Below are 55,505 nucleotides of genomic sequence, written 5' to 3'. Positions count from 1 at the left end.
GGCATTCGCCGGGGCCTTGCTTTCGACGCTTTCGGCGGCGTTGGTGGCATTGCCGGCGGCCTCGGCCGGCGTGGCGCTGGCGTCGGCAGGAGCGGCATCCGCTGCAGGGAGGGGGAGGTTCGAACCCTGCGCGTTCAGATAGGCGATCAGGTTCGCGCGGTCGGCGGGGTTGCCGAGGCCAGCGAAGGTCATCTTGGTGCCCGGCGCGAATTCGCGCGGCGAGGTCAACCAGTGGTCCAGCGCCTCGAAGGTCCAGCTGCCGCCCTTCTTCTTGAGCGCGTCGGAGAAGGCGAAGCCACCCTTGCCCTGCGCGACGGCTTCACCGACCGTCCCGTAGAGATTGGGGCCGATGCCGTTGGCGCCGCCCTGGTTGACCGTGTGGCAGGCAGCGCACTTGGCGAAGACCTTTTCGCCCGCCGCGACGTCGGCGCTGGCGAGCAGGGTATTGAGGCCGGGGCCGCTGGCAGCGCCGCCGGCGCCTTCAGCTTCCACGCCCTCGATCGCATAGCCCATCTTCTCGGGCCGCTCTTCGTGGAAATATTTGGAACTGACGATCGCGCCGCCCAGCGCGACGATACCAGCGAACAACGCCCAACCGGCGGCGGTGTTGAAACGATCGCTCATTTCGCTTGAATTCCCCAATATTTCTGTTCTGGCCGCTTGGCGCGCGTCCCCTCTAGCGCGCTGCCATAATGACGCAAGGGGGAACGCGCAAGCATGGTTGAAAGACGTTGCGCACGGTTCTTGCCGCACAGGCGCGCACGGATGCTTGCGCGCGCGTGGCGGAATGCCTAAGCGCGCTCCTCATCCATGGAAAATTATCCCGCACCCGCCCGCGTCCTTGTCGCGCAGATGGCTGAGCAGGCCGCAGCCGACCCGGCCCGCGCCGTCGCTTTCCAAGGCGCGCCCGGCGCCAATTCGCATCTGGCCGCGCTCGGCTACGCGCCCGATTGCGCGCCCTTGCCCTGCTTTGCATTCGAGGACGCGATCGATGCGGTCCGCAATGGCGATGCCGCGCGCGCGATCATTCCGATCGAGAACAGCCTGCACGGCCGGGTCGCCGACATGCACTTCCTGCTGCCCGAATCCGGGCTGCACATCGTCGACGAATATTTTCTGCGCATCCGCCATTGCCTGATGGCGCCCGACGCAAGCCCGGTGAAAAGCGCCGTCAGCCATCCGCAGGCGCTGGGCCAGTGCCGGCATTATCTGCGCGCGCGCGGCATTCAGCCCGTGGTCTATGCGGACACGGCGGGCGCCGCGGCGCTGGTTGCCGAGACGCGGACGGCTGGCGAGGGGGCCGTGGCGCCAGCGCTGGCGGCGGAGCTTTATGGCCTGCAACTCGTCGCCGAGAATATCGAGGACAGCGACGACAATATGACGCGCTTCCTCGTGCTCGCGCGCGAGCCCAAGCTGCCCGCCGCCGATGCGGGGCCGGTCATGACCACCTTCCTGTTCGAGGTGAAGAATATTCCCGCATCGCTCTATAAGGCGATGGGCGGCTTTGCGACCAATGGCGTCAACATGACCAAGCTGGAAAGCTATCAGCGCCGCGCAAGCTTCGCCGCCACGGAATTCTACTGCGATATCGAGGGCATGCCCGGAGATGCGGCGGTCGATCGGGCGCTGGCGGAGCTGGAGTTCCACAGCAAATGGGTGCGGATGCTGGGAAGCTATCGACAGGGCAGGCCAAGGACGGGGTGACCTGAAGCGGCGGCTTGCCTATAGTCGATGACGATGATCGTAGCCGTCCTCCTTTCCGCCCTTGCCATGAGCGTGATTGTGGGGGTGCGCTATCTGCTCACCAGCGGCGGCTTCGCTCTGGCGACGCAGGTTCGGCAGCCGGGACTCTATAGCGGCCTTGCTCAACAGATCCGGCGCGAGATCGGCTGGTCGCTGGCTTCGGCGCTCATCTACGGCGTGCCGGCTGGCGTGATCGCGTGGGGCTGGCAGGAGCGGGGGTGGACCCGCATCTACACCGATCCCGGGGCCTTCCCGCTCTGGTATCTGCCGCTTTCGGTGCTGCTCTACCTGCTGCTCCACGACAGCTGGTTTTACTGGACGCACCGCTGGATGCACCGGCCGCGCCTGTTCCGCATCGCCCACGCGGTGCATCATGCGAGCCGCCCGCCGACGGCGTGGGCGGCAATGAGCTTCCATCCATGGGAAGCATTAAGCGGCGCGGTAGTGATCCCGGCGCTGACCTTCCTCATCCCGATCCATGTCGGCGCGCTCGCTGCGGTGCTGACGATCATGACGATCATGGGCGTCACCAACCATATGGGCTGGGAGCTGTTTCCGCGCGGGCTGGTGCATGGGCCGCTCGGGCGCTGGTTGATCACGGCCAGCCATCATCAGCGCCACCATGAGCAATATGCCTGCAACTACGGGCTTTATTTCCGCTTCTGGGACCGGCTGTGCGGCACGGACCGGGGACTGGGCAGTTTTGGAAAGGGAAGCGTGTGAACCGCTGCTGCTTAGCTGTGCCGGCATTGCTGGCCGTCATGGGGGCCGCTCCGGACAGCCAGACCCAGCCGCTCAGCATCGAAGTGCAGGGGCTGCGGTCGATGAAGGGAAATATATTGGTGTGCGTGACGCGCGACGCCGCCCATTTTCCTGACTGCCGCGATGATCCCGAACGGCGGCACTTCACGGTTCCGGCGGGCAAAGCGCCCATGTCCCTCGGCCTGCTTGCGCCGGGCAACTATGCCATCGCCATCATCCACGATGAAAATGGCAATGGCAGGCTGGACACCTTTGCCGGTATTCCGCGCGAGGGCGTGGGTTTTTCACATAATCCCGCGATCCGCTTTGGCGCGCCAAGCTTCAGGTCAGCCGAGTTTCCGGTGGCGGGCAGCGCGGTGCGGCAGAATATTAAAATCAAATATTTCCTCTGAGTTCGCACGGCGGGAACTACTAAGTCACTCAATACATTTCACCCCCGTTCCAGATTGGATGAACAGGGGATTTATGAACAGCCGCCATCTTCTTGCCCTCGGGCTCGCTTTTTCGGTTGCGAGCTTCGCTTCCGCGGCGCTGGCGCAGGCCACTGACCGAAACAGCTTGACCGTCGGGGTCGGGGCGGCAGCGGTGCCAAGTTACGAGGGATCTGACGATTACCGCATCCTGCCGATCCCGCAGCTGCGTGGCCGGGTGGACGGCTTTGCCTTCTGGACACGCGGGCCGGGCATCTATCTCGATCTGGTGCGCGATGGCGAGAATAATGGGCTCGATTTTGAATTGGGGCCAGTTGTGACGGCGCGGTTCGATCGGTCCAGCCGCAAGAATATCAAGGACGACGCTGTGCGCCTCCTCGGCAAGCGCGATGTCGCGGTCGAGGTCGGGGGCTTCGTCGGCATCGGGAAGACCGGCGTCATTACCAGCGCCTATGACAATCTGTCGGCGCGCGTCGCCGTGACCAAGGACGTCGCCGGTGCCCATGGCAGCTACATCATCACACCTGCCATCGAATATGCGACGCCCCTCTCGCAGACGAGTTTCGTGGGTGTGGGCGTGTCGGCGGACTATGTCGGCAAGAAATATGGCCGTTATTATTATGACATCGACGCGGGCGGCTCAGCGGCTTCGGGGCTGCCGGTCTATGGTGATGCGGGCAATGGCTCGGGCTTCAAGAAGGTGAATGCCAACATCGCCGGGGGCATCTCGCTGTCGGGCGACATCCGCCGCGGCTGGGCGATCTTCGCGATGGGCGGCTATTCGCGCATTCTGGGCGACTATGCCCGCTCGCCGATCGTGTCCATCGCCGGGTCGAAGAACCAGTGGATCGGCGCTGTGGGCGTGGGCTACACCTTCTGACGGCTGCTTCTTGTTCCAAAAGGGTGACGCCCCACATAAGGCGCTGTATGGAGCGGCCTTGACCGCATTGGACAGCAGGAGACAGGAAGCGTGGCGACCCTTGGGATGAGCGAGGCCGACAAGACGGCGGTGGAGGAATTTCGCCGCGACGTGGTGGACCCTTCGCGTACCAGTCTGGTGATCGTCGATTTCTGGGCGGAATGGTGCGGGCCGTGCAAGCAGCTGACGCCGATCATTGAGAAGGTCTGCGCCGATTATGCGGCGAAGGGCGTCAAGCTGGTCAAGATCAACGTCGATGAGAACCGCTTCATTGCCGCGCAATTTCGGGTGCAGTCGATCCCGACGGTCTATGCGGTGTTTCAGGGACAGCCCGTGGCCGACCTCAGCCAGGCGCGAACCGAGGGGCAGCTGAAACAGTTTCTGGATCAACTGCTGGCCCAGCTTCCGATCGAATCGGATGAGAAGGCGCAGCTTCAGGAAATCGCCCCGCTGATCGCCATGGGCGAGGAACTGCTGGCTGGCGGCGAGGCGGAGCGGGCGCTGTCCGTGTTCCAGCAGGTGGCCGACATGGTGCCTGACAACGCCGAAGTCGCGGCGGGTCAGGGCGGGTCAGGCGCGGGCGCTGGTCGCGCTGGGAGCGCTGGATGAGGCGGAAGCGGTGCTTGCCGCGTTGCCCGCCGAGGCCGCGAAGGATCAGGCGGTCGAGCGCGCCCGCGCAGCCATTGCGCTTGCTCGCGATGCGAAGCCGGTTGCGGACCTGTCGGCTGTCGAAGCGAGGGTCGCCGCCGATCCTGACGATCATGAGGCGCGTTTCGAGCTTGCCAACGGCCTGATGGCGAATGGCGATCGGGATGGTGCGGCGGAGCAGCTGCTTGAAAGCGTGCGCCGCGACCGCGCGTGGAATGACGGCGCGGCCAAGACGCAGCTGCTCAAGCTGTTCGAGGCGACGGGACTTGAAGATCCCTGGGTGGCGGCGCAGCGGCGCAAATTGTCGCAGATCCTCTTTTCCTGATCCCCGCGATGAACCGGGCGCGCATCTCCATCTTCCCCTTGTCCGGCGCTCTGCTGCTGCCGGGCATGGAGCTGCCGCTGCACATTTTCGAGCCGCGCTACCGGGCGCTGATCCACGACGCGATGGCGCGGGATCGGCGCATCGGGATGATCCAGCCACGGGCGGAGGGCGCCAAGCCGCCGCTGTTCGACGTCGGCTGCCTGGGGCATATCTTCCATATCGAGGCGCTGGACGATGGCCGCTTCAACATAGTGCTCAAGGGACTGGCGCGGTTCCGGCTGGTGAAGGAACTCGACGTCGCCACCCCCTTCCGCCAGATCGAAGCGGAGGTGGAGCAGGCGCCGGATGCGGACGAAGTGCTCGCATCCGTGGAACGCGCAGCGCTGGAGCAGGAGGCCCGCCGCTTTGCCGAAGCGCTCGGCTATGTGGTGGACTGGACGGGCGTGTCGCGGCTCGACGACGCTTCGCTGGTCAACGGCATCGCGCAGATCGCGCCCTTCGACCCTGCCGCCAAGCAGATCTTGCTCGAGGCGGAGAGCCTCAGCGACCGGTCGGAGAAGATCATCCAGCTGATGCAGATCGTCGGCCGGGTGGAGCGCGACGGTGGGGCGACCATGCAATGAGCGGTGGGCAATGACCAGCAGGATCGACCCTGTGCTGCTCGCCAAGCTGGTCTGCCCGGTGACGCGGACGCCGCTGCGTTGGGACGATCAGCGGGGCGAACTGGTGTCCGAGGCGGCGGGACTGGCTTTTCCCGTGCGGGACGGGGTGCCGGTGATGGTGGTGCGTGAGGCGCGGGTGATCTCGTCGGAGTAACGAAGGACTGGCTGATTTTCCTGTCGAGCTTACCAATCCTGTAACCCCGGACCTGATCCGGGGTCCCGCATGATCTTTCGATGCCACTGCGCTGCCAACGATCATGAACAAAGGCCGGCCCAGGACTGGACCGGCCTTTTCTTCATGATGCTGGGTCAGAACCTGAAATCAAGCCGCGCGTAATAATAGCCGCCGGACGTGCTGTAGGGGCCATGCCCATAGTAGCTGTTATAGGCGCCCGCGCCATTCTGATAGGGTGAGACGCCGACCGGCACAGTGACGCCCTGCAGCAGGTCGGGCACCTCCGGCCGCTTGTTGAACAGGTTGTTCGCGCCCACCGCGAAGCTCACATGATCGGTGAAGTCGTAGCTCGCCTCCAGGTCGGTAAGCGCGGTCGCCTTGACCACGCCGTTGAAATAGAGCTGATTCGCGCCGCCGGCGCCGTCAGCGATCAGGAAGCCGCCTTCGGGGATGACGATCGAACCTGCCGAGCTGGACGTAAAGGCCGGGCGGACGAGGACGCTGGTCTTGCCGTAAAAGGTTTCGCGCAGGTTGAGCGTGAATTTGCCCGACTTGAACAGCGCGTTCGCCACGATCTTATAGTCGGGATTCGACCGCTCGATATTGCTTTCCGATGCGGCGTTGAAGATCGGATACCCGACCTTGTTGTCGGTAATCTTCGTCTTGTTGTAATTTGCGGTCACCGAAAGATTGAGCGATCCGAAGTCCAGTGCCACCGGGTAGCTTGCGGAAAAGTCTATGCCCCAGGTGCGGGTGTCTATGCCATTGGTGAAGCTGGACACGCCGATCGTGCCGTTGGTGTAGAGCGCGTTGTCGAGCACGATGCCCGCGGCGCTCAGCGCGTCCAATATGGCGCTGGCGCCCGGCTGCACCACGCCGTTCAGCACCGCGTTGCGCGCGGCCGTGCCGGTGATGCGGTCCTTGATCTTGATAAGATAGCCATCGACCGTGATCGCCAGCTTCGGCACGGGCCGCAGCACGATGCCGGCGGAGAAATTCTTCGACTTTTCAGGTTTGAGGGAGCCGAAGCCGAGCAGCGCCGCGGCAGGCGTGCCGGCGGGCAGTTGCGCCACGGCGCTGGTCGGGCCGACATTGATGGTCGAATATTTCTGCTCCGCCAGCGTTGGTGCGCGGAAACCGGTGCTGGCCGTGCCGCGGATCGCAAAGGCGGGCGAGAAGTCGTAACGGGTCGTCGCCTTCCAGATCGCAGTGTCGCCAAAGTCGGTATAATCTTCGTACCGCCCGGCAAGATCGACGCTCCACCCATCGACCGGCTCGGCGATCAGGTTGAGATAAACGGCCTTCGAACTGCGCTGGAAATCACCGGCGTCGGTCGCCTTGTAGCCGGGGAAGGACTGGACGCCGGTCTTGTAGGTCGAGATCGGATCCCCCTGGAGGATCTCATATTCGTCCCTGCGATACTCGCCGCCGAACGCCAGCGTCAGCGGGTTCGCCATGCCGGCTTCGAATTCCTTGCGGATGTCGGCGGTGATGGTGGTTTGGGCCAGCTTGAAGCCGCCATCATAGGCGCTGCTGGGCGTATTGGCCGTTGCGACGCCGCCGGCTGCGAAGCTTTCCTGCCATAGTTCACGGTGCGCCGACTGTTCGGTATAGATGCTGTCCTTCTGCGCGCCATAGGTGCCGCTGATGTCGAAGTTCCAGCCGCCGCCGAACTCGCCCTTGGCGCCGACGGTGACGCTATATTCATCCTCCACCACATGCTGGAGCGGCACCATGCCCCAGACGCCCGTGTCGCTGTAGCAGATGTTGGGATTATAGGCGGCCGCCGTCACGCTGCCGCCGAGGTTGCCCGGTTCGTAGCAGATGCGCTTGGGGTGGCGATAACCCTGCTTCGCCCAGCCCTCGCGCCGGGCATAGTCGCCGAAACTGTAGAGTTCGACCCCGCCGAAATCATAGCCCATATTGTAAAAGCCGAGCGTCAGCTTGGTGCGGGGCTGGCCGCCGTTGATGCCGGAAAGCGCGTCGCCGGCCAGATTGGCCCATTGGACGGGCGTGTTGGATTGCAGCGTGCCGTCTGCGCGGGTGACCTGCACCTGTCCGGTGCCGACCGTCGTGTAATCCTGCCGCCGGTGGAACAGGGTCAGGTTGAAGAAGCCGTCTTCGCCCAGCTTGAAACCCATATTGCCGGAGGCCGAGAAAAGTTCGCCCTCGCTGTCATAATATTGGCCGCCGGTTACCTTGAAGCTGCCGCCTTCATCCTGATCCTTGAGAATGAAGTTGATGACGCCGGCGATCGCGTCCGTGCCATAGACGGCGGCCGCGCCTTCCTGCAGCACTTCGACGCGCGACACGGAGTCGGGCGGAATGAGGTCGATGCTGGGCGCGGCGGAACCCTGGAACGCGCCGGAGATCACCTGAAGGATACCATTGCCGTGACGGCGCTTGCCGTTGACGAGGATCAGCGTGTGATTGGGGCTGAGCCCGCGAAGCCGCGCCGACAGTGAGAAGCTGGACAGGTCCGTGCCCTGCGTCTGCGCGGTGAAGCTGGGGACGATCTGAGTCAGGACCTGGTTGAGGTTGGGCTGGCCCACATGGCTGATTGCCTCTTCGCTCAGCACCTGCACGGGCGCGGCGGCTTCGGCGGCCTGCATGCCCACGGCGCGGGTGCCGGTGACGATGATGGCGGTGCCGTCATCGGCCTGCGGCTCCTGCGCTTCCTGCGCGGCGGCGCAGGCCGACCAGGATGAAGCCAAAATCAGTGAAAGACGTAGAGCGGATAATCTCGTCATCTGTGCCCCCTGCTTTGTTTATCATGCACCGGGAGAGACGAAGGGGTGACGCCGAGCCGCTATTGCGCCGCACAATGGCGTGATTGAGAAACGTGCAAGTGCCGGGCGCAGTTTGCAAGCGCAAGGGATGGCGGGTTTCTGGGTGGGGTTCGTACCAGCCACTCCGCACTTACAAAGCGGCAAGCAGGAAGAGGGCTGACTCAGGACTTCAGCGCAGCCTCGATCAGCGCCCGGGCCTCCTCGCTGTTCCAGTTCATCGCGCCGATCACGCGCGCCATTTCCTTGCCCTGCGCGTCATAGATGACGGTCGTGGGCAGCATGCCGGTGCCATAATGAAAGCCGAACTGGTTTTCCGGGTCGATCCAGCCCTTGAGGTGGGGAAGGGGATGCTTCTCGAAAAAGGGTTTGATCACCTGCTCGCCCTGGCTGTCCTGCGAGATGGTGAGGACGGCAAGACCCTTCTTGCCATAGTCCGCCGCCACCTTGTCCAGCGTCGGCATCTCCGCGACGCAGGGCGCGCACCACGTCGCCCACAGGTTGACGAGCATCGGCTTGCCGGCGAAATCGGCAAGGGTCGTGTCACTGCCGTCGGGGGTCTGGAAGGTGAAGCTCGGCGCGGGGGTGCCCGCCTTCGACTTGTCGAGCGTGTAGCTGAAGCTGCCCGCGCCACTCTGCGCCGGCCCGGTCGCTTCGCTGCTCGCCGCGGGGGCCTCCTCGCTGGCGTTCGGACCTTGCCCCGCGCCCTGTGATTGCTTATCGCACGCGCCTAAGCCACCCAGCAGGAGCAGTGTCATTACGCAGGGCAAAGTTGATCGGAACGGGGAAGATCGCACGGTAACGGGCTCCAACAGCATGTGGGGCGGCCGCTTCGCAGCGGGGCCGGCTTCGGTCATGCGCGAGATAAATGCCTCCATCCCTTTCGACAAGCGCCTGTGGAAACAGGATATCGCGGGCTCCAAGGCGCATGTCGCGATGCTGGCGAAGCAGGGCATCGTCGCGCAGGCGGATGCCGACGCGATCTCCGGCGGTCTGGACCAGATCGCCGCCGAATATGAAGCGAACGGCGTGCCGGTCGATCTCGACCTGGAAGACATCCATATGGTCACGGAGTCGCGGCTGGCGGAGCTGATCGGACCGGCGGCGGGGCGGCTGCATACGGCGCGTTCGCGCAACGATCAGGTGGCGACCGACTTCCGCCTGTGGGTGCGCGATGCCATTGATGAGGTCGAGGCCGGATTGGTGGCGTTGCAGGAAGCGCTGATCGCGCGCGCGGAGGAGCATGCCGATACGGTGATGCCGGGCTTTACCCATCTCCAGTCCGCGCAGCCGGTGACGCTCGGCCATCACCTCATGGCCTATCATGAGATGATCCGTCGCGACCGCAGCCGCTTTGCCGACGCGCGCGCGCGGCTGAACGAATGTCCGCTGGGCGCGGCGGCACTGGCGGGGACCGGTTTTCCGATCGACCGACATGCGACGGCGGCAGCGCTGGGCTTCGCCAAGCCGACCGACAACAGCCTCGACAGCGTATCCGACCGCGACTTTGCGCTCGACTATCTGATGGCGGCGACCCAAGTGGCACTGCATCTGTCGCGGCTGGCGGAAGAGTTCATCATCTGGGCGAGCCAGCCCTTCGGCTTCGTCAAGCTGCCCGACGCTTACTCGACCGGCAGCTCGATCATGCCGCAGAAGCGTAATCCCGATGCGGCCGAACTGGTGCGCGGCCATGCCGGGCGCATCATGGGCTGCATGAACGCGCTCTGCGTCACGATGAAAGGCCTGCCGCTCGCCTATTCCAAGGACATGCAGGACGACAAGCCGCCGGTGTTCGAGGCGCATGACCTGCTCGGCCTTTCGATCGCGGCGATGACCGGGATGATCGAGACGGTGGCGTTCCGTACCGAGCGGATGCGGGGGCTGGCGGAAAGCGGCTTCGCGACGGCGACCGACTTGGCCGACTGGCTGGTGCGGGAGGGCAATGTGCCGTTCCGCGAGGCGCATCACATCACCGGGCGCGCGGTCGCTGCGGCCGAGGGGGCGGGCGTGCAGCTGGCGGACCTGCCGATCGAGACGCTGAAAGCCATTGATGGACGCATCGACGAGCGTATCTATGCGGTGCTGACGGTCGATGCCTCGGTCGCCAGCCGCAAGAGCCACGGCGGCACCGCGCCTGATCAGGTGCGCGCGCGGATAGCCCAGGCGCGGCAGGAGAAGAAGGAATGACTTCGCCTATCCTCAAGGGCGCCGGTCTGGCGACACTGGCGCTGGCGCTGGCATCCTGCGGCGGACGGCAGCCGCTGAAGCCGGTCGAGGGGCAGGCCTTGCCCGCCGTTCCGGTCGGCGCCACAAGGGCGCCCACGGCTGCCGAGCTGACCGCCCCCACGACCCAGGCCCGGCCGGAGCGTAACGTCGAACTGCTCACCCAATCGCAGGAGCGGCACGACGACCCCTTCGACCTGCCGCCCGAAAGCGACCCCCGCTAAGAATTTCAGCCAGGACAGGAAGCCCTTGGACCATTTTGAATATGTTGACGGCGCCATGCATGTGGAGCAGGTGCCGCTCGCCGCGATTGCCGAGCAGGTCGGCACGCCCGTCTATGTCTATTCGACCGCCACGCTGACCCGCCATGTCGGCGTGTTCCGCGACGGGCTGTCGCAGCTTGCCGACCCGCTGATCGCCTTTGCGGTCAAGTCCAACCCCAATGCCGCCGTGCTGGCGACTTTAGCGAAGCTGGGGCTGGGGGCGGACGTCGTGTCGGCCGGCGAACTGCTGCGCGCCGTCGCGGCGGGGATACCGGCGAACCGGATCGTCTTTTCGGGCGTGGGCAAGACCGCCGATGAAATGCGGATCGCGCTGGAAAAGGGCATCTACCAGTTCAATCTGGAGAGCGAGCCGGAAGCGGAGATGCTGTCTGAAGTCGCGCTCTCGCTGGGGAAGAAGGCGCCCGTCGCCTACCGCATCAATCCCGATGTCGATGCGGGCACCCATGCCAAGATTTCGACCGGCAAGTCGGAAAACAAGTTCGGCATCCCCTATGACCGCGCGCTCGCCAGCTATGCCGCGGCGCGGGACCTGCCGGGTCTCGACGTACAGGGCGTGGCTGTCCATATCGGCAGCCAGTTGACCGACCTCGCCCCGCTGGAGGCGGCCTTCGTCAAGGTTGGCGCGCTGATCGAAAAGCTGCGCGCCGAGGGGCACGACATCCGCACCGCCGATCTGGGCGGCGGGCTGGGCGTGCCCTATGATCCTTCGCAGCCGCTGCCGCCAAGCCCGGCTGATTACGGTGCCATGGTGACGAAGGTAACGAAGGGCTGGAACGTGCGGCTGATGTTCGAGCCTGGCCGGCTGATCGTCGGCAATGCAGGCGCGCTCGTCTCCAGCGTGGTCCGGGTCAAGCAGGGCGCGCAGGCGCCGTTCGTGATCGTCGACGCGGCGATGAACGACCTGCTGCGGCCCAGCCTCTACGATGCCTGGCATGAGATTCGCGCGGTGCATCCCAAGGGCGAGCGCGCGGCCGCAAACGTGGTGGGGCCGGTGTGCGAAACGGGCGATACCTTCGCCATGCATCGCGACATGGATGTCGTGCAGGCGGGCGATCTGGTCGCGTTCATGACCGCGGGTGCCTATGGCGCGACCATGGCGAGCACCTATAACAGCCGCGCGCTCACGCCCGAAGTGCTGGTGTCGGGCGACAAATGGGCGGTGGTCCGCGCCCGCCCGCCGATCGAGGCACTGATCGAGGGTGACAGCATTCCTGATTGGGTGCGCGGCTGATGCAGAGCCTGCCCGTCTTCCTGCGGTTGCAAGGGCGGGCGGTCATCCTGACCGGGGAAGGCGAGCTTGCGCAAGCCAAGCGCCGCCTGCTCGAACGCGCAGGGGCGAGCATCGTTGGGGAGACGGAGGACGCCGCCCTCGCCATCGTCGCGGATGGTGATGAGGCGACCGTGGCCCGCCTGAAGGCGCGCGGTATCCTGGTCAACGCGACGGACAAGCCCGCACTGTGCGACTTTACCTTGCCCGCCATCGTGGATCGGGAGCCGGTACTGATCGCGATCGGCACGGGCGGCGCATCCGCCGGCCTTGCCAAGGCGCTGCGGCAGCGGATCGAGGCTTTGCTGCCGGCCCGGCTGGGCGCTTTGGCGAGCGCGCTGCATGACGCGCGCGGGGTCATAAGGACGCGCTGGCCCGATGCGGCTGCTCGGCGCCGTGCGATAGATGGCGGGCTGGCGGCGGGCGGGCTGATCGACCCGCTGTCCGGCAAGTCGGCCGATGCGGTGCCGCGCTGGCTGGCGGAACAGCAGGAAGGCACGGCAAATCGACTTGAAATCATCCGGCTTGCTTCGGTCGACCCGGACGAACTGACGCTGCGCGCCGCTCGGTTGCTGGGGGAGGCGGACCGCGTCTATCATGCGCCTGATGTTCCCGCAGCGATCCTTGATCGTGCGCGTGCCGATGCGGTGCGGCTGGACATGACAGCGATGCCGGATGAGCCGGGCGAGGGACTCTCGCTCTGGCTCGAGATGGCACGATGAGCCAGGTCTTCGTGCATGACGGAAGCCGTGCGCGCGAGATGTCGCTCGATGAATTTTGCGCCCATGCCGACACGATCCCGTTCAGTTGGGTTCATGCCGATGGCTGGCAGGAGGATGCGCGGGAGGTCGCGTCCCGCTGCGACCATATGCCCGAGGCGGCGCTGTCCGCGCTGTTGGCGCAGGAGACGCGGCCGCGCTGCACGCTGATGCTGCACGGCGCGCTGATCAACCTGCGCGGCCTCGGCGCCGATAATGATATGTCAGGCGATCCGCTGGTGTCGATCCGCCTCTGGGCCGAGCAGGCGCGGGTCATTTCGGTAAGCTACCGTCCGCTCGCTGCGATGGCGCCGGTGCGCGCGCAGATGCTGGCAGGCCAGATCCGCGACCCCGGCGACCTGATCGCCGCCTTCGCCCAGCAGATCACCGAGGCGCTCGACCCGCAGGTGGCGGAGTTCGGCGACGGGTTGGACGAGATCGAAAGCGCGCTCAGCGATCATGGCCCGGCGGAGGCGCGGCGGCAGGTGTCGGCCATTCGCGCTACGGCGATCAGCTATCGCCGCTTCATCGCGCCCCAGCGGCAGGCGCTGGAACGGCTTTCCCTGGCTGACGCGCCATGGCTGGAGCCGGAGGATCGGCTGCACCTTCAGGAAGCGGCCGATCGCTGCGCCCGCATGGCGGAGGAACTGGAAGCCGTGCGCGAACGATCCGCGCTCGCGCATGAAGAACTGACGGACCTGCGCGCCGAACAGATGAACAGCCAGGCGCTGATCATTTCCGTCGTCGCCCTGGTCTTCCTGCCGCTGACCTTTCTGACGGGTCTGCTCGGCATGAATGTCGAAGGAATTCCCTTCGCGCACGAGCCGTGGGCCTTCTGGGGGGTAGTCGGCGTCTGCGTCGCGATGGCGGCGGGAATCGCTGGCTGGTTCGGCGCGACGCACTGGCTGAAGCGATAGCCTTCAGTTACGCCCGGCGGTCAGCCGTTCGACCTCATCATGCAAAGCCTGGAGCGAGGAAACGAGCCGCGCGCGGTCGGCCTGCATTTCCTTGAGAGCCTCCCGCGTTTCGCCCAGTTCCACCGCGCGGCGGGCGATGCGTGCGTCGAGTTCCGCATTGTGGCGGGTGAGCGCGCCCAGCTGCTCCGCCCGCGCGCACAGATGGCGCAGCCGAGCGTCGAGCAGATCGAAAACATAGGGTTTGACGATATGGTCGTCGGCGCCGGCTTCCAGCGCCTCGACTGCTGAAGCGCTGTCCTGCCGTCCGCTGATCATGACGAAGCTGGCTTGGTCAGCGAGGCCCGCCGCGCGAATCTTCCGCATCGTCGCGACGCCCGGCAGCAGGGCCATGTCCATGTCGATGAGGATCAGGTCGAAGGGACGGCCGACCAGCATGGCGGCCGCGACAAAGCCATTCTCCGCCAGGACTACATCATAGCCGAGATGAGAGAGACGCCGGGCGATCACCGCGCGGGAAGTCGCGTCCTCATCCACCATCATCAGCCGTAGCCGGCGCGCCGTGCTGGAGGCAGGCTTTTCCATCGTTTCCGAACGTGGCCGAGCCGCGTTGCGCTTCCAAAACTGCATCATCTCGCACCTTCCTGCACAGGCAAGCGTAGGTGCGCGGCGCAAAGAAATGGTTAACGGTCGGCCTTGTCCTGATCGGGCGCATAGGCGCGCAGGAAGCAACCGATGGCTTCGGCGACTTCCGAATGCATCAGTTCAGCCGTGGCATGTTCCATCTGGCCGAGCACCAGTAGCTGTTGAAAATTTGAAAGCAGCAGCGACATCAGCATCCGCGCGGCAGTCGTGGGGTTCGCCGGCCGAAGTTGGCCCCTATCCATGGCACCTTTCAGAAACTGCGCGACGAGCGTGCGGGTACGCAGAGGGCCCAGTTCGTAGAAGATCGCGCCCATCTCCGGAAAACGGTTGGCTTCCGAGACGACCAGCCGGTGGAGAGCGACCGCCTCGGGGGTCGTCACCTTTTCCAGGAAGTTGCTGCCGAACCTGCACAGCGTCGTTTCCAATTCCGCGCCGCTATCGAGCATTTCGGCAAGTGCTTCCCGGTATTTTGCAGTGCGTCCTTCCAGAACAGCCCTGAATAATTCTTCCTTGGACGGGAAGTAATTCCACAATGTGCCCTTGGGCCCGCCCAGAGTGGCGGCGATACCCGACATCGTGGTCGCGGCGTAGCCATTTTCGAGAAAGGAACGGGCAGCCACCTCCACTATCGCCTCTCGCCGGTCGCGCCGCCTCGCTTCACGCCGACTGGGCGGGCACAGATGCTTGCTCATCGTCATTTATCGTACCATAGGGTACGGAAATTTGGTTGACAAGCCCGAGCAACGCGCGCAAAGGCGATATTCATACTAGCTGGTACGGTTTGTTATGCCCGTGAGTCGGTTGTTCTCCCTTTATCCTGCTGGGCCTGTCGTGCTGACTGCCCTGCTGTTGTCGGCCTGTGCGGCGGTGCCTGATATCGGGCCGCAGCCGGTTGTGCGCGCGCCCGAGACGATAGAGGCGGAGCGCAGCCTGGCAGCTGCCCAGGCCGCTTGGCCTGCGGAGGATTGGTGGAAGGTTTATGGCGACGAACAGCTGGACCGGCTGATCCAGGAGGGGCTGCGCGGATCACCGGACATCGCCATCGCCGCAGCGCGGCTGCGTCAGGCCAACGCTACCGCCCGGCAAGCGGGGGCGGGCTTGTTACCTTCGGCGGATCTGGACGCCAGCGCGGGCGCGACCAAGCAGAGCTATAATATGGGCTTGCCCAAGGACTTCGTTCCCCAAGGGTGGCTCGGCACCGGCCGGGTCGCACTGGACCTGGGCTTTGACCTTGATCTCTGGGGCCGGAACCGCGCGGCTCTGGCCGCTGCCACGTCAGAGGAGCGGGCGGCGCAGATCGACGCGCAACAGGCGCGGCTGACGCTCACGACCGCGCTCGCCGACGCCTATGCCGACCTTGCGCGGCTCTATGAGGATCGGGACATTCAGGCGCGTGCGCTGGAAATCCGTACCGCGAGCCAGAAGCTGGTGGCGCAGCGGCGTCAGAACGGGTTGGAGACCAGGGGCAGCGAGCGGCAGGCGGACGCCACCGTCGCCTCGGCCAAGGCGCAACTGGCCGCCGCGGATCAGGCGATCGATGTCCGTCGGCATCAGATTGCCGCGCTGATCGGCGCCGGGCCGGATCGCGGCCTTTCGATCGCGCGGCCGAAGCTGAGCGGTCTGACGCCGCTCGGCCTGCCCGCCGATGTGACGACCAATCTGGTTGCCCGGCGGCCGGACATTGCGGGCGCTCTCGCCCGGACCGACGCGGCGGCGAAACGCATCAAGGTGGCCCGCGCCGACTTCTTCCCCGCCATTCGCCTGGGTGCGCTCGTGGGGGTCCAGTCGCTCGGCTATGAAACGCTTTTCGGCCCGGGATTCACGCCTGCTGGCGGACCGTCCTCCTTCGCCGACAAGCTGTTCCGCAAGGATTCGCTGTTCGGTAATGTGGGTCCGGCGATCAGCCTGCCTATCTTCCATGGCGGTGCGCTGAGTGCCCAGTATCGGGGCGCCCGCGCGACTTATGACGAGGCGGTCGCCGTCTATGACAAGACCGTTCTTGGTGCCTATCAGCAGGTCGCTGACGCCGTGACCGCCCGGCGAACGCTGGAACGAAGGCTGGCCGACGCCCGTTCTGCGCTCGCCGCTTCCGAAGACGCCTATGCTATCGCCCGTCAGCGCTATGAAGGCGGGCTGTTCACCTTTCTCGACGTGCTGAACGTGGAAGACCAGTTGCTGGCGGCGCGTCAGTCCGTCGCGGAGCTGGAGGCGAGCGCCTTCACGCTTGACATCGCTCTCGTGCGTGCGCTTGGCGGCGGTTTTGCTGCTCACGACGCTCTGTCCAAGGACCTGCCCAATGGCTGACGCCACCCCCGAATTCACGTCCGACACCAGCCGGGCGGCTGATGATGCCCAGGCGCAGCGTCTGGAAACCCGCAAGAAATGGATGATGCGGTTGGGGCTGGCGGTTCTGGTGATCGGTGCGATCTATGGACTCTGGTATGTGCTGGTGGGGCGCCATCAGGTCAGCACCGATAATGCCTATGTGAATGCCGAGAGTGCGCAGGTGACGCCGCTTATTTCCGCGCAGGCGACCGAAGTGCTGGTGAGCGACACCCAAGCGGTCAAACGCGGTGCCATATTGGTGAAGCTCGATCCGACAAACGCGCGCATCGCCATCGCGCAGGCCGAGGCGGACCTGGCCGAGGCGCGGCGCAAGTTCCGCCAGACGGTGGCGACCAGCTCCGCCTTGGCGGCTCAGGTCGAGGCGCGCGGCGCCGACATCGGCCAGGCGCGCGCGCAGCTTGCGGCGGCGCAGGCCGATTTCGACAAGGCGCGGGTGGACCTGCGCCGGCGTGAGGCACTTGCCCCTAATGGCGCCGTTTCCGGCGAGGAACTGACCAGCGCGCGCAAGGCCTATGCCGCCGCGCAAGCCGCGCTGCAGCAGGCGCGCGCCGGCGTGACGACGGCGCAGGCGACACGCGGCGCGGCGGAGGGCCAGCTCGCATCCAACGAGGCGCTGGTCCGCGGCTCGACGGTCGACAGCGACCCCGCCGTACTGGTTGCCAAGGCGAAGCTGGACAATGCGCGCCTCGACCTTGAGCGCACGATCATCCGCGCGCCGATCGACGGCGTCGTGACGCGCCGGCAGGTGCAGGTGGGCCAGCGGGTGGCGCAGGGCACGCCGATCATGAGCATCGTTCCCATCTCGCAAGTCTATGTCGATGCGAACTTCAAGGAACGGCAGCTGCGTTACGTGCGGGTCGGCATGCCGGCGACGCTCACCTCAGACCTCTACGGTGGCGACGTCGTCTATCATGGCAAGGTCGTTGGCTTTTCGGCCGGTACCGGCTCGTCCATGGCGCTGATCCCGGCGCAGAATGCGACCGGCAACTGGATCAAGGTCGTCCAGCGGCTGCCCGTTCGCATCGCCCTCGATCCCAAGGAACTGGCTGCGCATCCCTTGCGCGTCGGCCTCTCCATGGAAGCGGAAATCGACCTCTCCGGCGAATAGGAGCGGCTTGTGAATAACCCGGCGCAGATCGCTGCCATGACCCCGCGCCAGCGCATGCTGGCGGGGCTGGTGCTGGCGATGGCCAATTTCATGGTCGTGTTGGACCTGACGATCGCCAACGTCTCCGTCCCGCACATCGCCGGCAATCTCGGCATAGCGCCGGACCAGGGCACATGGATCATCACATCCTATGCCGTGGCCGACGCCATCTGCGTCCCGTTGGCGGGGTGGCTGGCCCAGCGCTTCGGTGCGGTTCGCGTTTTCACCACCAGCATGGTGGGCTTTGGCCTTTTCTCCCTGCTGTGCGGCCTTTCCCCCACTTTAGGCATGCTGGTCGCCTGCCGTGTCGGCCAGGGGCTGTGCGGCGGGCCGCTCATGCCCATGTCGCAGACGCTGTTGATGCGGATCTTCCCGCCCGAAACGCGGGGACGTGTGATGGCCATATGGACGATGACGACGCTGGCCGGCCCCGCTGCCGGACCGATCATCGGCGGCTATATCAGCGACAATTGGAGCTGGCACTGGATCTTCTTCATCAACCTGCCGGTCGCAGCGGTTTGTATATTCTTCGCGCTTGTCCTGCTCGGCCCGGCCGAGACGGAACGGCGCAAGCTGCCGGTCGATCTGGCGGGACTGGGCCTGCTGATCTTCTGGATCGGCTGCCTTCAGATCATGCTCGACATTGGCCGCGATCATGACTGGTTCGCCGACCCGCTGATCGTAGCGCTGGCGGTCATGGCGGGCATAGGATTCCTGGTCTTCATCATCTGGGAACTGACCGAGGAGCATCCGATCGTTGATCTGCGGGTGTTCCGGCATGCCGGCTTCACGTCCGGCGTCATCACCTTGTCACTCTGTTTCGGCGCCTATTTCGCAGGCATCGTCATGATCCCGCAATGGCTGCAGACGTCCGTCGGCTACACGGCGCAGCTGGCGGGATATGTGACAGCATTCACGGCGCTCACCGCGATCCTCGTCGCTCCCCTGGCCGGTCGAGTACTGGGCAAGATTGACGTGCGGCTCATCATCTCTGCCTCTGTCATATGGATGGGCTTCGTCACCATGTGGCGGTCCCACTGGACCACTTCAGCAGATTTCTGGACCTTATCGATGCCTCAAGTCGTCCAAGGCTTGGCGATGCCATTCTTCATGGTCCCGTTGACGATGCTGACGCTCGGCTCGGTCAGGCCGGAGGAGACGGCATCGGCGGCGGGGATGCAGAATTTCCTCCGTACGCTTGCGGTCGCCGTTTCGACGTCGCTGGTATTGACCGGTTGGGGCAATGGACAGCGGGTGTCCCGCAACGAACTGGTGGACGCGCTTGGACCGGACGTCGGGACGCGCCTCGTGGATGCCGGCCTTTCGCCTGAGCAGGCGCCGCAGATGCTGTCCAATCTGGTCGAGCAGCAAGCGTCCATGGTTTCGATGAACCACATCTTCGTCATCTCGGCTCTCATCTTCTTCCTTGCGAGCGTCATGGTGTGGATCGCGCCGAAGCCCGCTGGCGCCGTGGATATGTCCAAGGCGCATTGAGCGCGCTGCTCACCCAAGCTCGATAAAGCGCGTGATGCCGATCGCGTCCAGGAAGGCCCGGTCGTGGCTGACGACGATCAGTGTCCCGTCATAGCCCGCCAGGCCCTGTTCGATCGCGCCGACTGAATCGATGTCGAGATGGTTGGTGGGCTCGTCCAGCATCAGCAGCGGCGGCAGCGTCTCGCCGCCGAGCACGCAGGCGAGCCCGGCACGCAGCAGTTGACCGCCGCTCAGCGTGCCCACCTGCTGCAACGCCAGGTCCGCGCGGAAGCGAAACCGGGCGAGCGCCGCGCGCACGGCATTGACGCTCGCCTGGGGATGCATGCGCGCGAAATTGTCCGCGATGTTCAAATTCGGGTCGAGCAGAGAAACACGCTGGTCCAGCAGCGCGCAGGCAACGGGCCGGTGGACGCTGCCGGCCAGCGGCGGGAGCAACCCGGCGATCAGGTGCAGCAGCGTCGATTTGCCCGCGCCGTTCGGTCCGCTGATGGCGACCCGCTCCAGCCCCTTGATATCCAGCGTCAAGCCGCAGAACAGTGGCCGGTCCGGGTCATGGCCGCCGGTCACATCTTCCAGCCGCAGGATCATCTGCCCGGGCTGAACAGCGGCGGAAGGCAGCGTCACAGAAAGGCTGTCCACAATCTCCACCCGGCCGCGCGCCGCTTCCGCAGCCTCCAGCGCGTCGCGTCGCAGGCGCTCGGCAAGGCGCACGCCGGTCCCGCCAGACCCCTCGGCCCGATCCTTGCGCATGCCGATCAGAATACGCGGCATGTCGCCGCGTGCGCCCTTGCGCGATCCGGCCGAATCGCGGCGCTGCTTGCGCTCGGCCGCGGCCCTGCTTCGCCGCTCGACCTCCTTCACGCGACGCTCGGCATGGTCGAGCTGCTGCGCGGCGGAGGCGAGTTCGCTTTCCTTGCGGGCGCGATAACTGGACCAGTTGCCGCCATAGCGGCTGATCCCCAGCGTCGTCAGCTCCGCGATCGCATCCATCTCTTCCAGCAGCGCGCGATCATGGCTGACGACGATGGCGCCCGCCGGCCAGCGGGCGAGCAGGTCGCGCAGCACATCCCGCCCAGCCGCGTCGAGATTGTTGGTCGGTTCGTCCAGCAGCAGGAAGTCGGGCCTGCGGAACATCACGCCAGCCAGCGCGGCACGGCTGCGCTGCCCGCCGGAAAGGCGGTGCAGTGCGGTGGCGGGATCGGCGGTGATCCCGACTTCCGCCAGCGCCTCCTCGATTTGCGCCGGCAGCGTCCAGTCGCATTGCTCCAACTCGGCCATGTCGGCATCGCCGCGCTCGGCCTTGTCGAGCAGCGCCAGCGCGTCGGCGACGCCGAACACGTCCGCGACGCTTTCCTGCGGCGCGACCTGGACCGTCTGTCGCAGAGTGGCCACGTTCCCCGTCACATGCACGCTGCCAGACGCAGGCATTCTCTCCCCGGCGATCAGCGCGAGCAGGGTCGATTTGCCGACGCCGTTGCGCCCGAGAAGGCCGATTCGTTCAGTCGTGAAGCGGAAATCGACGTTGGAAAGGACCGCCGTCCCGTCAGGGGCGGACCAGCTGAGATTTGAAAGGGTGATGGCAGGCATGAACGAAAACTTCCCTGAAGGCACAGCAATTGGGCTTTGCGATCAGAGGGTTGTTCACGATAGGCATCCTTCGAAATGGAGCGGCCACGCTATAACGGTCTGCCAGGCGACGCAACCGTTACGCAAAGGGCGCGATTGACGCGGCGCAGCATCGCGGTCACTGAAGGGCAAAACGGTTTGGGGTCCCATGCGAATCGTCATCATCGACGACAGTGGCCTGCGCGCGACGGTCTTGGAGGAAGGGCTGCGCGAGGCGGGCTATGACGATATCCACATCGTACCACCGCGCGGCGGCTTCGTCGCGCGGCTGGAGCGCATGGCGCCCGACGTCGTGCTGATGGACCTCGGCAGTCCCAGCCGCGACACGCTTGAGGAAATGCTGTCGGTCAGCCGCGCCCTGGCCCGGCCGATCGCGATGTTCGTCGATCAGTCCGACGAGTCGATGATCGGCGCGGCCATCGATGCAGGCGTTTCGGCCTATGTCGTCGACGGGCTACGCAAGGAGCGGGTGAAGCCGGTGCTGGAACTCGCGGTGCGCCGTTTCAACGCCTTTGCGAAGATCCAGTCGGAACTGGACGAGGCGCGCACCCAGCTGTCCGACCGCAAGATCATCGATCGCGCCAAGTCGATCCTGATGAGCCAGCGCGGCCTCAATGAACCGGACGCCTATGCGCTGCTGCGATCGAGCGCGATGAACCAGGGGAAGAAGATCGTGGATGTCGCTCAGGCCCTTATAACCGCCAGCGACCTGCTTGGGGGAGGCCTATGACGACGGCGCTGCGCATCGCATTCCTGCCGCTGACCGACGCCGCCGTGCTGGCGGTGGCCCGGGAGAAGGGCTTCGCCGAGGAGGAGGGGCTGGCGCTCGATCTCGTCCGCACGGTCAGCTGGGCGACATTGCGCGACCGGCTGATCTTCGGCCAGGTGCAGGCCGCGCACATGCTGGCGCCGCTCGCCGTCGCGGTGACGCTGGGCCTCAGCCAGCAGGCCGCGCCACTCTCCGCCCCGTACAAGCTTAACGTCAACGGCAATATGCTGGTGATGGCGAGCGAGTTCGCGCAGGCGCTGGACCCGGACGTGATCGCGCGGCTCGATGATCCGCTGGGCACCGCGCATGATTTCGCTGCCGCGATCGGCCTGTGGAAACGCAAGCCGGTGATCGGAGTGGTCCATCGCTTTTCCAGCCATGCCATCATGCTCCGTTATTGGCTGGCGAGCGCCGGGGTCGATCCAGACCGAGACGTGATGCTGCGTGTGGTGCCGCCATCGCTCACTGTGGAGGCGATGCGGGCGGGGGAGATTGACGGTTTCATCGCCGGCGAGCCATGGGGCAGCGCTGCGGTGGATGCGGGGCTTGCCGAAGCCGTCGCGGTCGGGGAACGTATTTGGCGGCGCGGGGTGGAGAAGGTGCTGGCCTTCCGCACGCCCTGGCTGGAGGAAAATCCCGACAGCGTCGACCGGTTGATCCGCGCGCTGGTGCGGGCCGCCGCCTGGTGCGACGACGCGGCAAATCATGAGGCGCTGTCGCACCTGCTCTCCAACCCACGCTATGTCGACCAGCCCGCGGACGTGATCCTGCGCGCGCTGTCCGGCCGGATCGTGGCGCGGGGCGACATGGCGCCGCTGCACATGCCCGACTTCATGCTGTTCTCACGGGAGGCGACGCCATTTCCCTGGCGGAGTCAGGCGCTCTGGATCTATTCGCAGCTCGTCCGCTGGAAGATGGTCGAACATAATGCGGAAAATGCGGCCCGGGCGGGATCGGTGTTCCGACCCGATATTTTCCGCCGCGCGCTCGCCGAAAGCGACGTGCCGCTGCCCGGCGCAAGCATGAAGCTGGAGGGCGCTGTCGGTTCGCCCTTGGCTGTCGGGTCAAAGCGGGGAGAGTTGACGCTGGGGCCGGACCGCTTTTTCGACGGGCGGGTGTTCGATCCCGAACGCATCGAGGATTTCCTGGCGAGTTTCTGATCCGGCCCACAGAGGTGCCGCGTTAGAATTTTGTGCCTTGCAACATAGGTCAATTCGCGGGATAAGATGAGAGTCGCGCGACGAAGCGCGCTTTACAGGATGAGCCTTCCCAAGGACGGGACGACGCTCTCCTTCAGATTTTGCAGCAAAGCCGCTGGCCGGATTTCGTGAAGAACGAGGTCCGGAGGCGGCTTTTTTCGTGTCCAGTTCAGAAAGATCGAGGGACGTCATCATGGCAACTGCATATTGGGATCGCCCGGAGGGGGAGCGGCCAGAAGGCCAGGCAACAGCGGAGCAGACCAGCTTCTGGAAGGCTGGCCACACGCCGACGCTCATCGCCGCCTTCCTCTATTTCGACCTCGCCTTCATGGTGTGGGTACTGCTGGGGCCGCTGGCGCCATCCATCTCTCAGACCCTCGGGCTGACTCCCGCGCAAAAGGGGCTGATGGTCGCGGTGCCCACGCTGGCTGGCGCGCTGCTGCGGGTGGTCAACGGCCTGCTGGTCGACCGTATCGGTTGCAAGCAGGCGGGCGCGATCAGCCAGGTGATCGTCATCGCCGGCCTGTTCACCGCCTGGGTCATGGGCGTCAACAGCTTCGGCGGCACGCTGGCGCTGGGGGTGATCCTGGGCTTTGCCGGGGCAAGCTTCGCCATTGCGCTGCCGCTCGCCAGCCGCTGGTATCCGCCTGAGCATCAGGGCAAGGCCATGGGCCTCGCGGGCATGGGCAATTCGGGCACGGTGCTCGCTTCGCTGTTCGCGCCGATGCTTGCCAAGGCCTTTGGCTGGAATTCGGTGCTGGGCCTCGCCTGCATTCCGCTCAGCATCGTCTTCGTCATCTACATGATCATGGCGAAGAACGCGCCCAACGCCCCGGCGCCCAAGAAGCTGGCGGACTATTTCCGACCGCTCAAGAGCGCCGACGCTTGGTGGCTGATGGGCTTTTATGCCGTGACCTTCGGCGGCTTCGTGGGCCTTGCCGCCTCGCTGCCGATCTACTTCACCGACCAGTTCGGCCTGACCCCGGTGGTCGCCGGATATTGCACCGCGGGCTGCGTGTTCGCCGGGTCGCTGATCCGTCCGATGGGCGGCGCGCTCGCCGACAAGATCGGCGGCGTCAAGGCGCTGATGATGGTCTATATCGCCGCCGCGCTGGCGCTGACGGGCGTGTCCTTCGCACCCACGCTCGTCTCGGCTCTCGGCTTCTTCGTCGCGGCGATGCTGGCGCTGGGCGTCGGCAATGGCTCGGTATTCCAGCTAGTGCCGCAGCGCTTCCAGGAGGAAATCGGCGTCATGACCGGCCTGGTCGGCATGGCGGGCGGCATTGGCGGCTTCTACCTTGCCTCGTCGCTGGGTATCGCCAAGCAGTTCACCGGCAGCTTCGCGCCTGGCTTCCTGATCTTCGCAGGGTTGGCGCTGGTCGCCTTCCTGGGCATCTCGGCGGTGCGGGCCAAGTGGCGCGCCACCTGGAGCACGGCCGCGCGCATCTGATCCAAATCGCTTGGCAGGAGAGGAGGCGGCGGCCCGCGCAAGGCCGCCGCCCTTTTCGCGTCTGCGATATGGCGGGTGACGGCGAAGACAAAATACATCGTTATGCGAGGAATCGCTTGACCCGAATCGTCAAAAGCATATGCTGCAATGCAAAGGACAGGGTTGTCCTTTCTGACATAGCTGCGGTGGCCCACTGACGGGTTATCAAGGCGCTTATGATGGCAAGGCCGCCATCCTGACTTTCGGTTCTGAACCGGGGGTCTGGATGGCGGCCTTTTTTTTCATTCTGGAGTCAAGGGATGGATTTTCAGAACAACGGACCGGCAACGGCAAGCGAGGAGGAAATCTTCGTGCCCTGCGAAGATGTTCGTGAACATCTGGTTGTTGTGGGCAACGGCATGGCCGGTTGCCGCGCGGTCGAGGAATTGCTGGCGCGCGACAAGGATCGCTATCGCGTCACCATCTTCGGGGCGGAACCCTATGTGAATTATAACCGCATCATGCTCTCGCCGGTACTGGCCGGGGAAAAGAGCTTCGATGACATCATCATCAACAGCCGCGAATGGTACAGCGAGAACAATATCGAGCTGATCGCGGGTGATCCGGTGACGGGCATCGACCGCACCGCCAAGACCGTCACGAGCCAGTCGGGTCGCACTGTTGGCTATGACAAGCTGCTGATCGCAACGGGTTCCGATCCGTTCATCATTCCGGTTCCGGGCAAGGATCTGCCGGGCGTGATCAGCTTCCGCGACATGAAGGATGTCGACACCATGCTCGAAGCCGCCGGAAAGGGCGGTAGCGCCGTGGTGATCGGTGGCGGTCTGCTTGGGCTGGAAGCGGCGCACGGCCTCACCCTGCGCGGCATGAAGGTGACTGTGATCCACCTCATGGACACGCTGATGGAGCGGCAGCTCGATGAAGCGGCGGGCTGGCTGCTCAAGACCGCGCTCGAAGGGCGCGGCCAGACCATCCTGACCGGCGCCAACACCGAGGCGATCTACGGCCACGGCAAGGTCGAGGGCGTCCGCCTGAAGGACGGGACCGAAATTCCCGCGAGCTTGGTGGTGATGGCGGTGGGCATCCGTCCCTCGACTGCACTGGCCCGCGAAGCCGGTCTCGACGTCAACCGCGGCATCAAGGTCGACGACCATATGGTCACCAGCGACCCCGACGTGCTGGCGGTTGGCGAATGCGTCGAACATGACGGCAATGTCTATGGCCTGGTCGCGCCGCTGTGGGACATGTGCCGCAGCCTCGCCGATGGCCTGACCGACCAGCATACAGGCTACAAGGGCTCGGTCACGTCGACGAAGCTCAAGGTTGCCGGTCTGGATGTTTTCTCGGCTGGTGATTTCTCGGGTGGCGAAGGTTGCGAGGATATCGTCCTGCGCGATGCTTCGCGGGGCGTCTACAAGCGCGTCGTGGTCAAGGATGACAAGATCGTCGGCGCCGTGCTCTATGGCGATACCGTCGATGGCGGCTGGTATTTCGATCTGCTCAAGCGCGAGGAAGATGTCGCGGAAATCCGCGACCTGCTGATCTTCGGTCAGGCTTTCGCCTCGGGAGGGGGCGCGCTGGACCCTAAAGCGGCCGTTGCGGCGCTCTCGGACGATGCCGAGATCTGCGGCTGCAACGGCGTCAGCAAGGGCCAGGTCGTTGCCTGCATCGAAAAGGGTGCATGTAGCCTCGATGCGGTGCGTGGCAGCTGCAAGGCGTCCGCAAGCTGCGGCAGCTGCACGGGTCTGGTCGAAAATCTGCTGGCGGTGGTGCTGGGCGATGACGTCCAGTCCGGTCCCAGGACGATGTGCAAGTGCACCAGCTTCGGCCATGATGATGTCCGCCGCGAGATCGTGGCGCAGAATATGCGTTCGATCCCCGAGGTGATGCAGCGGCTGCACTGGTCGACGCCGGACGGTTGCTCGTCCTGCCGCCCTGCGCTGAATTATTATCTGCTCTGCGCGCTGCCCGGTGAATATCAGGACGACCAGCAGAGCCGCTTCGTCAATGAGCGCATGCACGCCAACATCCAGAAGGACGGCACCTATTCGGTCGTCCCGCGAATGTGGGGTGGCCTCACCAATCCGACCGAACTGCGCGCGATCGCGGACGTGGTCGAGAAGTACAACGCCCCGATGGTGAAGGTTACCGGCGGCCAGCGTCTCGACATCTTCGGCATCAGGAAGGAAGACCTGCCCGCCGTCTGGGCCGACCTCAACGCCGCGGGCATGGTGTCGGGCCACGCCTATGGCAAGTCGCTGCGCACGGTGAAGACCTGCGTCGGCAGCGAATGGTGCCGCTTCGGCACGCAGGATTCGACCGGCCTCGGCGTCAAGATCGAGCGGATGACCTGGGGATCGTGGATGCCCCACAAGTTCAAGATTGCGGCATCCGGCTGCCCCCGCAATTGCGCGGAGGCGACGATCAAGGACTTTGGCGTGGTCTGCGTGGACTCCGGCTATGAACTGCATGTCGGGGGCAATGGCGGCATCCATGTCCGCGCCACCGACCTGCTGTGCAAGGTTTCGACCGAGCAGGAGGCGCTGGATTATTGCGCCGCCTTCATCCAGCTCTACCGCGAGGAAGCGCGCTATCTGGAGCGCACCGCGCCGTGGATCGAGCGTGTGGGCGTGGATTACATCAAGAGCCGCATCGTCGAGGACGAGGCGGGTCGTGAGCATCTGCGCTCCCGCTTCCTCTATTCGCAGAGCTTCAGCCAGGACGATCCATGGGCGGAACGCGCAGCCGGCCAGCATGCCGAACTGCACCAGCATCTCGACCCCATCGCCATCGCTGCGGAGTAAGACACATGACCGACTGGATCGACATCGGAACGCTGGCCGACATTCCCCAGCGCGGCGCCCGCACTGTACAGATCGCCGGGGAGAAGGAAATCGCGGTGTTCCGCACCGGCGACGACAAAGTCTTCGCGCTGGTCAATGAATGCCCGCACAAGAAGGGACCGCTGAGTCAGGGCATCGTCCATGGCCACAGCGTCGCCTGTCCGCTGCATAACTGGAACATTGCCCTGAAGACGGGCGAGGCGCAGGGCAATGACGAGGGCTGCACGCCGACCATCGCGGTCAAAGAGGAGGGCGGTCGCATCCTGATCGCTCGCCCCGTCGCGCTGAAGGCCGCAGCTTGAGCTTTCGGTCCCCACTTACAGCGGGGACCCGGGTGGAGGGAGCCTGCTGGCCATCCCTTGCGGCAGGCACCTCCACCCAATTCTCTCCTAAGAAGACGAGGTAAGGCATGACAGAGGCCATCCGCACCACCTGCGCCTATTGCGGCGTCGGCTGCGGCATCTCGGCCACGCCGACCGGCCCCAGGTCGGTCATGATCAAGGGCGACGAGACGCATCCCGCCAATGGCGGCCGCCTCTGCTCCAAGGGCACGCATCTGGGCGAGACGGTGGGGCTGCAAGGCCGCCTGCTGCACCCGATGATCGGCGCCAAGCGCGCCAGCTGGGACAAGGCGCTCGATTTGGTCGCGAAGAAGTTCCGCGAAACTATCGACCGTCACGGCCCCGACAGCGTCGCCTTCTATGTCTCCGGCCAGTTGCTGACCGAGGATTATTATGTCGCCAACAAGCTGATGAAGGGATTTATCGGCACGGCGAATATCGACACCAACAGCCGCCTTTGCATGTCGAGCGCGGTCGCCGGGCACAATCGCGCTTTCGGCGAGGATGTGGTGCCCGCCAGCTATGACGATCTGGAGGAAGCGGACCTGATCGTGCTGGTCGGCTCCAACACAGCCTGGTGCCACCCGATCGTCTATCAGCGCATCCAGGCAGCGCGCTCCGCGCGCGGCACCAAGCTGGTCGTGATCGATCCGCGCCGCACGGAGACTTGCGAGGGCGCGGACCTGCATCTGCCGGTGAAACCCGGCACCGACGTCGCGTTGATGAACGGCCTCCTTGCCTGGTGCGACGCGCAGGGGATCACCGATCCCGCTTTCCTGGGCGATCATGTGAGCGCTCCGGACGATTTTTGGGAGCATATCCGCACCGGTCACGACCTGTGGACCACGGCCAAGACATGCGACATAGCGCCCGCGCTGCTGGAGCAGTTCTACAAGCTGTTCGCCGCCATGCCCCGGACGGTGACACTGTTCAGCCAAGGGATCAACCAGTCGATCCGCGGCACCGATCAGGTGAACGCGATCATCAACGTCCACCTTGCCACTGGCCGGATCGGCAAGCCGGGCGCCGCGCCTTTCTCGATCACCGGCCAGCCCAATGCCATGGGCGGCCGTGAAGTCGGCGGGCTTGCTTCGACGCTCGCTGCCCATATGGACTTCGCGCCCGAAAATGTGGAGCGGGTGAGCCGCTTCTGGGCCGCGCCGCACATGGCGGCCAAGCCGGGCCTGAAGGCCGTCGACCTGTTCCGCGCGATCAACGAAGGGCGGATCAAGGCGCTCTGGGTGATGGCGACCAACCCTGCCGTCTCGCTGCCCGACGCGGGCCGTGTGCGGGAAGCGCTGGAGGCGGTGCCCTTCCTCGTCGTGTCGGACATCATCGCAGACACCGACACCAGCGTTCATGCCGATGTCCGCCTGCCCGCCGCCGGCTGGGGTGAGAAGGACGGCACGGTCACCAATTCCGACCGCACGATCAGCCGCCAGCGTCCCTTTTTGGCGCTGCCCGGCGAGGCGAAGCCGGACTGGTGGATCATCAAGGAAGTCGCAAGCCGTATGGGCTGGGCCAATGCCTTCGCCTATCACCGGCCCGCCGACATCTGGCGCGAGCATGCGCGCCTCACCGCCTATCAGAATGAGGGGCAGCGCCTGCTCAACCTGCGCGCGCAGGCGACGATCGGTAACGACGCCTATGAGGCGATGGAGCCGTTCCGCTGGGGCGGTGACAAGCCCTTCAGCGACGGCCGCTTCTCAACGCCGGATGGCAAGGCGCGGCTGCTTCTCACCAGGCAGATGGACATGCAGGGGCCGCTGAAACAGTGGCCTTTGACGCTCAACACCGGGCGCTATCGCGACCAGTGGCACACGATGACGCGCACAGGCCTCGCGCCCAAGCTTGCCCGCCACCGGGAAGAACCGCTGGTCGAAGTGCATCCGCAGGATGCGGAGGCGCTGGGCATCGCTGATGGCGATCTCGCTCGCGTCTCGACCGCGCAGGGGGACAGCATCTTCCGCGCCGCCTTGAGCGAAGGCCAGCGGGTCGGCGAGATCTTCACGCCGATCCACTGGACAGATCAGGTTTCGACCGGCGGTCGCACCGGCCTGCTGCCCCGTCCGCTGGTTGATCCCCATTCGGGCCAGCCCGGCTTCAAATCGACCCCGGCGGCGCTGGAGAAGGTGGCGACCGAATGGAAGGGCTTCCTGATCCTGCGCGGTGATCAGCCCGTCAGGATTCCCTGCCTGTGGGCCACGCGCATCACCGTGCCCGGGGGCGCTCTCTATGAGGTCGCGGGCAATGGCGATGCCGCCCGGCTGGAAGCTTGCCTGCCCAAGGGCGACCGCGTCGAAGCCATCGACCAGACGCGCGGCACCCGCCGCGTGGCGATCATCAGCGAAGGCCGGCTTGCGGGCATCCTGATCGTTACGCGCACCGGGCAGCTCCCGTCGCGTGACTGGCTCATCAGCCAGTTGGAAGTCGAGCAGGTGGGCGCCTCCGTCCTCGCGGCGCGCGGGCCGGGCAATCAGCCCGACAAGGGGCCGACCATCTGCGTCTGCTTCGACATTGGCCTCAACCAGATCATGGCGGCTATCCGCGAGCAGAATCTGGTCGACGTGCCGGCCATCGGCAAGGCGATCGGCGCGGGCACCAATTGCGGGTCCTGCCGGCCCGCGCTCGCCAACATCCTCGCCCAAATCCCGCAGGAGACGCTCCATGCAGCAGAATGAGCTTATCGCCCCCGGACAAGTCTGGCTGGTCGGGGCAGGGCCGGGCGATCCGGACCTGCTCACCCGCAAGGCCGAGAAGCTGATCGCAGCGGCGGAGATCGTCTTCTTCGACGCGCTGGTGGGGCCGGGCGTGCTCGACCTGATTCCCCAAGGGGTAGAACGGGTGAGCGTCGGCAAGCGGTCGGGCCGGCACTCCAAGGTGCAGGAGAGCATCAACGACCTGCTGCTCGCCGCCGCGAAAGCGGGCAAGCGCGTCGTGCGCCTGAAGGGTGGCGACCCCTCCGTCTTCGGGCGCTCGGCGGAGGAGATGGAGCATCTGGCGAAAGACGGCATTCGCGTCAGCATCTGCCCCGGCATCACGACCGCCAGCGCGGCGGCGGCGAGCGGCCATTGCTCGCTCACGCTGCGCGGCAAGGCCCGCGGCCTGACCATGGTGACGGCGCATCTGAAGGCCGGTGAGCCGCTCAAGCTCGATTGGGAAGCATTGGCCCGGCCCGGCAGCACGCTTGGCATCTATATGGGCCGTGCCGCCGCCGCCGAGATCAGCCGCGAGTTGATCGCCGCCGGACGCGATCCTGAAACGCCGGTGATGGTGGCGGTGAACGTCTCCCTTCCGACAGAGCGTCTGATCCGGGGCAAGCTGTCGGCGCTCGCCTTCCTGGTTCAGACGATCAGCGACGAGGACCCGACCCTGCTGATGATCGGGGAAGCGGTGGGGGGGACGCATGTTCCGGCCGAAGTCGCCGCAAGCGCTGCGCTGAAGGTCTGAAGCATAGGATGACGGGCGCCCGAGGGGGCTGGGGCCCAATCCTGTCGTCGAGCCGGTTCCTGCTTTCGCAGGAACACGCATCGCTATCGACCGCTCTTTTCCAACGCCGCCAAATCCTCCGGCCGGTTGATATTGGGTAGCACATATTCCGGCCGGTCGATGATACGCGCACCGACGCGCTCGATCCAGCCGTAGATCGAGCGGTTATTATCCTCGGCCAGATGTGCGTCCAGTTCATCGGCGAGGCTGGACGGCCAGAAACCCGCAAGCTGCTGCCCCTTCAACACGGCGGCGCTGTCGCCGATCAGCGCTTCGGCCAGCCCTTCGGGATAGTCGGGGACGTCGCATCCGGTCGTCAGCACGGCGTCATAGCCCCGCGCCGCCGCATGATGCAGCGCCGCGTTCAGTCCGCCGAGCGGCCCCATGTCGGGCGCTGGGCGGTCGGACAGTCCGATCATCCCCTCGACAATCCGCCCGCACACGACCACCGCCTCCACATGCGGCGCGATCGACGCCGCGGCATGATCCAGCAACGTCCGCCCGTCGAGCATCGCCGCAGCCTTGTCGCTCCCGAAGCGGCTCGATCGCCCTCCAGCCAGTATCGCGCCCAGCAATCGCATCCATCGCCTCCTTGGCAGACGCCCGTCTTTCCCTTATGGCGCGCGGGTCAAGCGGGCAACCGCTTGCACAAGAAGATCGCGCCGGTGCCCGGAAGGGCTGAAAACGGGAATGCGGTGCGGGCGGGATACCGTCCTATTCCGTGGCTGTCCCTGCAACTGTAAGCGGCGAGCGCGATGCACGGGGGACAAGTCCCCGCCACTGGGCTCCAGGCCCGGGAAGGTGCGTGCATCGTTGCCCTGACCCGCGAGCCAGGAGACCTGCCGGCGCCCGGTCGCTCTTGCCTTGGCCCAGGGGCTGGTCACGGCACGGTGTTTTCCGTCTGAGCGACGTCGAGCGGCATGGGGCCGTATCGGTGCGGAGGCGAGGCACTGGCGTCGACTCGCCCCTGAACCGGCCGCGCAAGCGGAAGCCCCGAGCCCCAAGTCGCAGCGGCGCTCAGGGAAGCAGGAAACATGATCAGGGCCACCATCTCTCTCGCCGCGCTGCTCGCGGCGACCCCCGCACTGGCGCAGGACAGGGACGACATCATCGTCACCGCGCTCGGCATCGAGCAGCCGCGCGACGAAGTGGGTCAAGCGGTGACGGTGATCGACGAACAGACGATCGTGACGCGGCAGACCGTCAGCGTCGCCGACCTGCTGGCGACGACGCCGGGCGTCCGCTTCAACCGCGCCGATGCGGTCGGCGGCGTCACCGGTGTGTCGATCCGGGGCGCGGAGACGACGCAGACGCTGGTGCTCGTCGACGGCGTCAAGATCAACGATCCCAGCGGCATCGGCGACGGCTATGATTTCGGCAACCTGCTGACCGGCAATGTCCGCCGGATCGAGGTGCTGCGCGGATCCAATTCGGTCGTCTATGGCAGCCAGGCGATCGGCGGCGTCGTCAACATCATGACCGGCGAACCGGCGCAGGGTTTCGGCGGCAGCGCTTCGCTCGATTATGGCTATGCCGACACGCTGAACGCCAAGGCGGATGTGTCGGGCAGCAGCGGCATCGCCTCGGGCGGGGTTGGTGTGGCTTATTTCCGCACGGATGGCATTTCTGCCGCCGTCAATGGGACGGAAAAGGACGGCTATGAAAATGTCGCCACCAACGCCAAGCTGAAGCTGGCCTTCAGCGATAATTTCAGCCTCGACCTGCGCGGCTATTACATTCACGCCGATCTCGACACCGACATCTTCTTCGGCGCGCCGATGGAATCGAGCGACGTCAGTAAGCTCGACCAATATATCGGCTATGCCGGGCTCAACCTGTCGCTGTTCGACGGCAAGCTGACGAACCGCGCCGCTGTCACCTGGTTCCGCAATGATCGCGACTATTATTTCATGCGCGGGACGGCACCCGACTATGGCTATTCCGGCACCAACCTGCGCTTTGAATATGAGGGTGTCTATCAGCCCGCCGACCCTGTGAAGCTCGTCTTGGGCTATGAGCATGAGCGGCCGGACTACGCGTTTTTCGGCTTTGGTTCGGACGCTAGCGCGCGGGTCAATATCGACAGCGTCTACGCGCTTGCGGTGGTGAAGCCTTTCGCCGGCTTGTCACTGACCGGCGGGGTTCGTCATGACGATCACAGCCAGTTCGGCGGAGCGACCACATTCGGCGCAAACGCCAACTACACGCCCAACGAGGGCCGCACCAATGTGCGCGCCAGTTATGGCGAGGGGTTCAAGGCGCCCTCGCTTTTCCAGCTTTACGACAGCTTCAACGGCAATGCGGCGCTGCAGCCGGAAACGTCCAAAAGCTACGATGTCGGCTTCGACCAGAGCCTGGATGGTGGACGCGCGACATTCTCCGTCACCGCCTTCCGCCGCGATATTCATGACCAGATCTATTTCGACGGGTTCATCCTGCCCTTCGGCCAATATATCAACCTGACCCGCACCCGCGCAAAGGGCGTGGAGGCTGCCGTCACCCTGCGGCCGGTCGAGGCTCTGACGGTGACGGCGGCGTATAGCTACATCGACGCGAAGGACCGGTCCGAAGGCGGCCTCAACGAAGGCAAGCTGCTGCCGCGCCGGGCGAAGGACGTGGTGAGCATGTCGGCCGATTATCGCTGGTCGTTCGGCCTGTCCACCGGTGCCACGGTGACGATGGTGGGCGACAGCTTCAACGATGCCGCCAACACCCAGCGGCTGGACGGCTATGCGCTGGTCGGTGTCCGCGCTTCGCTGCCGATCACCGAGAATCTGGAAGTCTATGGCCGCATCGACAATCTGTTCGATGAGGAATATGCGACCGTCTATGGCTACAGCACCTATGGCCGGTCGGCCTATGGGGGTGTGCGTGTGCGGTTCTAAGGGGCGCGTGTGAGGGGTTTCACCCTCTCAGCTGGACGGCGCGGCGTTGATCTGCGCCGCCATGAGGCGGGCGGCCTGCACATAGGCGGGGCCGCCGCACACCGTCCACGCCTGCGGCACGCGGATGCGCGGGATGTGCTTCAGGATCGGATGTTGCAGCATCTCAGTTCCCTGATCGACCACCTGCTCGCTGCCGCTCTCGACAATGAGCCAGTCGGGGCGGGCGGCGATCAGTTCCTCCAGGGGCAATTGCGAAAGCGCGGGGCGGCCGAGCTTGCCCGCAAGATTGGTGAGGCCGACCCGGCGCATCAGCTCGTCCACCAGCGTGCCCGTTCCGGTCATATAGCCGCGCCGCTGATAGTAAGCGGCAATCCCGCCACGCCGCGCGCGGGGCAGGGCGGCCAGATCGCGGTTCATGCTGGCGATCAGCGCCTCGCCGCGTGCGGGGTGCCCCACGGCGGCGGCCACCTGCCGGATTTGCGCCAGGATCATCGCATAGCTGTCTGCGCTCGCGAGGCCGAGCGTGCGCCATTGGCCGGGCGGAGCGCCGACGACGCCGCTCCCGGTTGGGAAGCCGATCAGCAGGTCCGGGCGGATCGCCAGCACTTCCTCGGCAGGCCGCTTGAGCGTTCGGTAGCGCCGCGCCTTCGCGACCGCCGCCGACAGTTCGGGATCGTGACCATAGGGACTGAGCGCCGCGATCTGTCCCGGGTCCGCAAGCGCCAGCACATATTGGTCGGCGCAGGTGTTGAGCGAGACGATCCTTTTCGGTGGGGGCGGCCCAGCACTCACCAGCGCAAGCGCCCCAAGGGCAGCGATGATCCGAAAGCTCCGCATGGCCGCGCCTGTAGCAAGCGCGGGGGGGAACGGAAAGCATGAGCGGCCGGCGCCATCCCTTGCTGATGCCTGTGCTGGCTGTGCTGGTGGTGCTTGCCGCGCTGGGTTCGGTAGCTTTGGGCGCCGTCGCCTTGTCGCCGGCCCGAATCATCGCCGTTCTGATGGAGGGCGGCGATGAGGTGGCGCGCTCGATCCTCGTCGATTTGCGCATGCCAAGGATGCTGCTCGGGGTGATTGTGGGCGCGATGCTGGGCCTCTCGGGTGCGGCGCTGCAAGGTTATCTACGCAACCCCCTTGCCGAGTCCTCGGTGCTGGGCACCTCCAACGCGGCGGCGTTGGGCGCGGTCGCCGCGCTCTATTTCGGGCTGGCGCAGGTGCATCCGCTGGTGCTGCCGTCGCTCGCCATAGCGACAAGCCTCGCCGCGCTGGGCGCGCTGTTCCTGCTGGCCGGGCCGGCGGAAAGCCCGCTGACGCTGATCCTCGCCGGCATTGCCATCGCGACGCTGGCGGGGGCCGGCATCAGCCTGTCGCTGAACCTCTCGCCCAATCCCTTTGCGGCGATGGAGATCATGAGCTGGCTGATGGGGAGCCTGGAAAATCGCAGCTATGCGCATGTCTGGACGGCGCTGCCCTGCGTGATGATCGGATCGGCGCTGCTGGTGGCGGATGGGCGGACGCTAGACGCGTTGACGCTGGGAGAAGATGGCGCGCAGGCGCTGGGGATCGATTTGCGCGCGGCCCGGATGCGCATGATGCTGGGGCTGGCGGTCGGTGTGGGCGGCGCGGTGGCGGTGTCGGGTGCGATCGGCTTTGTCGGCCTGATCGTGCCGCATCTGGTCCGGCCGCTGACCGACCGCTCGCCCTCCGCGTTATTGCTGCCTTCGGCTCTGGGGGGAGCGGCACTGCTCACTCTGGCGGACATCGGCGTGCGGCTGATTCCAACCAGCAGCGAACTCAAGCTGGGCGTGCTGACCGCATTGCTCGGCGTGCCAGTCTTCCTCATCCACCTGATGCGGGAGCGGCGGCTATGGTGACGATCCGCGCGCAGGCGCTTTCCGTGCGGCTGGGCCGCTATTCCGCGGTATCGGACATCGACCTTCGGCTGGAGCCCGGTCAACTGGTCGGCATCATCGGCCCCAATGGCGCGGGCAAGTCGACGCTGATCCGGGCGATGCTGGGGCTGGAGAAGCGAGTCGAAGGTGCGGTCCTGATCGATGATCATCCCATCGGAAGCCTCAGCCGCCGGGATATTGCCCGGCGTGTCGCTTACCTGCCGCAGGGGCAGACGCTGCATTGGCCGCTGGCGGTGGAGCGGCTGGTCGCGTTGGGGCGGATGCCGCATCTCGGCCCCTTGTCCCGCCTGTCTGCCGAAGACGAAGCGATGGTCGATGCAGCGCTTGCACGGGCGGACGTGCTGCACCTGAAGGGGCGGGTGGCGACCGAATTGTCAGGCGGCGAGCGGGCGCGAGTCCTGCTTGCGCGCGCGCTGGCGGTGGGCGCACCCGCGCTGATCGCCGATGAGCCGCTCGCCGCGCTCGACCCGGGGCACCAGATCGATGTCATGAACCTGTTGAAGGCGGAGGCGGTAGCGGGATCGCTGGTTGTGACGGTGCTTCACGATCTCAACATGGCCGCGCGTTACTGCGACCGGCTCGTGCTGATGGATCGGGGCAGGATGGTGGCAGACGGCGCGCCCCTCGACGTGCTCACGCAGCAGGCGTTGGCGAGCGTCTATGGGATCAGCGCCCGGATCGAGCCTGATGGCGCGCGGCCGCTGATCCTACCGACGGGAAGGGTCAAGTAGTCATGCGTCCCTGCGAAGGCAGGAGCAGGCTTCCCTGATCCGCCTATTCCGCGAACGCCTTTGGAGCTGGGTCCACCACGGTTACGGATCCGCTGCCGACCTCATTCACTTCCAGCGCCCGCTCCGCGATGCCGTTGCGGCTGAAGCGGAAGGCGCCGTCGATGCCCGCGAAGCCTCCGGCATCCCGCAGCCGAGCCGCGGGGAAGGGCGTGCCCGGCTTCCAGTCGCGCGCTATCCGCACGGTCAGCAGCACCGCATCATAGCCCATGGCTGACAGCCGGAACGGCGCGCTGCCGTAGCGGGCGCGGTATTTGCCCGCGAGCTGCCGGTAGAGGCCGTCCGACACGCTGGCGAACCAGGCACCGCGCAGCACCGGGCTGGAGGCAAGGCTGTTATCGGTGTTCCACAATTCCGTGCCGAGCAGCCGTGCCGAAGCACCGCCATTCTTGCGCACGATGGGCGCGACCTGTAGCGCGACCCGGCCGCTATCGGCGATCAGCAGCGCGTCATAGCTGGACGAGGCGTGCAGTTTCTTGATCGCCGCCGTCATGGAGGCGGATGTCCGGTCGAAGGTCTGCATGGACACGACGGTCCCGCCCGCCTGCTCCACGGCGCGGAGTAATGCTGTGCCCGACCGTTCGCCATAGACGCCGCGCGGCACCAGCGCGGCGAATTTCGACAGGCCGCGGCCCTTGGCGTAGTCGACCACGCGCTCGATGGACTGGTTGGGGTTGTAGCCCATGATGTAAACGCCGTTGCCCGCGACGCTGACGTCATTGGAGAAACTGATCACCGGCACATTGGCGCGCGCGGCGATCGGACCAACGATCCGGGCATCCTCCGCCAGCAGGGGGCCAAGGATCAGGCGATTGCCCTCCGCCAAAGCCTTGCTCACGGCGGCAGCGGCACCCACGCCCGTGTCATAGGTGGTGATGCGAACCCGGTCGGCTTTCGTGTCCAGCAGGGCGAGAGTCGTCGCGTTGGCGATCGACTGGCCTACTCCCGCATTGGGGCCGCTCATCGGCACCAGTAGCGCGACCCGGTGGCGCGTCGCGTCGGTGGGCAGGCCCTGCGTCACGTCCGGCCCCGGCTGCGCCGAACCGGGCACCGGCGCCGGACCGGGGCCCCTGGGCACGACCGACTGACAGGCGGCAACCAGCAGCGTTGTCACCGCGAACAAAATCCGCCCGCCACGTTTCATCGAAGCGAACAAGTCCGCTTGCCGGGGGGCATCCGTCTCTGTCATCTGGCGTCCTTATGGAAACTCAATCTTATGGGCTGGAAGCAGGGCTTTACATCGTTGCGGGGCCGATCGGCAACCTTGGTGACCTTACCCCCCGCGCGGCGCAAGTCCTGCGGCTGGCCGATGTGGTCGCCGTGGAAGATACACGGGTCAGCGCACGTTTGCTGCGTCATGCCGGGTCGGAGCGGCCGATGATCCCCTATCACGACCATAGTGCGGAGGGGGTGCGCGCCCGCCTGGTCGAGCGGATGGCGAGCGAATCGGTGGCGCTGCTGTCGGACGCGGGCACGCCGCTGATCTCCGACCCGGGCTACAAGCTGGTGCGCGACGCGCGGGCTGCGGGGCGGAAGATCACGACGCTGCCGGGTCCCAGCGCCGCCATAGCCGCGCTGACGCTGTCGGGCCTGCCCACCGATCGCTTCCTGTTCATGGGCTTCCTGCCGGCCAAGCAAAAGGCGCGCGGCGATGCGCTGGGCGAGGTCGCCGCCTTGCGCGCCACGTTGGTCTTCTACGAAAGCGGCCCGCGCCTGTCGGAAAGCCTGGCCGCGATGGCAGAGCATCTGGGCGACCGGGAGGCCGCCGTCAGCCGTGAGATCAGCAAGGCGTTCGAGGAAACGGCGACCGGCACGCTCGCCGAACTTTCCGCCCGCTATGCCGACGCGCCGCCCAAGGGGGAGATCGTCGTCATCGTCGGCCCTCCCGGCGAAGCGCCGCCCCCGAGCGCGGAGGATGCCGACGCTGCGCTGCGGGAAGCGATGGAGCGGCTCCCCGTCTCCAAGGCGGCGGGGGAGGTGGCGAAGAAGCTCGGCGTCGATCGTCGCGCCCTCTACGCCCGCGCGATGGAGCTGAAGGGGTGAAGCGTCCCGCGCCTGCGAGAAAGCTGGCGGAGAAGCGCGGCCGTCAGGCGGAACGGATCGCGGGCTGGTGGCTGCGGCTGAAGGGCTGGCAGATCGTCGGGCGGCGGATGCGCACGCCTGCGGGCGAGGTCGACCTGGTCGTGCGACGCGGCAGCCTGCTCGCCTTTGTCGAGGTGAAGGCACGGGCGAGCTGGGCCGATCTGGACCTTGCGATAGACGAGCGGCGGCTGTCGCGGGTCGCGGCGGCGGCGGAAATGCTGTTCTACGACCTCGCTCAGCCGGGCGACGACATGCGAATCGACGTGATGCTCCTTGCGCCGGGCCGTCCGCCGCGCCATCTGGCGAATGTCTGGCATGGGGGGTAGCCTCTCCATCCGTTCGGGCTGAGCGAAGTCGAAGCCCTCGCCTGAGCGCCAGCGAAGGCAAACACCTCGCTAACGCTCAGAGGAGTCCTGCGACTTCGCTCAGGGCGAACCGAACAAGGATAGGTAATGACCCAACTGAACCCGCTCACCGTCGCCGTGCAGATGGACCCGATGGAGGGGATCAATATCGCTGGCGATTCGACCTTCCACATCATGCTGGCAGGGCAGGCGAGGGGGCACCGGCTTTATCATTATCTCGCGCCCGATCTCACCTATCGCGACGGGCGCGTACTGGCGAAGGCGCGGCCGGTGAAGGTGCAGAGGCAAGATGGCGACCATTTCGCCTTCGGTCCGGCCGAGGTCCTGGACTTGGGGCGCGAAGTGGACGTCGTGCTCATGCGCCAGGACCCGCCTTTCGACCTCAGCTACATCACGGCTACCCATCTGCTGGAGCGGGTGCAGGCCGAAACGCTGGTGGTGAATGATCCCGCTTCGGTGCGCAATGCGCCCGAAAAGCTGTTCGTGCTCGACTATGCCTGCTTCATGCCGCCGACGATGATCACTCGTGACCTGGACGAGGTGCGCAGCTTCCTGAAGGAACATGGCGAAGTCGTGGTGAAGCCCCTTTACGGCAATGCGGGCAACGCCGTCTTCCATGTCGGCCAGTCCGGCGCGAACCTGTCGGCGCTGGTGGAACTGTTCAAGGCGTCGTGGGTCGAACCCTTCATGGTACAGGCCTTCATCCCCGGTGTGGCGCAGGGCGACAAGCGCATCGTTCTGATCGATGGCGAGATTGCGGGCGCGATCAATCGGATTCCCGGCGCGGGCGAGATCCGTTCCAATCTCGCCGTCGGCGGTTCGGCCGCGAAAACCGAACTCACCGATCGGGAGCGGGAGATTTGTGCCGCCATGGGTCCGGAACTCAAGCGCCGCGGCCTGCTGTTCGTCGGCATCGACGTGATCGGCGGGGAGTGGCTGACGGAAATCAACGTGACCTCGCCCACCGGCATCGTCTCCATCGACGCCTTTAACGGCACCGACACCGGCGGCATGATCTGGGACGCCATCGACGCACGTCTGGCGGAAAGGGCGGCAGCTTGAATTTGTTCCGTCATCCCGGCGTAAGCCGGGATCGCAGGCCCGACGCTCAGCCACCGAAGGGAGATTTCAGCTTGTGCCGGGATGACGGAATGTGACCGACTGGGTCCTCCGCCTGATCGACGCCGGCGGCTATTGGGGCATTTTCCTGCTGATGGTGCTGGAGAATGTGTTTCCGCCGATCCCATCGGAACTCATCATGGGTATTGGCGGCATTCGCGTCGGGCAGGGGCGGATGGACATGAGCTGGCTGCTGTTCGCAGGCACCGTCGGCACCACGGTCGGCAATTATTTCTGGTATCTGATCGGACACAAGCTGGGCTTTGGCCGCTTGAAACCTCTGGTCGATCGCTATGGTCGTTGGGCGACGCTGGAATGGAAGGATGTCGAGGCGCTCGACCATATTTTCGGCAAATATGGGCAGATTGTCGTCTTCGTGTTCCGCTTCCTGCCCGCCTTCCGCACGATGATCTCGCTGCCGGCCGGGCTGTTCCGCATGGGCCATGCCCGCTTCCTGCTCTGGACGGCGGCCGGCGCGCTCATTTGGAACATCGTCCTTGCCTATGCGGGCTATATGCTGGGGCAGAATTTCCGGGACATCGACAAATATGTGGGACCGGTCGCGACCGCCTGCGTGGTGGGCGCGGTGCTGATCTATCTCTGGAGGCTGGTCACCTGGAAGCCGAGGGGCTGATCACGCCCGGGGGTGGGCATTGCGGTAGATGTCGAGCAGATGCGCCGCGTCCACCTGGGTATAGATTTGCGTCGAGGACAGGCTCGCATGGCCGAGCAGTTCCTGAAGCGAGCGCAGGTCGGCCCCGCGCCCGAGCAAATGCGTAGCGAAGCTGTGCCGCAGCGCATGCGGCGTCGTCCGCTCCGGCAGGCCGAGCCGCCCGCGCGCTCCCTGCACGGCGCGGCGGATGAGGGCAGGGGAGAGCGGACCGCCGCGAGCGCCCCGGAACAGCGGCTCGTCGCGCTCCATCGCGAAGGGGCACATCGCGACATATTGTTCGAGCGCCTCCCGCACCTTGGGGAGCAAGGGGACGATGCGCGTCTTGCCGCGCTTGCCTGTCACCCGCAGCGTCTCGGCGAAAGGCAGCACGGCCCCGGTCAGCCCCATCGCCTCGCCGATGCGCAGCCCCGCGCCGTAAAGCAGCAACAGCACGGCCCAATCGCGCGCGCCGATCCATTGCTCGCGTGCCGTCTCGGCTATGTCCTGCGCCAGCGCGACCGCTTCGTCCGGAGATACGGGCCGGGGCAGGCCACGCTTGACACGCGGACCCTTCAGCAACGGCACACGCGCATCCTCCCCGCCCACGAACTTCAGGAAGCCGCGCACCGCCGAAAGCTCTCGCGCGGCCGACACATTGCCGAGCCCATCCATGCGCCGCACGGTCAGAAAGGCGCGGAGGTCCGCCTGCTCCAGCCCCGATAGCATCGCCGTTGTGACCGGCCCGCCGCGATGCTCCTCCAGAAAGGCGACCAGCCGCTCGGCCGTCGCGACATAGGCGCGGACCGTATGCGTGGAGCGCCGCCGGTCGAGCGCAAGATGCCGCCGCCAACGTTCTACAAGATTGCCAGCCTCCGTCATGGCGGCACTGTAGGCCAGGGAATGGCCCTTGAAAACCGCTCGTAAATGGGCACATGGATGAGATATGGCTACTCCCTTCGATCCGGCCGACCTCCCGACCGGGGCGCTGATGCAGCTTTCCCCGCTGGTGGGACGTGTGCTGGCACCCAACCCCTCCGCCTTCACCTATACGGGAACGCAGACCTATCTGGTGGGCAGGGACGACGTCGCGGTCATCGATCCGGGTCCCGATGGTCCGGAGCATCTGGCTGCATTGCTGGCGGCGATCGGCAGCCGGCCGGTCAAGGCGATCGTCTGCACCCACACCCATCGCGATCATAGCCCTGCCGCACGGCCGCTGAGCGAACGGACGGGCGCGCCGATCATCGGCTGCGCGCCGCTGACGCTGGACGATGACGGCCCGCGCGCCGACGCGGCGTTCGATGCGAGCTACCGGCCTGACCGCGTGCTGGCCGATGGGGAGCAGATCGGCGGCGACGGCTGGACGATCGAAGCGGTGGCGACGCCCGGCCACACCTCCAACCATCTCTGCTTCGCGCTGGGCGAGGAAGCGGCTCTTTTTACCGGCGATCATGTGATGGGCTGGTCCACCAGCGTGGTCTCGCCGCCCGATGGCGACATGGCCGCCTACATGAACTCGATGCAGCGGCTGCTGGATCGAGAGGACGCCATCTATTATCCCGCCCATGGCGATCCGGTCGAGCATCCGCGCCGGCTCGTGCGCGGCATGATGGGCCATCGCAAGCAGCGGGAGGGGCAAATCCTGCGTTTCCTCGAACGCAATGGCGAGAGCAGCATCCCCGAAATGGTGGCGGATATGTATCGTGGCGTCGATCCGCGCCTGCATAGTGCGGCGGGACGATCCGTGCTCGCCCACCTGATCGACCTCGACGGCCGCGGCCTCGCCGCTGCGGCGGGGGATGGGCGATGGCAGTTACGCTGAAGCGGCATGCCGGCGCGGTCGTCGCCGCGCTTCTGATCCTGCTGGTGGGAGCGGCGATGCTGATCGGCTGGCAACGCTATCAGCGCGACTATGCGGTGACGGTGGAGGATGACGGTTCGGCTGTCACCCGGGTCATCGCCGAACGGCTCGCCGGATCATCCCGCCTGAAGGTCGCCGACCTCTCCGGCACGATCCAGAGCACGGCGCAGGATGTGCGCGGCTTCGGCTTGCTGAAGTCCGATCAGCTGGTGAAGATGCCGTTCTCGGTCGACTATTATATCGATGTCGGCGGCATCGGCGCGAGCGATCTCGAGTGGAATGAGAAGACCCGCACGCTCATCGTCAACGCCCCCGATGTGACGGCAGGCCGCGCCAATGTGGATGAGAGCCGCCGCACGCTTGTCCGGACCAATGGTCTGTTCGTCACGCGCCAGGCTGGCGAGGAACTTAGCCGCCGCACCTCCGCTCATGCCCAGAGCCGTGCCGAGAAGGAAGCGCGTGCCCCCGAACGCATGGCGCAGGCGCGCCAGTTCGGCCGGGCGGCGCTGTCCAAGCTGATCGGTGCGCCGCTGGGCGCGATCGGCTATAATGACGCGCGGGTGATCGTCACCTTCCCGCCCGAGCGCGCCGGCCGCAACCCGGAGCAGTGGGACGTGACCACGCCGATCAATGAGGTACTGGCAAACAGGCGCCGCTCAGGCTAGGGCGCGCTGCAATCAGCCCTTGAGGAGTAGGGTAGGGACATGAACGCTATCACCGGAATCCCGCAGGGTATCGACCTGCGCGCGGAAATCGACCGCCTGCGCAAGGAGCGCAATGCCGTCATCCTCGGCCATTATTACCAGAAGCCCGAAATCCAGGACCTGTCCGATTTTGTCGGCGACAGCCTGGAATTGTCGCGCAAGGCAGCCGAGACGGATGCCGACGTGATCGCCTTTTGCGGGGTGCGCTTCATGGCGGAGACGGCAAAGATCCTGAGCCCCGAGAAGATCGTCGTGCTGCCGGACATGGATGCCGGTTGCAGCCTTGAAGACAGTTGCCCCCCCACGCAGTTCAAGGCGTTCCGGGAAGCGCATCCCGATCATATCGCCTTGAGCTACATCAACTGCTCGGCCGAAGTGAAGGCGCTCAGCGACATCATCGTCACCAGTTCTTCGGCGGAAAAAATCCTGTCGCAGATCCCCAGGGATCAGAAGATCATCTTCGGCCCCGATAAGCATCTGGGCGGCTATCTCTCCCGCAAGCTGGGCCGCGAAATGCTGCTATGGCCGGGCGTCTGCATCGTGCACGAGGCGTTCAGCGAAACCGAACTGCTGAAGCTCAAGGCGCAGCATCCCGGCGCGCCGATCGCCGCGCACCCGGAATGCCCGCCCCACATCGTCGATCATGCCGACTATATCGGCTCGACCAGCGGCATCCTCGACTTTTCGAAGAAGATGCCAGGCGACACGCTGATCGTCGCGACCGAACCGCACATCATCCACCAGATGCAGAAGGCGGTGCCGGAAAAGACCTTCATCGGCGCGCCGGGTGCTGATGGGAACTGCAACTGCAACATCTGCCCCTATATGGCGCTCAACACGATGGAGAAGCTCTACCTCGCGCTGCGCGATCTTCAGCCGCGCATCGAGATGGAGGAGGGCCTGCGCCTCGCCGCCAAGAAGAGCCTCGACCGCATGCTGGAAATGGCAAGCGGCACGGTTGGGCAGGGTGATCTGGGCTCGCGCTGATGGAGCAGATGGTGACAGCCGTGGAGGTTGCGCGCAGCCACGGTATTTCGGACAAGCGCCTGCGTGGCGTGCTGCGATTGGAATGGCCCTGGCCGCGCCGCAAACATGACTATTGGACATTCCCAGCCGGCAGCGAGCAGGCGGTGAAGATGGACAGCATCGCCCGGAGACTTGCCAACCCATGACCTTCTCCCTCCCCGGCTTCGACCTCGACGCCTTTGTCGCGGCAACCCTCGCCGAAGACCTCGGTCCCCATGGCCGCGATGTCACCAGCGAGGCCGTTATCCCCGCCGATGCGGTCTTCGATGGCGTGATGGACAGCCGGGACGCCGCAACCCTGGCGGGCCTGCCGATCGCGGCGGCTTTCTTCCGCGCGCTCGACCCGGATGTGGAGATCGAACTGCTGCGGCAGGATGGCGACCGCGTTTCCGCGGGCTCCGACATCATGCGCATCCGTGGCAAGGCGCGCGCGATGCTGACGGCCGAGCGCTCGGCGCTCAACACGGTGCAGCATCTGACCGGCATCGCCACCATGACCCGCGCCTATGTGGACGCGATACTCGGTTCGGGCACTACCCTGCTGGACACCCGCAAGACGATTCCGGGGCTGCGCGTGCTGGAGAAATATGCGACGCGCATGGGCGGCGCGACCAATCACCGCATGGGCCTGTGGGACGCGGCGATGATCAAGGACAATCACATCGCGGTCGCCGGATCGGTGGAGGAGGCGGTGCGCCGCGCCGCCGCGGCCGGTATCGCCAGCATCATCGTCGAGGTTGACCGCGTCGATCAGATCGAACCGGCCCTCGCCGCCGGGGCCACGCATCTGCTGCTCGACAATATGGACGCGCCCACGCTGCGCGGCGCGGTGACGCTGGTCGGCGGGCGGGTGCCCACGGAGGCTTCCGGCGGCGTGACGCTGGAAACTATCCGCGCCAAGGCGGATACTGGCGTCACCTACATCAGCGTCGGCCGCCTCACCCAGTCAGCGCCGGCCGCCGACATCGGGCTGGACTTCGCCTTTGCCTAGATTTCTCCTGCTCTTGCTGTTGCCCGCCTTCCCGGGCACGGCAGCGGCGCAAGCGGTTCAATGCCGATTGCCGACCTCCATTCCGCGGCCCCGACCTGATCTGCCGACGGAGCGCGAACCGCGCCGTTTCCTGCCCACCGGCGGCTACACCCTCGCTCTCTCCTGGTCGCCGCAATATTGCGCGGGCGCTCGCGCCGCTGCGGACAGTTTCCAGTGCGGCGGCCGCGGCGGCAGGTTCGGCTTCACCCTGCACGGCCTGTGGCCGGATGGCAGTGGCAAGAGGTGGCCGCAATATTGCCGCTCCACCGATCTCGTCCCGCCGGCGGTGATCCGGCAGAATCTGTGCGCCACCCCCTCGGCCCAGCTGATCCAGCATGAATGGGCCAAGCACGGCAGCTGCATGACGACCAAGCCGGAGCTCTATTTCAATCTGGCGCGCACCTTGTACGGCTCGATCCGCTATCCGGACATGGCGGCGCTGGCCCGGCGCAAGGCGTTGACCGTGGGGCAGTTCGCCAAGGCCTTCGCCGCCGCCAATCAGGGCATGCGGCCCGACATGCTGCGGGTGATGACGACGCGCGACAATCGGCTGAGCGAAGTGGCGCTCTGCATGAACCGGGCGATGGAGTTCGCCCGTTGCCCGGCTCATCAACGAGGCGCTGCGAATGGCAGCGCGCTGCGGATCACGCGCTAACCGTCGATCGTCGCCGTCGCAGGATGGTGCCTGTCGAGATGCTTGCGGATGATCCGCAGATTCTTGCTGTTGGATTTGTAGAGAAAGTCGAACACATCGCCGGCAAAGGGAATGGCGCCGACCACCGTGTCGATGCCGACATTGGCCGCCATGCGGGTAAGCTGCCATTTCGACATGCCGAGGTTGCGCGCTTCCCACACGATCCATGCGCCCATTGCTGCCGTGGCGATGTCGCCGACTACGGGAACAAGGCCGATCAGGCTGTCCAGCCCCACCCGCCTTCTCGTGCCTGGAATGACGAACAAACCTTCCAGCAAGGCCTCCATCGTCTCGATCCGCTTGCGTACGGAAGCGGGATCGCGCCCGAAGCCCGGCACATCGCGCACCATGCGCTCAAACTGATCCTGAGAAAACGCCATCGCCTGTCCTCCGGCTCCCTAGTTGGTGCTGCGGAAAAGATGGTTCAATGGGTGGCGCGCGCGGGGGGAGGGAAGAAAGCCGTTCAGCCGATCCGCCACGAGCGACCAGCGCACCGGCGCACCGAGCGCTATGAAGCCGTTATGCGCCTGCATCAGCGCTTCGGCCTGGGCGACGCGGGCCATCCGCTCCTCCCCGCTGCTGGCAAGGCTCGCCGCCTGCAACTGCGCATCCGCCTCGGCCGAGCAATGCACCTTGCGCGCGCAACCGATGCGGCCGAGATACCAGAGCGCGCTGTCATAGGCGGCGACCTCATCGACCAGCCGCAGGTCCGCCTCCTTGTCCAGCGATACGCGCTCGGCCGGGAGGCCGATGAGTCCCAGATCGTGGCGGATCAGCCCGAACAACATGGTGGCGCCCGCCCCATCGGGCAGTGCGATGCGCAAGGCCGGGGGGTCGCCATGATCGCTGCGCCAGCGGGTCATCACCGCCTGCGCCTGCGCGCGCCGATCCTCTATCGCCAGGTTGGACCAGTCAGGCTGAGCCGGGGGCACGGGCAGATCGAGCTGCATCGGCAAAATCTGCTCGGTTGTCGCCCAGCCGCCGAGCGGGAACATGGCAGGCAGCTGGCTGCGGTCGATCGTCATGTTGATCGCCCGGCGGACGCCGTCGTCGTCCAGCAGCTTGCCCTTGCCCGTGATCGCCAGCCCCAGCAGCCCCCGCACCGGGTCGATCCTTACCGCGTCGCGATCGACACCCGCTGGCACAAGCAGCGGCAGGTCCGAAAAGCGTCCGCCCAGCACCAGCGCGGCCTTTCCCTGCTGGAAGCGCATGACGGCCAGCGCGGCCCGTTCCGTCCGCAGGACGCGCGTTTGCCAGGCCGGCAGCGGCAATTCCTCGCCTTCCTCATTGGTGGGCCGATCGACGGGGGTCAGCACCCATGTCCGGTTGCGCAGTTCGGTCCGGTAGGGACCCGTGCCACCCTCCCGCGAGAGGATCGCCATCTGCGGCTGCGCCAGCATCTGAAGCAGATAGGGCCGGGGTGCGGCAAGCCGGATCTCGATAACTTCGCCAGTCATTGCGACAACGTCGCGCACGGCGTCCAGCGGTCCGTCCGGATCCAGCCGACGCAGGCTCTCGATCCGGGACATCAGGATGCGCTCGACATCCTTGGCCGTGACCCGGCTGCCGTCGGGCCAATTGGCCCTCCGCAGGCGGAAAATATAGCTTCGGCCGTCATCCTCCACGATCCAGCGCTGCGCGAGCGCGGGCAATATCTCTCCGCCGGCGTCGAAGGCGACAAGACCCTGCGCCGTCGCCTCCAGGAACAGCTTGGCGCCGGGGCCGGGGAGCCGCTCAAGCGGCCGCGTAAAGTCGTTGGGAGAGCCGATCACGCTGACCGTCACAGGGCCGCTGCCTTCATCGGTACAGCCTGCCAGCATCGCCAGGCACAGCGCCATGCCGCCGATCATCATGCGGCGTGCTGCGCGTCGGCGGGGGAGGATGGAAGACATGGACGGATAAGGCTTAACCTGCCAGCGCGCGTGCGCCAACCATGATGATATTTTAATGCGGAGCGGACGGTTTCGCGCGCGGCTGTCCCATAGCGGAACAGGATTTTGTTAACCATGACAGCGCATTGGCGGGCTGTGCCGCCGCGCCTATAGCTTTGGTTATGCGTCTATTGTCTACTCTCCTGCTCGTTTCCGCCGCGATAGGCGCCACCGCTCTGGCGCAGGGTACGGCGACCCCCTTTGTCGTGGCGGAAAGCGGGCGCGGCTTTGCGTCGCTTGGCGAAGCGGTGCGGGCTATCGGCAACGGCAGGGGCACGGTGCTGATCGCCGCGGGCACTTATGGCCAATGCGCGGTACAGGACGGCGGCGATGTGACGATCCGTGCCCAGACCGCCGGTTCGGTGATCCTGAACGGCGTGGCTTGTGAGGGGAAGGCCGCGCTTGTCCTGCGCGGGCGGTCAAGCGTGATCGATGGCATCGTGTTCCAGAACCTGCGGGTTCCAGACGGCAATGGCGCGGGCATCCGGCTGGAACGCGGCAATCTGACCGTCACCAACAGCCTGTTCCGCAATAGCGAGGAAGGCATTTTGACTGGCGACTCGCCGCGAGAAAGCGTGCGGATCGACAAATCGACCTTCCGCCATCTTGGCCGCTGCGACCGCGACCTCGCCTGTGCGCATGGCATCTATGTTGGAAATTACGGCAGCCTGACCGTCACCCGCTCCCGATTCGATCAGGGCGATGGCGGCCATTATCTGAAGACTCGCACGTCGCGCGTCACCATCACGGACAACAGCTTCGACGACAGCGCGGGGCGGCTCACCAACTATATGATCGACCTGTCGAACGGCGCCGGCGGGCTGATCAGCGGGAACGAGATGGTGCAGGGCCGCAACAAGGACAATTACAGCGCCTTTATCACCGTCGCACCGGAAGGGCGGGAGCATGACAGCAGCGGGCTGTCGATCGTCAACAACAGCGCGCGCTTCGTGCCAGGCCTGCAACGCAACAGCAGCTTCGTCGCCAATTTCACGGACGATGCCGTCCAGATCGGTGCCAATCGCCTGGCCCCCGGGATCAAGACGTCCGACCGCCGCTGAGCGGCTGCCTTGCCTCGGGGCGTCATGCGCGCGATAGGGCGGGCATGCGCACGACTTATGGTTCCGCTACTGTCCGTCTCTACCATCTGAGCGATGCTCAGGAGGGCGGCGCTGCCACGACGCTCTTCTACGGGCCGCTGAGCGAGGCGATGCTCATTGCCGAGCAGCAGCCGCAGGATGTGCAGGACGGGTTGTTCCTCGCGACCGACAATGATGTGGTGGCTTATCTCGATCTCATAGAGGGTTAGCTCCTCCCGCGCCTTCATCGAGCTGCAACAGCTGGAACAAAGGCCGCGAATGCCGGTTGAATCCTGCATTGGCGGCGGGCGTCAGTTGCGGCTTCGCAAGGGCCGTGAGGAGAGAAATGTCATGGTCACATTGACCCCGCTGGAAGTCGGTCTGGCACTTCTGGCCCTTATTCTGGTGGCCGCGGTCGCTGTGCTGGTGATCAGCAACCGGCGCCGCGCCAATCTCCGCGCCAAGTTCGGTCCGGAATATAGCCGCACGCTCGAAGCGACCGGCAGCACGCGCAAGGCAGAAGCCGAATTGCAGGAGCGTGAGAAGCGCGTTGCCGCCTTCACCATCCGTCCCCTGTCGCCCCAGCAGGCCGATGCCTTTACCGAGGCCTGGGTGCGCGTGCAGGCCCAGTTCGTCGATGACCCGCAGGGTGCGGTGACCCGCGCCGACGCGCTCCTCACCGAAGTCATGGAGGTGCGCGGCTATCCCATCGGCGATTTCGAGCAGCGTTCGGCCGACCTGTCGGTCGATCATCCCGAGGTCGTGCAAAATTATCGCAGCGCCCATGACATCGCCGTCCGTCATGCGCGTGGCGAAGCCAATACCGAAGATCTGCGCCGGGCGATGATCCACTATCGTGCGCTGTTCGACGATCTGGTGCACGAGCCGGTAGATCACCGCAACGCCCCGCCCGTCGGACGATTGCGAGAAGCTGATCGCAGGCATGACCCCCGCTAAGTAACGGAAGAAAGGGGTCGGCGTAGTTCGCCGGCCCCCTTCGCCTTATCCATCCGCGAAACCGAAGGGCGCGTTTGCGCGCCGGAAATCTTCCGGCAGCATGTCGCGCCCGATCGGTGGAGCGGATCGGGCCATGCACTGGCTCCGGTGGCAGAGGCGGCAGGTGACGCCGATGGGGGTCGGCTCGCCGGGCTGCGCGCCCGCCGTGTAGGTCAGCTTGTGCGCATGTTCGGCCGAGCAGCACAGGGCGATCGCCCGCTCGATGCGCGCCGTCCCCCAGCTGCCGCCGCCCGCCGTTACGGTCCTTGCGATGGAAAAGAAGCGCTGCCCGTCCGGCAGTTCCAGCCATTGGGTGAGGACTTCGCGCGGCCGTTCGAAGGCGCGATGGACGCTCCACAGCGGACAGGAGCCGCCGTGGCGGGCAAAGGGGAAGCCGGCACTGTCCAGCCGTTTGCTGACATTGCCTGCCTGATCGACGCGCAGGAAGAAGAAGGGTACGCGCTCATGCCCCGGCTTCTGCAGCGTGGTCATCCGGTGCGCCGTTTGTTCAAAGCTGGTGCCGAACTGCCGGGCGAGCGCCTCCACATCATAGCGGCGCGTCTCAACCGCCTTGGCAAAGGCGGTATAGGGCATCAGGATAGCGGCGGCGCCGTAGCTGGCGAGTGCCCGCCGTGTCAGGCGGCGCCCGCTTTCGCTGATGAAGTGGCCGTCCTTCAGCACGGCGTCGAACTGGCGCCGCATCTCGAGATAGGCGGTCTGCAGAGCGAGCTGAAAGGCGGTGCTCGCTCCGTCGAGCCGATCGTCGAGCAGGACCGCGTCGCGATGTCTATCCAGCCGCCGGACCGATCCTGCCATGACATCGGCGGGAAGGCGTCGGACCCGCAGATTGTGCTTCGCCTTGAGCCAGGCCCCAAGCCCACCCGCCGCCTCCGCTTCAGAGGCGAGTTTCTCGCCCGCATCGTCCAGCAGCGGAAAGCTGTTCCGTCGGGCGCCCAGAAAACGGCGCGATTCGGCGACGGGGTCGGACGCCTCGGCATCATCCTGACCGAGGCCGCGATCGGCGAGGGCCAACTGTTCCTCCCGATAGGCCGTGTGCAGGCGCAGCAAGGCTTCGGTGATCCCCGGATAGTTGACCGCGACATCGCCGGTGGCGAGCGTCGGCAGATCGATGTCGGCGAACATCGGGTCCTTCAGCACCGCCTGCAGTCGTGCGGCCTGCTCCGCGCCGCCATCGCCGGCAAGTTCCCCCATGTCCATCTTGTAGGTGCGGGCCAGCCGCAGCAGCATGTCCGCAGTGAGCGGCCGCTGATTGCGCTCCAGCAGCGCGACATAGCTGGCCGAAATCTCCAGATCGGTTGCCATGTCGGACTGGGTCAGGCCCAGTTCGCGCCGCAGCCGTCGCAGCCGCGGTCCCATATATACTGGACGATCCCTCGCCATTCTGTCGCTCCTGTACGATCCTTACAGCTTTACAGCAGAAGTTTGTAAAGATCGACAACTGAACCTCGCACGCTCTGCCACGGCACAAGATGCCCGCCTAGATGAAGGTCATATATTGCCAAGCGACCGAGGAATTGTTCATGACCTACAGCCAGGAAATCACGAGGGCCGACACCGTCATCAGCGGTCAGGGTCATTGGGACGGGATCGCGCCCGAATCGGTTGCGCGCATGCGTCTGCAGAACCGCTTCCACACCGGCCTCGATATCGCGCGCTACACTGCCCGCATCATGCGCCGCGACATGGCCGCCTATGACGCCGATCCGGCGAACTACACCCAGTCGCTGGGCTGCTGGCACGGCTTCATCGGCCAGCAGAAGATGATCTCCATCAAGAAGCATTTTGGCACCACCAAGGGCCGCTACCTCTATCTCTCGGGCTGGATGGTTGCCGCGCTCCGCAGCGAGTTCGGCCCGCTGCCCGATCAGTCGATGCACGAAAAGACCAGCGTTCCGGCGCTGATCGAGGAACTCTACACCTTCCTGCGTCAGGCTGACGCTCGTGAGCTGGGCATGATGTTCCGGGATCTCGACGCCGCCCGCGAAGCCGGCGACGAGGTCAAGGCGCAAAAGATCAGCCACGACATCGACAATTACGAAACCCACATCGTTCCGATCATCGCGGACATCGACGCGGGCTTCGGCAATGCCGAGGCGACCTATCTGCTCGCCAAGAAGTTCATCGAGGCGGGCGCCTGCTGCATCCAGATCGAGAATCAGGTGTCCGACGAAAAGCAGTGCGGCCATCAGGACGGCAAGGTTACCGTCCCGCACGAGGATTTCCTCGCGAAGATTCGCGCGGTGCGCTACGCCTTCCTCGAACTCGGTATCGACGATGGCATCATCGTCGCCCGTACCGACTCGCTTGGCGCCGGCCTGACCAAGCAGATCGCCTACAGCAAGGAAGATGGCGATCTGGGCGACCAGTATAACAGCTTCCTAGACGTCGAGGAGGTCACCGACATCACCACGCTGCGCGGCGATGTCGTGCTGGCTCGTGAAGGCAAGTTGTTCCGTCCCAAGCGCCTGCCGTCCAACCTCTTTCAGTTCCGCAGCGGCACGGGCGAGGATCGCGTCGTGCTCGACTGCATCACCTCGCTCCAGAACGGCGCGGATCTGCTGTGGATCGAAACCGAAAAGCCCCACGTCGAGCAGATCGCCGGCATGGTCGACCGCATCCGCGAAGTCGTCCCCAACGCGAAGCTGGTCTACAACAACTCCCCGTCGTTCAACTGGACGCTCAACTTCCGCCAGCAGGTGTTCGATGCCTGGACCGCCGAGGGCAAGGACGTCAGCGCCTACGACCGCGCCAAGCTGATGAGTGCCGATTATGATGCCACCGATCTGGGCCGTGAGGCTGATGAGAAGATCCGCACCTTCCAGCGGGATGCGGCGGCGCGGGCCGGCATCTTCCATCACCTCATCACCCTGCCGACCTATCACACGGCTGCGCTCAGCACCGACAATCTCGCCAGGGAATATTTCGGTGAAGCGGGCATGCTCGGCTATGTCGAGGGCGTCCAGCGCAAGGAAATCCGCCAGGGTATCGCCTGCGTCAAGCACCAGAATATGGCGGGGTCCGACATCGGCGATGATCATAAGGAATATTTCGCCGGCGAAGCCGCGCTCAAGGCCGGCGGCGCGCACAACACGATGAACCAGTTTGCAGCCTAAAGGCTGCGGGGGAACTAGTTTGCAGCCTAAAGGCTGCAGGGGAACCAGTTTGCAGCCTGATCGCTGCTGAACGATCCGGGTCGCGAGGGTGCTAGCCTCGCGATCAGGGTGGAAGGACTGGACGGCCCGGAGATTCGCACTTCGGGCCGTTTTTTGGGGTCGGCCGGTTTGCGGCTTTCATGCCGCATCAGGGACGACTATCCTGCCTTGCCGCCTGAAGGGAAAAGCGCATGTCCTATACGCTCATCACCGCGAACCGGAATTATTCGAGCTGGTCGCTGCGTCCATGGGTGCTGATGAAGGCGCTATCCATTCCCTTCGTCGATCGGATCGAGCCTTTCGCCTCGGCTGAAAATCACGCGGCCTTCCGCGCCTTCTCTCCATCCGGCCAGGTGCCGGTGCTGATCGACGGTGATCGCACCATTTGGGATTCGCTCGGCATCCTCCTCTACCTTGCCGACCGGCACCCCGGCGTCTGGCCGGAAGGGGAGGCCGCACGGGCCTGGGCGCAGTCGGCGGTCGCGGAAATGCATAGCGGCTTTGCGGTCCTGCGCGCCGACTGCCCGATGAATGTCGGCGTCAGGGTCGAAACCCATCTGCCGTCGGCCGCGCTCAACCGCAATATCGCGCGGCTGAAAGAGTTGTGGGAGGAGGGACTTTCCCGGTTCGGCGGCCCGTTCCTCGCCGGAGAGCATTTTTCAGCGGTCGATGCCTTCTATGCGCCGGTGGTCTTTCGCGTGCGCACCTATGATCTGGATGTCGGACCGGCGGCGCGCGCCTGGGTCGATTTCATGCTGGAGCAGCCGGCCATGCGCGAATGGGAGGCGGCGGCGCTCGCCGAAACATGGCGGGAGGACAGTCACGAGGCGGAGGTGGGCGCAGCCGGCCGCGTCGTGGAGGATCATCGCGCCGCCTGAACCGTTGACGTCGCGTCCTCCGCGAGGCCGCTATCGACGGGAGCAGGAAAAATTGACCGCTTTCCCTCTTTTCGCCTGTCCTGTCTGGGTCTAGGGGGATGAGCTATGGGTAAATCGCGCACGCTGTATGAGAAGATTTGGGACGCGCATGTCGTTGAACGCCGTCCCGATGGAACCTGCCTGATCTATATCGATCGCCACCTCGTGCATGAGGTGACGTCGCCGCAGGCGTTCGAGGGGCTTCGCCTTGCCGGACGCAAGGTGCGCCGCCCCGACCTGACCCTTGCCGTGCCGGATCACAATCTGCCGACCACGCCGCGCCGTGACGCAAAGGGGCATCGTATCCCGATCGCTGATCCCGAAAGCGCGCAGCAGCTTGCCGCGCTGGAGAAGAACGCGCCCGAGTTCGGTGTGCGCCTGATCGGTGACGCCGACCCGGAACAGGGCATCGTCCATGTCGTGGGGCCGGAACAGGGGTTCACGCTGCCCGGCACGACTTTGGTCTGCGGTGACAGCCACACCAGTTCGCACGGCGCGCTCGGCGCGTTGGCCTTCGGCATCGGCACGTCGGAGGTCGAGCATGTGCTCGCCACCCAGACGCTGCTCCTGAAGCAATCGAAGACGATGGAAGTCGTGGTCGAGGGCGAGCTGGGCTTTGGTGTCATGCCCAAGGATGTGGCGCTGGCGATCTGCGGCCGTATCGGCACCGCGGGCGGCACCGGCTATGTCATGGAATATCGCGGTTCGGTTTTCCGCGACATGTCGGTCGAGGGTCGCCTCACCGTAGCCAACATGTCGATCGAAGCGGGCGCGCGCTCCGGCTTGTTCGCGCCGGATGAGAAGACCTTCGCCTATCTCAGGGACCGCCCGATGGCGCCCAAGGGAGCCGATTGGGACGCCGCCGTCGCCTATTGGAAGACGCTGCACACCGACGAGGGCGCCGTCTTCGACAAGACCGTCGTAATTGACGCCGCCGAGATCGTGCCGAACGTCACCTGGGGCACCAGCCCGGAGGACGTCGTGCCGGTGACCGGTGTTGTGCCCGACCCGCAGAGCTTCGCCGACGCGTCCAAGCGCGCCGCTGCG

The 55,505-nt window shown here is 65.5% G+C and carries 53 protein-coding genes, 1 pseudogene and 1 riboswitch (1 of these 55 running past the window's edge); of the genes and pseudogenes, 41 read left to right on the top strand and 13 right to left on the bottom strand.

Annotated elements, in window-relative coordinates; all coding sequences use genetic code 11:
• Positions 1–624 carry the 5' portion of a c-type cytochrome gene (locus L858_RS0104390; protein ID WP_022681934.1) on the bottom strand. It extends 33 nt beyond the left edge of the window, so only the first 624 of its 657 coding nucleotides appear in the window; it begins with the start codon at positions 622–624; the stop codon falls past the left edge of the window.
• Between the two features lie 186 nt (positions 625–810).
• On the opposite strand from L858_RS0104390, the gene L858_RS0104385 reads away from it, so the two are divergent.
• The 7 genes and pseudogenes from L858_RS0104385 (at position 811) to L858_RS0104355 (ending at position 5,644) form a co-directional block, all read left to right on the top strand.
• Positions 811–1,704: a prephenate dehydratase gene (locus tag L858_RS0104385; RefSeq protein WP_028055807.1), complete on the top strand. Its 894-nt coding sequence runs from the start codon at positions 811–813 to the stop codon at positions 1,702–1,704.
• 33 nt (positions 1,705–1,737) lie between these two features.
• Complete coding sequence (locus L858_RS0104380; RefSeq protein WP_028055806.1) at positions 1,738–2,466, top strand: sterol desaturase family protein; 729 nt, start codon at positions 1,738–1,740, stop codon at positions 2,464–2,466.
• 38 nt (positions 2,467–2,504) lie between these two features.
• Entirely contained in the window at positions 2,505–2,897 is a 393-nt protein-coding gene (locus L858_RS0104375) for a DUF2141 domain-containing protein (protein WP_051132603.1), read from the top strand.
• Positions 2,898–2,970: 73 nt separating this feature from the next.
• Positions 2,971–3,816, top strand: a complete 846-nt coding sequence (locus L858_RS0104370; protein WP_022681929.1) for a MipA/OmpV family protein — start codon at positions 2,971–2,973, stop codon at positions 3,814–3,816.
• 90 nt (positions 3,817–3,906) lie between these two features.
• A pseudogene (locus tag L858_RS19660) lies at positions 3,907–4,828 on the top strand (tetratricopeptide repeat protein).
• Between the two features lie 8 nt (positions 4,829–4,836).
• A complete protein-coding gene (locus L858_RS0104360) occupies positions 4,837–5,451 on the top strand; it encodes an LON peptidase substrate-binding domain-containing protein (RefSeq protein WP_022681928.1) in 615 nt (204 codons plus the stop codon).
• Positions 5,452–5,461: 10 nt separating this feature from the next.
• Positions 5,462–5,644, top strand: coding sequence for a Trm112 family protein (locus L858_RS0104355; protein ID WP_022681927.1), 183 nt, complete (start codon positions 5,462–5,464; stop codon positions 5,642–5,644).
• Positions 5,645–5,799: 155 nt separating this feature from the next.
• On the opposite strand, the gene L858_RS0104350 is transcribed toward L858_RS0104355, so the two are convergent.
• Together L858_RS0104350 and L858_RS0104345 are read right to left on the bottom strand one after the other, a co-directional pair.
• Positions 5,800–8,415 (bottom strand): TonB-dependent receptor plug domain-containing protein, encoded by a 2,616-nt coding sequence (locus L858_RS0104350; protein ID WP_028055805.1) that lies wholly within the window; start codon positions 8,413–8,415, stop codon positions 5,800–5,802.
• Positions 8,416–8,615: 200 nt separating this feature from the next.
• Positions 8,616–9,209, bottom strand: coding sequence for a TlpA family protein disulfide reductase (locus L858_RS0104345; RefSeq protein ID WP_022681925.1), 594 nt, complete (start codon positions 9,207–9,209; stop codon positions 8,616–8,618).
• 58 nt (positions 9,210–9,267) lie between these two features.
• Between L858_RS0104345 and argH the strand changes: the two genes are divergently transcribed.
• Genes argH through L858_RS0104320 form a run of 5 tightly spaced genes read left to right on the top strand, consistent with a single transcriptional unit; the run spans position 9,268 to position 13,900 of the window.
• Positions 9,268–10,638, top strand: coding sequence for an argininosuccinate lyase (argH, locus tag L858_RS0104340; RefSeq protein WP_022681924.1), 1,371 nt, complete (start codon positions 9,268–9,270; stop codon positions 10,636–10,638).
• Positions 10,635–10,898 (top strand): hypothetical protein, encoded by a 264-nt coding sequence (locus tag L858_RS0104335; RefSeq protein WP_022681923.1) that lies wholly within the window; start codon positions 10,635–10,637, stop codon positions 10,896–10,898. The genes argH and L858_RS0104335 overlap by 4 nt, the downstream gene beginning before the upstream one ends.
• A 25-nt stretch (positions 10,899–10,923) precedes the next feature.
• Positions 10,924–12,189 carry a diaminopimelate decarboxylase gene (lysA, locus tag L858_RS0104330; protein WP_022681922.1) on the top strand — a complete coding sequence of 422 codons (1,266 nt, stop codon included), beginning with the start codon at positions 10,924–10,926 and terminating at the stop codon, positions 12,187–12,189.
• Positions 12,189–12,947: a siroheme synthase gene (locus tag L858_RS0104325; protein WP_028055804.1), complete on the top strand. Its 759-nt coding sequence runs from the start codon at positions 12,189–12,191 to the stop codon at positions 12,945–12,947. Before lysA ends, L858_RS0104325 begins: the two co-directional genes overlap by 1 nt.
• Positions 12,944–13,900 (top strand): zinc transporter ZntB, encoded by a 957-nt coding sequence (locus L858_RS0104320; protein ID WP_022681920.1) that lies wholly within the window; start codon positions 12,944–12,946, stop codon positions 13,898–13,900. The genes L858_RS0104325 and L858_RS0104320 overlap by 4 nt, the downstream gene beginning before the upstream one ends.
• A 3-nt stretch (positions 13,901–13,903) precedes the next feature.
• Here L858_RS0104320 and L858_RS0104315 read toward each other — a convergent pair whose 3' ends face one another.
• Positions 13,904–14,527, bottom strand: a complete 624-nt coding sequence (locus tag L858_RS0104315; RefSeq protein WP_028055803.1) for a response regulator transcription factor — start codon at positions 14,525–14,527, stop codon at positions 13,904–13,906.
• Positions 14,528–14,580: 53 nt separating this feature from the next.
• Positions 14,581–15,240, bottom strand: coding sequence for a TetR/AcrR family transcriptional regulator (locus L858_RS0104310; RefSeq protein ID WP_028055802.1), 660 nt, complete (start codon positions 15,238–15,240; stop codon positions 14,581–14,583).
• A gap of 88 nt (positions 15,241–15,328) precedes the next feature.
• Between L858_RS0104310 and L858_RS0104305 the strand changes: the two genes are divergently transcribed.
• Genes L858_RS0104305 through L858_RS0104295 form a run of 3 tightly spaced genes read left to right on the top strand, consistent with a single transcriptional unit; the run spans position 15,329 to position 19,529 of the window.
• Positions 15,329–16,846: an efflux transporter outer membrane subunit gene (locus tag L858_RS0104305; RefSeq protein ID WP_022681917.1), complete on the top strand. Its 1,518-nt coding sequence runs from the start codon at positions 15,329–15,331 to the stop codon at positions 16,844–16,846.
• Positions 16,839–17,996 carry an EmrA/EmrK family multidrug efflux transporter periplasmic adaptor subunit gene (locus tag L858_RS0104300; protein ID WP_022681916.1) on the top strand — a complete coding sequence of 386 codons (1,158 nt, stop codon included), beginning with the start codon at positions 16,839–16,841 and terminating at the stop codon, positions 17,994–17,996. The genes L858_RS0104305 and L858_RS0104300 overlap by 8 nt, the downstream gene beginning before the upstream one ends.
• Before the next feature lie 9 nt (positions 17,997–18,005).
• The gene (locus L858_RS0104295; RefSeq protein ID WP_022681915.1) at positions 18,006–19,529 is read left to right on the top strand and encodes a DHA2 family efflux MFS transporter permease subunit; all 1,524 of its coding nucleotides are present in this window, start codon (positions 18,006–18,008) and stop codon (positions 19,527–19,529) included.
• Positions 19,530–19,538: 9 nt separating this feature from the next.
• Here the strand turns inward: L858_RS0104295 and L858_RS0104290 are convergent, their stop codons facing one another.
• Entirely contained in the window at positions 19,539–21,116 is a 1,578-nt protein-coding gene (locus L858_RS0104290; protein ID WP_022681914.1) for an ABC-F family ATP-binding cassette domain-containing protein, read from the bottom strand.
• Positions 21,117–21,303: 187 nt separating this feature from the next.
• Here L858_RS0104290 and L858_RS0104285 point away from each other — a divergent pair, with 187 nt between their 5' ends.
• The 7 genes from L858_RS0104285 (at position 21,304) to cobA (ending at position 31,207) form a co-directional block, all read left to right on the top strand.
• Entirely contained in the window at positions 21,304–21,885 is a 582-nt protein-coding gene (locus L858_RS0104285) for an ANTAR domain-containing response regulator (protein WP_022681913.1), read from the top strand.
• Complete coding sequence (locus L858_RS0104280) at positions 21,882–23,084, top strand: ABC transporter substrate-binding protein (RefSeq protein ID WP_022681912.1); 1,203 nt, start codon at positions 21,882–21,884, stop codon at positions 23,082–23,084. Before L858_RS0104285 ends, L858_RS0104280 begins: the two co-directional genes overlap by 4 nt.
• A gap of 232 nt (positions 23,085–23,316) precedes the next feature.
• Complete coding sequence (locus tag L858_RS0104275) at positions 23,317–24,573, top strand: nitrate/nitrite transporter (RefSeq protein ID WP_022681911.1); 1,257 nt, start codon at positions 23,317–23,319, stop codon at positions 24,571–24,573.
• A 299-nt stretch (positions 24,574–24,872) separates the two neighbouring features.
• A complete protein-coding gene (gene nirB / locus L858_RS0104270) occupies positions 24,873–27,377 on the top strand; it encodes a nitrite reductase large subunit NirB (protein ID WP_022681910.1) in 2,505 nt (834 codons plus the stop codon).
• Between the two features lie 5 nt (positions 27,378–27,382).
• Complete coding sequence (gene nirD, locus L858_RS0104265; protein ID WP_022681909.1) at positions 27,383–27,718, top strand: nitrite reductase small subunit NirD; 336 nt, start codon at positions 27,383–27,385, stop codon at positions 27,716–27,718.
• Between the two features lie 107 nt (positions 27,719–27,825).
• A complete protein-coding gene (locus tag L858_RS0104260; protein WP_022681908.1) occupies positions 27,826–30,438 on the top strand; it encodes a nitrate reductase in 2,613 nt (870 codons plus the stop codon).
• Entirely contained in the window at positions 30,425–31,207 is a 783-nt protein-coding gene (gene cobA, locus L858_RS0104255; RefSeq protein WP_022681907.1) for a uroporphyrinogen-III C-methyltransferase, read from the top strand. The genes L858_RS0104260 and cobA overlap by 14 nt, the downstream gene beginning before the upstream one ends.
• 83 nt (positions 31,208–31,290) lie before the next feature.
• Here cobA and mobA read toward each other — a convergent pair whose 3' ends face one another.
• Positions 31,291–31,827 carry a molybdenum cofactor guanylyltransferase gene (mobA, locus tag L858_RS0104250; RefSeq protein WP_022681906.1) on the bottom strand — a complete coding sequence of 179 codons (537 nt, stop codon included), beginning with the start codon at positions 31,825–31,827 and terminating at the stop codon, positions 31,291–31,293.
• A 65-nt stretch (positions 31,828–31,892) separates the two neighbouring features.
• A riboswitch (cobalamin riboswitch) is annotated at positions 31,893–32,107 on the top strand.
• Positions 32,108–32,280: 173 nt separating this feature from the next.
• On the opposite strand from mobA, the gene L858_RS0104245 reads away from it, so the two are divergent.
• The gene (locus L858_RS0104245; RefSeq protein WP_022681905.1) at positions 32,281–34,131 is read left to right on the top strand and encodes a TonB-dependent receptor plug domain-containing protein; all 1,851 of its coding nucleotides are present in this window, start codon (positions 32,281–32,283) and stop codon (positions 34,129–34,131) included.
• Positions 34,132–34,158: 27 nt separating this feature from the next.
• Here L858_RS0104245 and L858_RS0104240 read toward each other — a convergent pair whose 3' ends face one another.
• On the bottom strand, positions 34,159–34,968 hold the full coding sequence (locus L858_RS0104240; protein WP_022681904.1) for an ABC transporter substrate-binding protein: 810 nt from the start codon (positions 34,966–34,968) through the stop codon (positions 34,159–34,161).
• Positions 34,969–35,006: 38 nt separating this feature from the next.
• Here L858_RS0104240 and L858_RS0104235 point away from each other — a divergent pair, with 38 nt between their 5' ends.
• Both L858_RS0104235 and L858_RS0104230 read left to right on the top strand, forming a co-directional pair.
• Positions 35,007–36,002, top strand: a complete 996-nt coding sequence (locus tag L858_RS0104235; protein WP_022681903.1) for a FecCD family ABC transporter permease — start codon at positions 35,007–35,009, stop codon at positions 36,000–36,002.
• Positions 35,996–36,772, top strand: coding sequence for an ABC transporter ATP-binding protein (locus L858_RS0104230; protein ID WP_022681902.1), 777 nt, complete (start codon positions 35,996–35,998; stop codon positions 36,770–36,772). Before L858_RS0104235 ends, L858_RS0104230 begins: the two co-directional genes overlap by 7 nt.
• 43 nt (positions 36,773–36,815) lie before the next feature.
• Here the strand turns inward: L858_RS0104230 and L858_RS0104225 are convergent, their stop codons facing one another.
• On the bottom strand, positions 36,816–38,018 hold the full coding sequence (locus L858_RS0104225) for a penicillin-binding protein activator (protein WP_022681901.1): 1,203 nt from the start codon (positions 38,016–38,018) through the stop codon (positions 36,816–36,818).
• Positions 38,019–38,029: 11 nt separating this feature from the next.
• Here L858_RS0104225 and rsmI point away from each other — a divergent pair, with 11 nt between their 5' ends.
• The 4 genes from rsmI to L858_RS0104205 all read left to right on the top strand — a co-directional run bounded on the left by rsmI (position 38,030) and on the right by L858_RS0104205 (position 41,029).
• Positions 38,030–38,872 (top strand): 16S rRNA (cytidine(1402)-2'-O)-methyltransferase, encoded by an 843-nt coding sequence (rsmI, locus tag L858_RS0104220; RefSeq protein ID WP_022681900.1) that lies wholly within the window; start codon positions 38,030–38,032, stop codon positions 38,870–38,872.
• Positions 38,869–39,237, top strand: a complete 369-nt coding sequence (locus L858_RS0104215) for a YraN family protein (protein ID WP_022681899.1) — start codon at positions 38,869–38,871, stop codon at positions 39,235–39,237. The genes rsmI and L858_RS0104215 overlap by 4 nt, the downstream gene beginning before the upstream one ends.
• Positions 39,238–39,363: 126 nt before the next feature.
• Positions 39,364–40,338, top strand: coding sequence for a glutathione synthase (gene gshB, locus L858_RS0104210; RefSeq protein ID WP_022681898.1), 975 nt, complete (start codon positions 39,364–39,366; stop codon positions 40,336–40,338).
• A 91-nt stretch (positions 40,339–40,429) separates the two neighbouring features.
• Complete coding sequence (locus L858_RS0104205) at positions 40,430–41,029, top strand: DedA family protein (protein ID WP_022681897.1); 600 nt, start codon at positions 40,430–40,432, stop codon at positions 41,027–41,029.
• Here L858_RS0104205 and L858_RS0104200 read toward each other — a convergent pair whose 3' ends face one another.
• Complete coding sequence (locus tag L858_RS0104200) at positions 41,030–41,926, bottom strand: tyrosine recombinase XerC (RefSeq protein WP_022681896.1); 897 nt, start codon at positions 41,924–41,926, stop codon at positions 41,030–41,032.
• A gap of 64 nt (positions 41,927–41,990) precedes the next feature.
• Between L858_RS0104200 and L858_RS0104195 the strand changes: the two genes are divergently transcribed.
• From L858_RS0104195 to L858_RS0104170, 6 genes are read left to right on the top strand one after another with little or no spacing between them, the layout of a single operon-like run.
• Positions 41,991–42,869, top strand: coding sequence for an MBL fold metallo-hydrolase (locus L858_RS0104195; RefSeq protein ID WP_022681895.1), 879 nt, complete (start codon positions 41,991–41,993; stop codon positions 42,867–42,869).
• Positions 42,854–43,573, top strand: coding sequence for a DUF4230 domain-containing protein (locus tag L858_RS0104190; protein WP_022681894.1), 720 nt, complete (start codon positions 42,854–42,856; stop codon positions 43,571–43,573). The genes L858_RS0104195 and L858_RS0104190 overlap by 16 nt, the downstream gene beginning before the upstream one ends.
• Before the next feature lie 39 nt (positions 43,574–43,612).
• Positions 43,613–44,599, top strand: coding sequence for a quinolinate synthase NadA (gene nadA, locus L858_RS0104185; protein WP_022681893.1), 987 nt, complete (start codon positions 43,613–43,615; stop codon positions 44,597–44,599).
• Positions 44,600–44,607: 8 nt separating this feature from the next.
• On the top strand, positions 44,608–44,784 hold the full coding sequence (locus tag L858_RS0104180) for a hypothetical protein (protein ID WP_238564921.1): 177 nt from the start codon (positions 44,608–44,610) through the stop codon (positions 44,782–44,784).
• Positions 44,781–45,629 carry a carboxylating nicotinate-nucleotide diphosphorylase gene (gene nadC, locus L858_RS0104175; RefSeq protein WP_022681891.1) on the top strand — a complete coding sequence of 283 codons (849 nt, stop codon included), beginning with the start codon at positions 44,781–44,783 and terminating at the stop codon, positions 45,627–45,629. The genes L858_RS0104180 and nadC overlap by 4 nt, the downstream gene beginning before the upstream one ends.
• A complete protein-coding gene (locus L858_RS0104170; RefSeq protein ID WP_028055801.1) occupies positions 45,622–46,323 on the top strand; it encodes a ribonuclease T2 family protein in 702 nt (233 codons plus the stop codon). The genes nadC and L858_RS0104170 overlap by 8 nt, the downstream gene beginning before the upstream one ends.
• On the opposite strand, the gene L858_RS0104165 is transcribed toward L858_RS0104170, so the two are convergent.
• Together L858_RS0104165 and L858_RS0104160 are read right to left on the bottom strand one after the other, a co-directional pair.
• Positions 46,320–46,742, bottom strand: a complete 423-nt coding sequence (locus L858_RS0104165) for a DUF4112 domain-containing protein (protein WP_022681889.1) — start codon at positions 46,740–46,742, stop codon at positions 46,320–46,322. The genes L858_RS0104170 and L858_RS0104165 overlap by 4 nt on opposite strands.
• Positions 46,743–46,760: 18 nt before the next feature.
• Positions 46,761–48,254: an ABC transporter substrate-binding protein gene (locus L858_RS0104160; protein WP_028055800.1), complete on the bottom strand. Its 1,494-nt coding sequence runs from the start codon at positions 48,252–48,254 to the stop codon at positions 46,761–46,763.
• A gap of 161 nt (positions 48,255–48,415) precedes the next feature.
• On the opposite strand from L858_RS0104160, the gene L858_RS0104155 reads away from it, so the two are divergent.
• From L858_RS0104155 to L858_RS19655, 3 genes are all read left to right on the top strand, one after another.
• Complete coding sequence (locus L858_RS0104155) at positions 48,416–49,354, top strand: NosD domain-containing protein (protein WP_022681887.1); 939 nt, start codon at positions 48,416–48,418, stop codon at positions 49,352–49,354.
• 44 nt (positions 49,355–49,398) lie between these two features.
• Positions 49,399–49,602 (top strand): hypothetical protein, encoded by a 204-nt coding sequence (locus L858_RS0104150; protein WP_022681886.1) that lies wholly within the window; start codon positions 49,399–49,401, stop codon positions 49,600–49,602.
• A 121-nt stretch (positions 49,603–49,723) separates the two neighbouring features.
• Positions 49,724–50,329, top strand: coding sequence for a hypothetical protein (locus tag L858_RS19655; protein ID WP_051132602.1), 606 nt, complete (start codon positions 49,724–49,726; stop codon positions 50,327–50,329).
• A 45-nt stretch (positions 50,330–50,374) separates the two neighbouring features.
• Here the strand turns inward: L858_RS19655 and L858_RS0104140 are convergent, their stop codons facing one another.
• On the bottom strand, positions 50,375–51,769 hold the full coding sequence (locus L858_RS0104140; RefSeq protein WP_022681884.1) for a helix-turn-helix domain-containing protein: 1,395 nt from the start codon (positions 51,767–51,769) through the stop codon (positions 50,375–50,377).
• Between the two features lie 140 nt (positions 51,770–51,909).
• Here L858_RS0104140 and L858_RS0104135 point away from each other — a divergent pair, with 140 nt between their 5' ends.
• The 3 genes from L858_RS0104135 to L858_RS0104125 form a co-directional block, all read left to right on the top strand.
• Positions 51,910–53,502, top strand: coding sequence for an isocitrate lyase (locus L858_RS0104135; protein ID WP_028055799.1), 1,593 nt, complete (start codon positions 51,910–51,912; stop codon positions 53,500–53,502).
• A 230-nt stretch (positions 53,503–53,732) separates the two neighbouring features.
• The gene (locus L858_RS0104130) at positions 53,733–54,419 is read left to right on the top strand and encodes a glutathione S-transferase family protein (RefSeq protein ID WP_022681882.1); all 687 of its coding nucleotides are present in this window, start codon (positions 53,733–53,735) and stop codon (positions 54,417–54,419) included.
• A gap of 105 nt (positions 54,420–54,524) precedes the next feature.
• On the top strand, positions 54,525–55,505 hold a 981-nt coding region (locus L858_RS0104125), incomplete at its 3' end, for an aconitase family protein (protein ID WP_022681881.1).

Source organism: Sphingobium bisphenolivorans (assembly GCF_000412635.1).
GTDB lineage: Bacteria > Pseudomonadota > Alphaproteobacteria > Sphingomonadales > Sphingomonadaceae > Sphingobium > Sphingobium bisphenolivorans.
This window is presented reverse-complemented; position numbering and strand designations above follow the sequence as displayed.

What these genes read in the sequence shown, in the direction of transcription:
- L858_RS0104385 (WP_028055807.1), top strand. Translation starts at nt 811, where the DNA reads ATGGAAAATTATCCCGCACCCGCCCGCGTCCTTGTCGCGCAGATGGCT.
- L858_RS0104380 (WP_028055806.1), top strand. Translation starts at nt 1,738, where the DNA reads ATGATCGTAGCCGTCCTCCTTTCCGCCCTTGCCATGAGCGTGATTGTG.
- L858_RS0104375 (WP_051132603.1), top strand. Translation starts at nt 2,505, where the DNA reads ATGGGGGCCGCTCCGGACAGCCAGACCCAGCCGCTCAGCATCGAAGTG.
- L858_RS0104370 (WP_022681929.1), top strand. Translation starts at nt 2,971, where the DNA reads ATGAACAGCCGCCATCTTCTTGCCCTCGGGCTCGCTTTTTCGGTTGCG.
- L858_RS0104360 (WP_022681928.1), top strand. Translation starts at nt 4,837, where the DNA reads ATGAACCGGGCGCGCATCTCCATCTTCCCCTTGTCCGGCGCTCTGCTG.
- L858_RS0104355 (WP_022681927.1), top strand. Translation starts at nt 5,462, where the DNA reads ATGACCAGCAGGATCGACCCTGTGCTGCTCGCCAAGCTGGTCTGCCCG.
- L858_RS0104350 (WP_028055805.1), bottom strand. Translation starts at nt 8,415, where the DNA reads ATGACGAGATTATCCGCTCTACGTCTTTCACTGATTTTGGCTTCATCC.
- L858_RS0104345 (WP_022681925.1), bottom strand. Translation starts at nt 9,209, where the DNA reads ATGACACTGCTCCTGCTGGGTGGCTTAGGCGCGTGCGATAAGCAATCA.
- argH (WP_022681924.1), top strand. Translation starts at nt 9,268, where the DNA reads ATGTGGGGCGGCCGCTTCGCAGCGGGGCCGGCTTCGGTCATGCGCGAG.
- L858_RS0104335 (WP_022681923.1), top strand. Translation starts at nt 10,635, where the DNA reads ATGACTTCGCCTATCCTCAAGGGCGCCGGTCTGGCGACACTGGCGCTG.
- L858_RS0104325 (WP_028055804.1), top strand. Translation starts at nt 12,189, where the DNA reads ATGCAGAGCCTGCCCGTCTTCCTGCGGTTGCAAGGGCGGGCGGTCATC.
- L858_RS0104320 (WP_022681920.1), top strand. Translation starts at nt 12,944, where the DNA reads ATGAGCCAGGTCTTCGTGCATGACGGAAGCCGTGCGCGCGAGATGTCG.
- L858_RS0104315 (WP_028055803.1), bottom strand. Translation starts at nt 14,527, where the DNA reads ATGCAGTTTTGGAAGCGCAACGCGGCTCGGCCACGTTCGGAAACGATG.
- L858_RS0104310 (WP_028055802.1), bottom strand. Translation starts at nt 15,240, where the DNA reads ATGACGATGAGCAAGCATCTGTGCCCGCCCAGTCGGCGTGAAGCGAGG.
- L858_RS0104305 (WP_022681917.1), top strand. Translation starts at nt 15,329, where the DNA reads ATGCCCGTGAGTCGGTTGTTCTCCCTTTATCCTGCTGGGCCTGTCGTG.
- L858_RS0104300 (WP_022681916.1), top strand. Translation starts at nt 16,839, where the DNA reads ATGGCTGACGCCACCCCCGAATTCACGTCCGACACCAGCCGGGCGGCT.
- L858_RS0104290 (WP_022681914.1), bottom strand. Translation starts at nt 21,116, where the DNA reads ATGCCTGCCATCACCCTTTCAAATCTCAGCTGGTCCGCCCCTGACGGG.
- L858_RS0104285 (WP_022681913.1), top strand. Translation starts at nt 21,304, where the DNA reads ATGCGAATCGTCATCATCGACGACAGTGGCCTGCGCGCGACGGTCTTG.
- L858_RS0104280 (WP_022681912.1), top strand. Translation starts at nt 21,882, where the DNA reads ATGACGACGGCGCTGCGCATCGCATTCCTGCCGCTGACCGACGCCGCC.
- L858_RS0104275 (WP_022681911.1), top strand. Translation starts at nt 23,317, where the DNA reads ATGGCAACTGCATATTGGGATCGCCCGGAGGGGGAGCGGCCAGAAGGC.
- nirB (WP_022681910.1), top strand. Translation starts at nt 24,873, where the DNA reads ATGGATTTTCAGAACAACGGACCGGCAACGGCAAGCGAGGAGGAAATC.
- nirD (WP_022681909.1), top strand. Translation starts at nt 27,383, where the DNA reads ATGACCGACTGGATCGACATCGGAACGCTGGCCGACATTCCCCAGCGC.
- L858_RS0104260 (WP_022681908.1), top strand. Translation starts at nt 27,826, where the DNA reads ATGACAGAGGCCATCCGCACCACCTGCGCCTATTGCGGCGTCGGCTGC.
- cobA (WP_022681907.1), top strand. Translation starts at nt 30,425, where the DNA reads ATGCAGCAGAATGAGCTTATCGCCCCCGGACAAGTCTGGCTGGTCGGG.
- mobA (WP_022681906.1), bottom strand. Translation starts at nt 31,827, where the DNA reads ATGCGATTGCTGGGCGCGATACTGGCTGGAGGGCGATCGAGCCGCTTC.
- L858_RS0104245 (WP_022681905.1), top strand. Translation starts at nt 32,281, where the DNA reads ATGATCAGGGCCACCATCTCTCTCGCCGCGCTGCTCGCGGCGACCCCC.
- L858_RS0104240 (WP_022681904.1), bottom strand. Translation starts at nt 34,968, where the DNA reads ATGCGGAGCTTTCGGATCATCGCTGCCCTTGGGGCGCTTGCGCTGGTG.
- L858_RS0104235 (WP_022681903.1), top strand. Translation starts at nt 35,007, where the DNA reads ATGAGCGGCCGGCGCCATCCCTTGCTGATGCCTGTGCTGGCTGTGCTG.
- L858_RS0104230 (WP_022681902.1), top strand. Translation starts at nt 35,996, where the DNA reads ATGGTGACGATCCGCGCGCAGGCGCTTTCCGTGCGGCTGGGCCGCTAT.
- L858_RS0104225 (WP_022681901.1), bottom strand. Translation starts at nt 38,018, where the DNA reads ATGACAGAGACGGATGCCCCCCGGCAAGCGGACTTGTTCGCTTCGATG.
- rsmI (WP_022681900.1), top strand. Translation starts at nt 38,030, where the DNA reads ATGGAAACTCAATCTTATGGGCTGGAAGCAGGGCTTTACATCGTTGCG.
- gshB (WP_022681898.1), top strand. Translation starts at nt 39,364, where the DNA reads ATGACCCAACTGAACCCGCTCACCGTCGCCGTGCAGATGGACCCGATG.
- L858_RS0104200 (WP_022681896.1), bottom strand. Translation starts at nt 41,926, where the DNA reads ATGACGGAGGCTGGCAATCTTGTAGAACGTTGGCGGCGGCATCTTGCG.
- L858_RS0104195 (WP_022681895.1), top strand. Translation starts at nt 41,991, where the DNA reads ATGGCTACTCCCTTCGATCCGGCCGACCTCCCGACCGGGGCGCTGATG.
- L858_RS0104190 (WP_022681894.1), top strand. Translation starts at nt 42,854, where the DNA reads ATGGCAGTTACGCTGAAGCGGCATGCCGGCGCGGTCGTCGCCGCGCTT.
- nadA (WP_022681893.1), top strand. Translation starts at nt 43,613, where the DNA reads ATGAACGCTATCACCGGAATCCCGCAGGGTATCGACCTGCGCGCGGAA.
- L858_RS0104180 (WP_238564921.1), top strand. Translation starts at nt 44,608, where the DNA reads ATGGTGACAGCCGTGGAGGTTGCGCGCAGCCACGGTATTTCGGACAAG.
- nadC (WP_022681891.1), top strand. Translation starts at nt 44,781, where the DNA reads ATGACCTTCTCCCTCCCCGGCTTCGACCTCGACGCCTTTGTCGCGGCA.
- L858_RS0104165 (WP_022681889.1), bottom strand. Translation starts at nt 46,742, where the DNA reads ATGGCGTTTTCTCAGGATCAGTTTGAGCGCATGGTGCGCGATGTGCCG.
- L858_RS0104160 (WP_028055800.1), bottom strand. Translation starts at nt 48,254, where the DNA reads ATGTCTTCCATCCTCCCCCGCCGACGCGCAGCACGCCGCATGATGATC.
- L858_RS0104155 (WP_022681887.1), top strand. Translation starts at nt 48,416, where the DNA reads ATGCGTCTATTGTCTACTCTCCTGCTCGTTTCCGCCGCGATAGGCGCC.
- L858_RS0104150 (WP_022681886.1), top strand. Translation starts at nt 49,399, where the DNA reads ATGCGCACGACTTATGGTTCCGCTACTGTCCGTCTCTACCATCTGAGC.
- L858_RS19655 (WP_051132602.1), top strand. Translation starts at nt 49,724, where the DNA reads ATGGTCACATTGACCCCGCTGGAAGTCGGTCTGGCACTTCTGGCCCTT.
- L858_RS0104140 (WP_022681884.1), bottom strand. Translation starts at nt 51,769, where the DNA reads ATGGCGAGGGATCGTCCAGTATATATGGGACCGCGGCTGCGACGGCTG.
- L858_RS0104135 (WP_028055799.1), top strand. Translation starts at nt 51,910, where the DNA reads ATGACCTACAGCCAGGAAATCACGAGGGCCGACACCGTCATCAGCGGT.
- L858_RS0104130 (WP_022681882.1), top strand. Translation starts at nt 53,733, where the DNA reads ATGTCCTATACGCTCATCACCGCGAACCGGAATTATTCGAGCTGGTCG.